Here is a 56,686-nt window from a genome sequence, read left to right as displayed (position 1 = left end):
CCATAAAGTTGAACAGGATAATCGATAGGTACGTCAACGAATTGGTGTCGCCCAGATCTGGAATGAAGGTCTTAAACGACATGTCGTTGGCAAAGCCGTTATTGCAGGCAAACCAAATGCCGACGATTCCCACCACAGCGGTAATGAGCACCTTGATGACGGCGCCGCCGTCCATGACCCAATCTGCCTCGGCCACCGGCTGCATTGCCATGACCGTGACGCCCCACACAAAGACAATCTCGATGGCGATTCGGATCCCGAGTGAAAACTCGATACCCCACACCGCATTAATGACACTGGGGAACATGCAGGCGATACTTGCCACCCACAGCGGAAAGTTAACCCAGTAGCACCAAGAGCAACGGGCGCCCCAACGGTCGCCCAGACCCAAGCGAACCCAATCGTACAGGCCGCCCTCGGAATCAAACGCCGTACCCAGCTCGGCCACCACCAGACCATAGGGAAGCAAAAACGTAATGATAAGGAAGATCCACCAGAAGAACTGCACGTTGCCCATGGCAGATGCCGGAGCCGCCGCCTCGATGGTAAACACAACGCAGATAACCGAAAGGATGACCTCGATCAGGGAGAACTTTTTACCTGCCATGGCGCGCTCCCCCTACAGCAAAAAGGATGGCATCTGTACCGAAGACGCAGCCCAAGGTAGGGTTGCAGGCCGCGTCACCGGTGCAGGTGCCATCCCAGAGAGAGGAGAGGATGCATTTGTTGGACCAACGCTCGCGGAACAGGCGCGTGTAGATAACGATACGCTGGTACATAGATACTCCGATCAAAACGGCCGCGTTCACGACCGATAACTTTCGGCAATTGAAGACGCGTCTGACCTGGGAAATTCAAGCGAACAATTGGCCTAACCCGCAAAAAATCCCAGGCCAGACGCGTACTCAATCAAAGAAAAGGGCACTCCGAAGTGGAGGCAACGGAGTGCCCAAAGAAAACCCAACCGACCAAGACATCAAGCAGCAGCCCATCAATGCCCCGAGATGGGATGACACGCCACCTGTCCGATTGATCGGCTGGGTTTTCGAGGTGCCCCAGGTCGCCGCGAAAGAGGAGCGAAGCGTACTTTGGTACGCGAGCGACGGTTTGAGCGGCGAGATGGGGTGCCTCGGAAAGTCAGACGATTAAGCGGACGGCTCCTGCTGGGTGATGCAGTGGATATTGCCGCCGCCGAAGACGACCTGCTCGGACTGAACGCCGACGCACTTGTAGACGCCCTCGCCCCAGACCTCGTCATAGATCTTCTGGAGCGTGTCAACGGCCAGCTGGTCGTTCTCGTCGCCGTACTGCGGGACGATAACGCCGTGGTTGGTGACCAGGTAGTTCATGTAGGAGGCGATCAGCGGCTCGTCGGGAACGCGCGGCTCGGCGTTCTCGTCGGCGTCGATGGTGTCGCAGGAAGCCTGGTCCATGAACAGCGGGTTCACGGGCATGCAGAGCTTGTAGACCTTCATCTTGCGGCCCTTGGCGTCAACGGCGTTGGAGAGGGTCTCGTAGGCAGCGTGGCACTGCTCGTAGAACGGATACTCGGGATCGTCGGTCCAGATGCAGGCCATGACGCCCGGAGCGATGAACGTGGCAACGTCGTCGATATGACCGTTGGTCTCCTCGGGGTCGATGCCCTCCTTGACCCAGATGACCTTCTCGACACCCAGGTAATCCTTGAGGTGCTCGTCCATGTAGGCGCGAAGCTCCTCGCTCCAGGGCTCAAACTTCTTGTGGAACTTGGGCCAGATGGACTCGGGATCCTCTTCCTCCTCCAGAACCGCAGAGCAGGTGCGGCCCGGGGAAAGCAGGCACTGGTCGGTCACGACAAGGGTGCCCTCGCCGTCGACGGTGATGGAGCCGCCCTCGAGGATCATGTCGTCGGGACGATAGCGACGGCAGCCGGAGAGCTCAGCCATCTTGAGGGCGATCTGCTCGTCCTTGTCCCACGGGAAGTACAGGCCGTCGACGAGGCCACCGTAGGCGTTGAAGTGCCAGTGGTTGGCGCGCTTCTCGCCCTTGCCGTTGATGACGTAGGTGGCGGCGGTGTCGCGGAACCAGGCGTCGTCGGTGGTCATCTCGATAACGGTGACGTTCTCGTCGTTCTCGAAGACGGCCTTGCAGTTGGCATAGTCGACCTGGTTGGCGCACATATAGACCGGGGTGAACTCGGAGATGGCGCGGGCGATGGCGGCATACTGCTTCTGAGCAGGCCTGGCGCCGTGGGCCCAGGTGTCGGTGCGGTGGGGCCAGCCCATCCACACGCGATCCTGCGGGGCGAACTCGGCGGGCATAAAGAAGCCGTCGGCCTTGGGGGTGGACTCGGACTCGGTGATCGTACGCATAAGATTTCCTCCAAATCGAACGATCGTTTGCCGCGGGCGGATTACCCGCAGCCTAAAACCAAGAGATAGTGGGCGCCCGTCCCCCGGCAAAGGTCGGGGCGCCCGGTGCCGGTTTTCACGGAGTCGCACCGGCAAGCGACGACGTAACCAAGTGCGCGGAGACAAAACGCACGAAGGATACGGAAGAGAGATTGGGGTGGGCGGTGGTTACCGGAGCTATCGCTCACACCCACCCCGGGGAATGGTTAGCAAACCTGTCGCTTGGGCACGTCTCCGAAGAGGCTAGAGTGCCCGGAGTCGGGAGCGACAAGCCCGACGAAGCGCACGTTGGTACGCGAGGAGGGTTGGAGCCCCAGAACCGGGTGCTCTAGTTCTCCTCGGCCTCGGCGGCCTCCTCAGCGAGACGCTGAGCTGCCAGCTCGGGAGTGAGGCCCTTGTACTCGGTCTCGCGGCCCTTGGCGCTGACGACGCGGACAACCTCGCCGATGAGCAGAAGCACGATGAAGATAACGATCATCGGGAGCTTGTCGCCAATCTCGGCGGCGGAGAGCGGCACCAGCGTTGCAACGATGGCCAGGATCAGCTCGATGCAAGGGATGGCCAGCATGACCTTCATCATGGCGCCCTTAAACGGGAACGTGAAGATACGCTCGCGGTCGGGGTCGTTCTTGCGAAGGTTGAGGAACGCCGGGAACATCGGGATGTAGGTCAGCAGCAGGAAGACGACGGAGGTGCCGAAGAGCATCCAGAAGACGCCGTTGGAGATGGCGTCGATGGGAACGAGCTGCAGACACAGCACCAGGGAGGCAACGACGGCGTTGACCAGGTTGGCGCCGTTGGGCATGTCGTCATCCGAAATCATCGAGGCGAAGACCTTGGGCATGTTGCCGTGCTCGGCAGCGTAGCGGGCGACGGAGTTGACGCCGAAGGACCAGGCGGCCATGTTGGCGAACAGGGTGATCAGGAAGGCGATGCAGATGACCTTAAAGATCATGGAGTCGCCCACCATGGTCTGGACTGCGACAATCATGCCATAGTCGGGGTCGATGGAATCGGCCGGCACAGCAGCGCCGATGCCAAAGCCAGCGAACAGGTAGATCACGGCGATGGACAGGCCACCGACGATGATGGCCTTGGGGATATCGCGAGCGGGATCGGCCATATCGTCGGTCATGGTGCAGATGACCTCGAAGCCCATGAAGTTAAAGATGATGATCGACAGGTAGCCGAGAGCGTTGGTGTTGGTGAGCTCGGGCAGGAAGGTGGCAGCGGACATGTCGTTCGCAAAACCGTTCTCCATGGCATACCAAATGCCCAGAGCGCCGACGATAACGGCAACGGCGACCTTGATGATGGCGCCACCGTTAAGGACCCACTCGGAGTCGGCCGCCTTGGAGCGACCCATAAGGTAGACAATCCACACAAAGGCAAGATCGATACCCATCTTGGCGATCAAGTTGAACTCGACGCCAAAGACCATGCCCAAAATGTCGGGAAACATGGTAGCCAGCGAGGCGATCCACAGCGGGTAGTTGACCCAGTAGTAGTACGAGATGCGGGCGCCCCATTTGTCGCCCAGGCCATCGCGTACCCAGTCGTAAATGCCGCCCTCGCCGTCATAGGTGGTACCGAGCTCGGCGACAACCATGCCGTAGGGGAGCAGGAAGGTCAGGATCAGGAAGATCCACCAGAAGAACTGCTGGTTGCCAATGGCAGCAGCAGGAGCGGCGGCCTCGCAAACGAAGACGACGCAGATGATGGTCGAAATGACCGTCAAGAAGGAAAGCTTTTTCTTTCCGTCGCTCATGATGAGCTCCTTCGCTCAGTCTTGGACAGATCCGAGGCCCTAAGGTATTAAGGCAATTGCTTGGGCCTCGGTGAGCGGGCGACAGGAGACGAGCATCCGCCGCCCGCAAACGTGCTTTTAGAAGCCTTGAGGCTTAGAGCTGCTCGAGAGCCTCGAGAGCGGCGTGGAGCTCAGCCTTGGCGGAGTACTCGAAACCCCCGTCGTTGAGCGGGGTGCGCTTGCCCAGGGCGGCAAGGAGAGCACGGATGGAGTGCTTGCGGTTCTCGGCCTCGACCCAGCACAGGGAGCGCTCGGGATCGTCCATGACCTCGTCGACGACCTCCTCGTTGCGGGTGGCCGGCAGGCAGTGCATGAACTTGGAGTTGGGGCCGGCAAAGTTCATCATGTCCATGGTGACCTGATACTTGGGGTAGAACACGTCCATGTAGTTCTCGCCCGAGACCTCCTCGTCGTACAGGCCATACCACACGTCGGTGTAGATGAAGTCGGCGCCCTTGATGCACTCGATGTCGTCGGAGATGACGACGGAGCCACCGGAGACCTTGCAGTTCTCCTCGGCGATGGCCATCATCTGCTTGCCGAACTCGGCGCGCTCCTCAACGGTGCCAACGTGCAGGCCGCCGTCGGGGATCTGGTGGCCCTTGGGTCCAAACTGGACAAACTTCATGCCGACCTTGGAGGCGATGAACATGAGGGAGACACAGACCTGGGTGGCGTCGCCGATGAAGGCCAGGGTGCAGTCCTCGATCTTCTTGCCCTCGGGGAGGTTCTCGAGCATGGTCATGAGGTCGCCCATCTCCTGCGTGGGATGGTTGAACTCGGACATGCCATTGATGACGGGCACGGCGGAACCCTTGGCGAGGCCGACGACGTCCTTGTGACGGTCAACGCGAGCCATCATGATGTCGAGCAGGTCGCCCATGACGCGAGCGGTGTCGCCCAGGGACTCGTGGCCACCGAGCTGAATGGTGCCAGGGCCATAGAACTGAGCGTGGCCGCCGAGGTCGCACATGGCGGTCTCGAAGGAAAGACGGGTGCGGGTGGAAACCTGCTGGAAGATCATGCCAAGGCTCTGGTTGCGGAGCAGGTGCGGATAATAGCCGTCAACCTTGATGGCCTTCTTCATTGCCAGGCCAAGATCCTCGATAGCCAGGATCTGCTCTTTGGTGAAGTCGTTGGTGTCGATGAAATCCTTAGGCAGCGCCATGTCGATTCCTTTCCGCCGGTCGTGCCGACTATTGCTATGAGGCGCTCGAACATCACGCCTCGTGTTGACAAGACCATCATTCACCCGTATGCAATTTTTACCTAGTTTATTCGGGATTAAAGACCGTTCACGGAGTTACGTCCCCTCTAAACCAATATAAACCCGCAGGTAGCCAGCTTGCAGGGGGTTTACTATCTAGAACCGCGAACGGTATACGGCTATGCTGTATCTCGGCGCCTAATCCGCAATGGAACGAAGGGTTGAGACGTCTATATCCCACAAGGTATACAGGGCTCGGCCATAGATGAAATGAGATGGGACGGTGGCAGATGAACACCCTGATGTTCTTCTATACCCTAGCGATACTCGTGATCTGTATTGTGACGGCAGTGCTTTCGCTTGCCGCCTATGCCTCGTCTCGTCGACGCTTCTTTATCTATGGCAGCGGCGTTTTTATTTGCTATGCCATCGAGATGACCGAGATCTTCTTTTTTGAATACACGTTGCAAAACCAGAGTTTTCCAGCCAGCGACTATTACTCAATTACCATGCCTGTGTTGCGGACCCTTGTGGCGACCGCTTCACAAGCTTTTATCTGGCTCATTGCCATGGACTTGCTCGACAAACATTCAAAAAAGCAGTTTGTTATTCCCGTCGCAACGTTCTTCCTGAGCGAGCTGCTGATCATTGTCGCTGTCCCCTACGGCCCCATACATCAATGGCTCTACTACACGATGCGTCAGGTATTCCTTGTATTTGTGGGACTGTATATCTTTTGGACGGCGCATAAAAGCACGCAGGTCGAGCTTAAGGCGCGCGTCAACAATCAACGAAAGCACCTCATTATCGGCGCCATTCTGGTCGGGTGCATCGTTGCCGAGGATTTCTACAACATCCTTGTTGTTCCCATGAGCCTGGCACCCTCTTGGCTGCAGCTGTACCTGTCCGAGCGCAACTTTAGCGAGAACATCTTTGCGTGCTACTTTGCGATTCTGCTGATCATCTATGCCTATCACGTGCTTTCGATTCGCATGCAGGAGGCGCCCGAGGAAAAGAACGTCAGCGATCTTGATCGACACATCGAAGAGCAGATGCCCTTCTATCGCAACGCCTACAAGCTCTCCAACCGCGAAACCGAAGTCATGCGTCTGGTTGTGTTGGGCAAATCGAACCAAGAGATCGCTGACGAGCTCTTCCTTGCCGTGGGTACCGTCAAGACCCACATCCACAACATCCTGGTCAAAACCGAGCAGCAAAACCGTACGACCCTGATCCTCCACTTTTGGAAACGATAACCTACCAAAAAGGGACAGGTTTATTTTGGCAGGTTTTATCTGGGCAAATGCCAAAACCGCCGCGAGGGAGCTACTTTCCCTCGCGGCGGTTTTCTAGCAGTAAAACCAAGTGAGTAGGCTTTTGGCGGGATGCCGAGCACGCCCCAAAACGCCACAGCCCTGACCTGCGGTTTTGTTGAGCGTTTGTCGCAATGTGCTCGGCAGATCCAAAAAAGTCTACTCACTTAGTTTTGAGATGCATCAGGCGGGCAAAAAACCGCCGCGAAGGGGGCCCGGCTTCCTTCGCGGCGTTTGTTCGCTGTGGTTATGCGGCGGTTTTGCCCGCTCGCTACTCGCTGTAGCGGGTGGCGATGGCGGCTCGCACCATGCCGGTACTCATGAGGTACGTTACCAGGAAGTAGCCGCCGTAGGCTGCCAAGAAAATCGCACAGGTAAGGCCCACCGTGCCGCCGATGCTCATGTTGCCAAACGTGCTCACCAGCTCGATGATCACCTTGAGCGCCACAAAGGAGTGCGCCAGACCCACTGCCAGCGGGAACAGGAAGAACACCGCTTGCTGCGCCATCACCGAATGGCGAATCTGGCGGTCGTCACAGCCGATCTGCGCCAGCACGCGATAGCTGCGGCTTCCGTCGGCCACATTGGAGAGCTGCTGGATCGACAGAATTGCCGCACATGCAACGACCAGTACAAAGCCAATATAGATGGCTAGATAGCTAATCATGCCGTTCATCTGCGCCGCCTGCGTATAGATCTCGGAGCGTGTCATGAAGACTCCCCACGACCCCGGCTCCTTGCCGTCAACGAGCAGATTGTCGAGCATGGTGTATTTAATGCTCTCGTCTGCCTTGGTCACATCCATCCCCTGCTTGTAGTTAACGAGCAGATTACTGGAATACGGCTGCAGGTTAAGCTGGGACAGCAGCTCGTCGGCTACGACCACGGTACCGGGATTGCTGCCGAGTGCCGAGTTGGCGATGGCAGCCGTGTCCTCGTCCGACTTATCGGTTGCGGGCTTGAGCGTATGTCCGCCCAAGGTGAGGGTATGGCCCCCAGCCATGTACTTAGTGTACAGGTCGCCCAACTCGCCGCCCATATCGCACGTAAGCAAGTACTGGTCGCGGCCAATGCTCACCGGCTCCTCGCCCATCATCTGGCGCAGTTTGTTGTACTGGCTCGCCGGCGTCACAAACAGGCCCATATCATCGGCATTGCTACCCTCGAGCGCCTTGGGGAGCTTTTCGCCCATGGCCTTGCACATCTCGCCCGCCGTCACCGAAGGATCCGAGCCGCCAAGCGTATAGCTCAGATACGAATCAATCTGCACATGCTCGCCGGCAACATCGGCGATATTGACCTTCTTTCCGGCCTCGTTGCCATTATCTGCCGACTTGCCCTTGATACTTTCCGCAACGTTATCGGGATCGATACGGTCACCGTGCCATGCAGAGTACAAATCGACCGTTGCGTCTGCCAGCACCATGCGATCGGCCTCGGAAGGATTGACATACTCCTTGTAGTAGTCGAGCCTATCGGACGCGTAATAGATATACGTCTGCGACATATCCGCCGGCGTATAGCGCTCCAGGTTCTCGTTCATCACGTTGGCGATCGACATGCCGCAGGTCACCGAGGTAATGGCCAGAAACAGGATCATCGCGATAACGCCCATCGAAAAGCACACCGTGTTGACCTTGGCCGCAAGCTGGCGCACGGTAAACATGTTGAGGCCGCGCCAATACACGCTGCGCAGGCTCTGCAGCAGCTTGATAAGCATGCCCGAAAGGCCCCAGAACAGGGCAAAGGTACCCACCGTAACCATGGCCGTGGTGATACCAAACTGGTTCATGGCCTCCTGCAGCTTACCCTCCGTCGCGGTGAGCGGGAACCCATCGCGCAACAGGCGGTAATAGGCCACGCCCACCAGCACCACGCCCACGACAAAGATGGCGATCGCAATCCAGGGGTTGCGCGTCTTGATGCTCTCGTTGCGCCGCTCGGCGCCCATAAGCTCGATGAGCTTGGTACGGCGCACGGCGCGAAGGTTCAGCAGTAGCGTAAGCACAAACATCACGAGCATGCAGGCAAGGGTCAGGTTGAACGCATGCACCGAGAAAAAGAAGTGGAAATTAGCGATCTGTGTCTTAAAGAGCGAGGCCGTAAAGAATGTCATGAGCTGGGAGAGCCCCACGCCCAGCACAATGCCGGCGACAAAGGCGCCGACCGAAACGATCACGGTCTCGAGCGCCATGATCGTGGCGACGCGCCCGCGGCGCATGCCGAGCACCTGGTACAGGCCGAACTCCTTTTTGCGGCGCTTCATGATGAAGTTGTTGGCATACACCATCAAAAAGGCCATGACGCCGGCCAAAAAGTACGTCAGGTAGCCGAGCATGCTGCCCATGAGCTCGGACAGTCCCTCCTCCTTGATGCCGGCAATGTCGACCTGCATCGAGACGGTGTTGAAGGCATAGAAGACCGTGACACCCAGGGTGAGCGTCAGCAAGTAGACAAGGTAATCGCGGCCGGCGCGGCGGACGTTGCCCCAAGCGAGTTTACAGAGCATCGGAGCCCTCACCGCCCATCATGGCAACGACCTCCATAATGCGGTCGAAGAACTCTCGGCGGTCGGTGTCGCCGCGGCGCAGCTCGGTGAAGATCTTGCCGTCGCGAATAAACAGCACACGGCTCGTGTAGCTGGCGGCAAAACTGTCGTGCGTAACCATGAGCACGGTGGCGCGCAGGCGGCGGTTAAGGGCCTCCAGGCTCTCGAGCAGCAGGCGAGCGCTCTTGGAATCGAGGGCGCCGGTGGGCTCGTCGGCCATGATCATGGTGGGGTCGGTGACGAGCGCGCGAGCCGCGGCAACGCGCTGCTGCTGGCCGCCCGACATTTGGTAGGGATACTTGTCGAGCACCTGACTGATAGACAGGCGCGCGGCCACATCCTGCACGCGGGTCGAGATCTCTGCCGAGTTTGTGCGGGCGATGGTGAGCGGCAGGGCGATGTTCTCGCGTGCCGTGAGTGTATCGAGTAGGTTGGAGTCCTGGAAGATAAAGCCGAGCTCCTCGCGGCGGAACTGCGAGAGCTTGGCCTGCTTCATGCGCGTCACGTCCTGGCCGTTGATGCGGATGGTGCCACTCGTGGCGCTATCGATGGTCGACACGCAGTTGAGCAACGTCGACTTGCCCGAGCCCGAGGCGCCCATGATGCCGACGAATTCGCCGCGGTTGACGGTAAAGCTGACATCGTTGAGCGCGCGGGTCACGTTGCCCAGTGCTCCATATACCTTTTCGAGATGCGCGACCTCCAGTACCGGGGTCGCCGTTTGCGTGGTTTGCATACCGAGTCCTTTCTTGCGATTAGTCTACGGCATCTATAGTCGCAAGGAGCCGAGTCGGCTACCATCGATATGGCTTACGCTTGCCTTACCGTTGCGTAAGGTAAGCGTAGTCTGCCATGTGTTGATGTTGAGAGAGGGCTCCTGTTGAAGACTGTTCATGTTGCCGCTGGGATCATTCGCAAGGAAGGATCTGACGAGCTGCTTGCCGTGCAGCGCGGCTACGGCAACATGCAGGGACTATGGGAGTTCCCGGGCGGCAAACTTCTGCGCGGCGAGACACCCGAAGACGCCGTGCGCCGCGAGCTTATGGAAGAGCTACAGGTAAAAGTCACCAACCTGCGTGATTTCTACACCGTTGAGTATGACTACCCCGATTTTCATCTCTCCATGGAGTGTTACTACTGCTCGCTCGCCGATGAATCCGATGAGCCCCAGAAGCACGACCGTCAGCTCGATATCCGCTGGATTCCACGCACCTCGCTTGCCACGGTGGAGTGGATGCCCGCCGACAAGGGGCTTATCGATGCACTGATTGAGCTAAAGGAAGACCGGCTTGAGGCCAACGGCAGCACCAACGACGCCGAGACCGCCACGGCTGACGAGCCTGCCGCCAAATCCAAGCGCAAACCTAAGCGCCGCAGCAAAATGCGCCCCAAGCCCGGCCTGCTGGACGGCATCGACACCTCGGACCTCTCCGCTGACGAGCGCGAACTGGTCCGCCGTCGCGCCGCCATCAAAAAGTCCATGAAGGGCAACAAGCGCGCCAACACCAAGCCCGAGCTGCTCGTACGTCAGCGCCTACGGGCCGCGGGCCTTACGGGCTATCGTTTGGAATGGAAGGTACCCGGCAAGCCCGACATCGCCTTCCCCGGCCGCAAGATCGCCATCTTCGTCAACGGTTGCTTTTGGCACCGCTGCCCCAAGTGCAACCCAAGCCAGCCCAAGCGCAACGTTGAGTTTTGGGAGGCAAAGTTCCGTCGCAACGTCGAGCGCGACCGTGCTGCTGTGGCAGCGCTCACTCAAATGGGCTGGACGCCCATAACCATCTGGGAATGCGAACTCAAAAAAGACCGCATCGACGCCACGATGGAAAAGGTCATCGAGCAGGTGCGCGCCACAGAGCCGCAGCGCTAACAGCGAGCATTCACACGCTACGCACGTCCGCGCCACATCCACGTCACAAACCTTAGAAAGCCCTTAAGCCCAAAACCTTTCAAGAGTGTTACTCGATACCTCTGACCTGCGGTTTCATCGTAATGCCAAACCTCATTAAGCCTTTCTTTAGCGCTTCTTTGCGACGGCCGCGGCATAATACTGCCAACGCACGGGACCTAGCAGCAAACCCCGCGCGCAATCTTTTGGTGGACATCGAGGAGGCCGCATAAGCATGCATTCTTCCAATGACGCAGCACAGCAGCCATCCCTAAAACATGCAAACCTTTTCTCCTTCCCCCCGACACAGAGAAACGGCCTCCCCGACTCCCCCACCACAAAAGCCAAACGCTCAACCGACCAGAGCCACAACTTGCGAGCATCCTTCGATAAGCTCCAAGCATCCCTAGACAAGGCGTTCCCCGAACAGGCAAGAGCAATCTAAGCCCATCGCGCTTTATACTGATGCCATGCGAAACATGGATCACATAGAATTGCACCGCGGAGGACGCGAGGAAGCGTTTCCCGAGACCGCCGAAGACTGGCCCTATATTGCCGAACGCGCAGAATTCGCTCGCTATCCGGGCAATTCCGTCCCCTGGCACTGGCATTCCGAAGTTGAGCTTTTCTACATGGAGCAGGGAGCGATTGACTATCGAACGCACGCGGCTCATGAGCACGTACGCTTTGAGGAAGGGTCCGCCGGCTTTATCAACGGCGGCGTTTTGCACAGCACGCTGCAATCACCCAATTCGGCGCCAGCCATTCAAATGCTGCATATCTTTCAGCCGTCGATGCTCGGCGATCCCGCGGGACGTCTCCAAAAGCGCTACATCAACCCATTGCTTCAATGTCGAGGCGTCGATGTGCTCAAATGGTCGCCCACCAATCCCGACGATATGCCCTTTATCGATTTGCTGAAGAGCTCCTTTAGCCACGACCTTCAACGGCCGCAGAACGAGATGGCGCTTCGAAATAGTTTGTCAGAGCTCTGGATTCAGATTAACGCCAAGACCGAACCGCTCTTTTCTTCCGACGGCGCCTCTTGGATGACCAGCCGCGACGTACAGTTCAAGGCAATCCTAGACTTTAACCGCGCAAACTATGCAGCCGCTATAGATGTGCCCCAGATGGCATCTGCAGCCGGCGTAAGCGAAAGAGAGTGCTACCGCATTATCAAAACTTGTGCAGGAACGACCCCGGCGGCATATCTACGCGCATACCGCATAAACCGTGTTTGCGAACTTTTGGCACACACCACGCGAACGGTACAGACAGTCGCGCGCCAATGCGGATTTATAACAGCAAGCCATCTTGGCCAGGTATTTAAAGAACAAATGGGGTGCACTCCTTCGAGCTATCGAGCAGCGAGGCAGAATCTCGATAGCACCAGGCAGAAATCCCGCTAACCCTTCTTCTGTCACTGCATCAAACTTGCAGGCAAACAACAGAGAGGAGCAATCATATGAAGCACTTTGACCATATTGTATTTGACGTTGATGGGACATTGGCAGATACAGAAGAAAGCGTTCTGTCATCGCTTGTCCAGATTGTCCAAGAAGAGACCAGCAAAACGCTTCCCCGACACGAGCTTGACTTTGCCCTCGGCATACCCGGCAAGGATGCCCTTGAGAAACTTGGGATCTACTCGCAGGCAACGTTGGATCGCTGGTGCCAAGTTGCCGCCAGCTTTAAAAGCACCATCAGCGTGTTTCCAGGTTTGCTTGAAGTCATCGCAACACTCGCCGATAGCGGCTGCAAACTTGGCATCGTCTCCTCACGTGCGCGCAACGAATACGCAAAAGAAATTGCACCCCTTGGTTTCGATAAGTATTTTGAGCACATCATCCTTGTCGAAGACACAACCGAACATAAACCCGCGCCCGCACCCATGCTCGAATATCTCCGACGTGCGGGCGCGAATCCTGGCAACGTCGTCTACGTTGGCGACACCGTCTACGACGAACAATGCGCAACTTCAGCAGGGGTCAGTTTTGCCCGAGCAGCATGGGGATCACACCAAGATATCCCAAACGCCACCTACAACCTCAAAACCCCCAACGACCTACTAACCCTAACAACCAAATAACCCACGCGTCCCACCCTTTCAGTCCCAACACCACAAGGGCGATTGAGCAGAACGGCTTGGGCGGGTCCCCGTACTTAGTTTCCAAAATCATTCCGCAGCGCGAAGGCTTCTTATTATTTTCCGCCCTAACGCCACAAGGGCGACGACCTCGAGTAGGTCAACCTGGGAGGGACGAGGGCTTAGTTCCCCAATCTTTCCGCAGGGGGCAAAAAGCCTCGCCGCGCGAAGTGCGCAGCGAGGCTTTTTGCATGCCCGAGGACGATTGGGGAACTAAGCCCTCGTCCCTCCCCGGGATATGTAGCGAGTCGGAGTACCCTTGCTGTTACTCTGCTTTGCCCACAGAGTTGAGGTTGGTCATGCGGATCTTAACCAGCTCGGTGATCTCACGCATGCCCTCCTTGGCCGGCTTCTTAGGATCGAAGCAGGCAGGGTTCTCGGCCATGTAGGCCATGAAGCCCTTGGTGTAGGCCTGACGCAGCTCGGTGGCGTAGTTGACCTTGCAGATGCCGTTCTTCACAGCCTCGGCAACCTGCTCATCGGGCACACCGGAAGTGCCGTGCAGAACCAGCGGCACGTCGACGGCGTCGCGGATGGCCTTGACCACCGACTGCTCGATGTGCGGATCGCTCGTGTACACGCCGTGGCTGGTACCAACGCCAATGGCCAGCGAGGTGCAGCCCGTGCGCTCGACGAACTCCTTGGCCTCGGCAGGATCGGTGTAGGGGCTCTCGCCCTCAACCGCGGGGCCGTCGTCCTCCTTGCCGCCAACCTTGCCGAGCTCGGCCTCGACGGGCACGCCCATGGCACGGCCAGCATCGGCGACGGACTTGGTCAGAGCGATGTTGTCCTCGAAGGACTCGTGCGAACCGTCGATCATGACGGAGGTGTAGCCCGTGCGGAAAGCCTGCATGCATCGGTCATAGCCATCGCCGTGATCGAGGTGCAGGGCAACGGGCACGGAAGCGCGCTCGGCGGCAGCCTTGACCATGCCGTAGAAGTAGTCCAGACCAGCGGTCTTGATGGTGCCCGGGGTGGTCTGCATGATGACGGGGGACTTGGTCTCCTCGGCAGCGGCCAGAACGGCCATAACAAACTCGAGGTTCTCGACGTTGAACGCGCCGACGGCGTAGTGGCCGGCCTGAGCGTCCTTGAGCATCTTTTCGGTGGTAACAAGTGCCATGAGCGTTTGCTCCTCTCCCTCGCCCGCATCTGGACATCGGGCGTACGTGTCCGCAAGGCGTTTTACCTTGCGTTTTGCTGCGCTCATTGTATGAAAATCGCATCTGTCGCATGTACGAGATATCGCCGGCACGCAGGCCAAAACGCTCGTTTTTGAAAAGCAAACGGAAGGGATTCAGGCTAAATTTCCCTATCCGACATTACCGTTTTCAAGCGAATCATCTTTCTTTTATAGAAAAGATAAGTAATCGAAAGGCGTTTACTTGCTCAAAAAGAAAATGAACGAAAATAGACTCAACACAATTCCTGCAAATTTAGGCTGAGGATGGAGCAGCTATGGCCCACGCAACAACCCGAGCTTTCGCCGATGAGCGACGCGCCGCCATCATGGAGATGCTTGAACATAACGCCTCGGTGCAAGTAGCAGAAATCGCCCAGACCTTTGGCGTGTCCTCCGTTACCGCCCGCGCCGACCTAGACGCGCTCGCCGAGTCCGGCAAGCTGCGCCGCACGCATGGTGGCGCCGTGTCGCTCCACAAACGCTTAACCGTCTCCACGCAGGATCGCCGCATCAACGTCAACGTTGCCGCCAAGCAAGCCATTGCCCAAAGCGCTATCAGGCTTGTTAACGACGGCGACACGGTGCTTGTCGACTCCGGCACCACGGCACTCGAGTTCGTTCGGCTCCTCGACCAGCGCGATGGCATCACCGTCATCACGGCCGACATTACCATTGCCGATTACATCGACGAGAGCATGCCCTCAGTCGATGTCGTCATGCTGGGCGGGGCACTGCGCAAAGGCCATCGCTATCTGTACGGCCCACTTACCATGCAGGCGCTCCAAATGGTCCACGCCGATCTTGCCGTCATGTGCCCTGGCGCTTTCGTTCCCGGCTGCGGCTTTACCACCGACTTTCCCCAGATGGCCGAGACCAAAGCGGCTATGGTCGGTGCTGCTCGTCAAAGTGTCGCCCTCATGGACGCCAGTAAGGTCAACGGACGTGGCATGTACCGCTTTGCCGAGCTGACCGACGTCAACGCCATCGTGATGGACCGTGACCCCGATCACGCCGTCGCCACCTCAATCGCCGAGATCGCCGACGACGCCCGCCCAAATTTCCTCATCGCCGGCGCTTAAACAAAAACCACCACAAAGGTTCACCGTCCCCTTTGTGGTGGTTTGAGCGTTAAACGTGAACGTATCGCTACTTGGAAAGCTCGTCAGCGAGGGCCTCGATCTGAGCGCGCGAGGCGTCGTTGAGCGAACCCAGGACGGTCACCTTGTTCTGCGTCAGGGTGATGTCCTTCATACCCTCGAGCTCCTTGGTCATAATCTTGGCAGCTGCGGGCGCCCAGGAGCCGCCCTCGACGAGCGCCACCGTACGGTTCTGGTAGGCATGCTCGGCAAGCGTATGGATAAAGGTGCTCATGAATGGGAAGATCTCGCCCTGATAGGTGATGGAAGCGAGTACCAGACGGTCATAGCGGAACGCATCCTCAACGGCCTCGGCCATGTCGTCGCGAGCCAGGTCAAAGACGGAAACCTTCTGGCCGCGGGCCTCGAGCGCAGATGCAAGCTCCTCAACGGCAGCCTTCAGATGGCCATACACGCTCGCATAGGCAATCGTGATGCCCTCGTCCTCGGGCTGATAGCTCGACCAAGTGTTGTAGGTGTCGAGGTAATAGCCAAGGTTCTCGGTCAGCACGGGGCCGTGAAGCGGGCAGATGATCTGGATGTCCAGGTCGGCGGCTTTCTTGAGCACGGCCTGCACAAACTTGCCGAACTTGCCCACGATGCCAAAGTAGTAACGGCGCGCCTCGCAGGCCCACCCTTCCGGATCCTCGATGTCGTTGGCGCCAAACTTGCCAAAGCCGTCGGCACTAAAGAGCGCCTTGTCGGTAGCCTCGTAGGAGAAGAGTACCTCGGGCCAGTGCACGTTGGGGGCGCCGACAAACGTTAGGCTGTGGCCGCCCAGATCAAGCACGTCACCCTCTTTGACAACCATCTTGCGCTCGGGGAAGTCGGTGCCAAAGTAGTTGACCATCATGCGGAAGGCGCCCATGCTTGCCACAATCTGCGCCTGGGGATAGCGCTCCATAAAGGCGGCGATGCCGGCGGAGTGATCGGGCTCCATGTGATGGATGACCAGGTAGTCGGGCGTGCGGCCGTCGAGTACGGTCTCGAGGTTGCCGAGCCACTCGTCGACAAATCCGCCATCGACCGAATCGGCGACAGCGATCTTCTCGCCCAAGATAACGTAGCTGTTGTATGCCATACCGTTCTCGGACACATCGTACTGGCCCTCGAACAGGTCGATGTCATGATCGTCAACGCCAATGTAGCGGATATCCTTGGTGATCTCCATCAGGCAAAGCCTCCTAGATAGACAAATGAACCCGTCTATCATAGCACTCGCCTTCATAGTCACGGCTATCTGCCGGCATCCTTACCGATTGTTATTGATATGCAACGCCGAGCCGTTGACCTGCGAAAACTATGCGCGCGGCGCTGCCGTGGTGTGTCGAACGATGAGCTGACCGGGAATACGAATGGCGACGGTTTTGTCCGATGCCCCCGCCTTGGGAACTGCGCGCTCGAACACCTCGCGCCCGCGCTGATGCAGATCGAATCGAACGGTCGTGAGCTCGTTATGTGCGACAAAGTCGTCGAGCGAGTCATCGACGCCCACCACGCTCACGTCCTCGGGCACGCGCAAGCCGCTGTCGCGCAGCGCAGCGATAGCGCCGTTTGCCATTTGGTCGTTTGCCGCGTAAATCGCCGTCATGGTGCGGTCGTGCTCAGCCAGGTACCGAGCGGCCTCGTAGCCGCTGTTGGCAGACCAGTCGCCCTCGAGTGGTGCCTGCGGCTTAATGTGTTTACGCTCGAGTGCATCCTGCCAGCCAGCACGGCGAAACTGCTCGTCAACCGAGAAGGACGGACCGCCGATAAAGCGAATCTGCTCGTGTCCCAGCTCAAACAGATGATCCATGAGCAGCAGCGAGCAACCGTAATGATCGGAGTCGACTGTGGTCACCCGCGGGTGCGCATACATGGTGACGATAACCGTGCCAATACCCGGCAACGGATCGAATGTCTCAAAATCGGGCGCCATACGACTCATGCCGATAATGATGCCGTCGACGGGTAGCGCAGCCATACGACGCGTTGCCTCGGCAAGCGAGAACTCCTCGGTCTTGGACATCTCGACCAGCGTGATGGCGCAGCCACGCTCGCGGGCCGCGCTGGCAATGCCGTCGATCATCGTAAGGTTGCCAAACTTGGTGACATCGTTGACGCACAGGCCGACCGAATGGTAACGGCCGTCGCGCAGCGAACGACCGGCATAACTCGGACGGAAGCCGAGCTCTTGCATAGCGGCTTGCACGCGCTGGCGCGTCTGCTCGTTGACGTTAGGAAGGCCGTTGGCAACGCGCGAGACCGTCTGCTGCGAAACGCCGGCAGCGCGGGCGACGTCGGCCATGGAAACCGGACGCATACCTGTATCGTTGGAAGGGCGCCTTGCCACAAAATCACCTTCGCTCTTGCGAGATCTAAATAGCGTGAATGTCGGACCGGGCGGAAATACGCCCCGCACCGATGCCCGCTATCGTCGGACGCATGTTAACGTACTCTACTTTTTCTATCAGCGCCTCTTCTGCTTTATAAGTCCATACGGCAGTACCGTTCACGGCTGAATTTCTACCGATTACCAGATTCTCAAAAAGTGATAAGTGTTGTGTTATGAGTACGTTAACATAGCCCGTAACGTGCGGCATCGTAGATGCTGAGTTTATGCCGCTTCAGATTGTTAACGTACTCACTACGACGGAAAACTCGTCAGTATGCGCCAAGGAAAGGACCCTCATGACCACCCCCGACGAAAAGACACTCGCCACGCTCACCAAGCTGTTTGAGGAGGAGTTTGGCCCCATCGGCGATCGCCAGGTGCTCTATGTGCACGCGCCCGGCCGCTCCGAGATCAGCGGCAACCACACCGACCACGAGGGCGGCCACGTTATCGCCGGCTCGCTCGATGTCGCCGTTGACGGCATCGCCGTGGCAACCGATTCCAACAAGGTCCGCGTTGCCGACGAGGGCTATCCCACGTTTGAGATCGTGCTCGACACGCTAGACGTTCAGGAGTCCGAGAAGGGCACGTCCGCGAGCCTCGTCCGCGGCATGGCCCACGAAATCGCTGCTCTGGGCGTTGAGCCCCAGGGCTTCGACTTCGCCTTCACCTGCTCCGTCCCCTCGGGCGGCGGCCTTTCCAGCTCTGCCGCCGTCGAGGCCGCGTACGGCCGCGCCATGGAGACGCTCTGGGGCGCGCCCGCCATTGAGCCCGTCGCGCTCGCCCAGATGAGTCAGCGCACCGAGAACAACTATTACGGCAAGCCCTGCGGTCTGATGGACCAAGCCGCCGTGTGCCTGGGCGGCCTCGCCTACATGGACTTTGAGGACCAGGCCCAGCCTAAAACCCAGAAGCTCGAGCTCAACTTTGAGGATCACGGCTATGCGCTCGTGCTCGTTAAGGTTGGCGCCGACCATGTGGCGGCTACCGACGACTACGCCGCCGTTCCGCGCGAGATGCAGGACGTCGCCGCCGAGTTTGGCAAGGCACGCCTGTGCGAGGTCAACGTTGCCGACTTTGACGCCAAGCTCCCCGAGCTGCGCGCCAAGCTGGGCGACCGCGCCTGCCTGCGCGCCGTTCACTACTGGTACGAGAACGGCCTGGTCGACAAGCGCTGGGCAGCCCTGAACGCTGGCGACATTGACCAGTTCCTGGTCCTGACGCGCGAGTCCGGCACCAGCTCTGCCATGTACCTGCAGAATGTTGTTGCCAAGCTGGGTTCCGAGCAGCCTTCCATGTATGCCCTGGCGCTGGCCGAGCACGTGCTCGACGGCCGCGGCGCCGTCCGTATCCACGGTGGCGGCTTTGGTGGCACCATCCAGGCCTTCGTGCCGCTCGATCTGGTCGACACCTTCATTGCCAAGATGAACGGCTGGCTGGGCGAGGGCTCTGCCCGTCACTACGCCATCTCTGACAAGGGGGCTTACGCGGCATGGCTGTAATGACTGACGTGCGAGAGGCCGCGCAGAACCTGATCGAGTACGCCATCCACCGATCGATGATCGGCCAGGACGACCGGATCTGGGCATACAACACCATTTTGGAGTGCATCGGCGCCACGGGTCCCGCACTCGATATGGCCTGGGCGCTCCAGGTTGAGAAACTCTCGCTCTTGCACCCCAATACCCTGCCCGACTTTGATCTTGAAGGCACGCTTGCCGCGCTTTCCGAGGCCGCCGTTACCAACGGTGCCGCCGAGGACACGGCGTCAGGCCGCGACCGCATCGCCATGCGCATCATGGGTGCGCTCATGCCGAGGCCTTCGGTTGTAAACGAGGAGTTCAACGGACGCATGGGCGTCAACGAGCCCCGCGCCGCAACCGACTGGTTCTACGGCCTGTGCTGCGACGCCGGCTACGTGCGCCGTGCCGCCATCGCGCGCAACATCAAATGGAGCACCCCCACCAACTGGGGCGATCTTGAGATCACCATCAACCTGTCCAAGCCCGAGAAGGACCCACGCGATATCGCCGCGGCTGGTGCCGCAAAGAACACGGGCGAGAAGTATCCCGCCTGCCAGCTCTGCATCGAAAACGAGGGCTATCCCGGACGCTCCGCCGTAGCCGACGGCGGCGCTCACCCCGCTCGCCAAAACCTGCGCATTATCCCCATCCAGCTCAACGGCGAGCGCTGGGGCTTCCAGTACAGCCCGTACGCGTACTTTAACGAGCATTGCATTGCCATGAGCTCCGAGCATCGTCCGATGCACGTCGACCGCAAGGGCTTGACCTGCCTGCTCGACTTTGTGGACCTGTTCCCGCATTACTTCATCGGCTCCAACGCCGACCTGTCTATCGTGGGCGGCTCGATTCTGTCGCACGACCACTTCCAGGGCGGCGCGCACGAGTTCCCCATGATGCATGCCGCCGAGGTCTCGCAGTTTAGCGTGCCCGGTTTTGACCAGGTCACCGGCACTGTGCTGCAGTGGCCGCTCTCGGTGCTGCGCCTGCGCTCGCATGACCGCGCTCAGCTGCTCGACGCTGCCGAGAAGATTATCCTCGCCTGGCGCGAGTGGACCGACGAGTCTGTGGGCGTTATCGCGCACACGGCCGACGGCGTAGCGCACAACACCGTGACGCCCGTCATCCGCCGCGTCGACTCCCGCGGCAACGCCGGCGGCGAGATCTACGAGGCCTACCTGGCGCTTCGTTGCAACATCACGACCGACGAGCACCCGCTGGGCGTGTTCCACCCGCATGCCGAGTTTCACCATATTAAGAAGGAGAACATCGGCCTGATCGAGGTCATGGGCCTGGCCATTTTGCCGCCGCGCCTGGTTCCCGAGCTCGGCGCTGTCCGCGAGCACCTGCTGGCGGCCAAGGTCGACGCCAGCTACGACCTTGCCAGCGCGCTCGAGGGCGACGACCTTTGCCGCAGCCACGCCGCATGGGCCGAGGACGTTTTTGCTCGCCGCGCCGATGAGCTTACGGCGGACAACGCCATCGATATCCTGCACGAGGAGGTCGGCGTGGTGTTCGGCCACGTGCTCGACAACGCCGGCGTCTTTAAGTGGGACGAAGCCGGCCGCGCCGCCCAGCAGCGCTTTATCGACTCACTGTAATGATCCCCTGGGGACGAAGGAAAACGGATCATTTCGTCTTCAAGACAACGGCGCCCGCCGGCAACATCGCCAGCGGGCGCCGTTTTTGCGTGTAGTCATTGGGGACGCTCTTAAACGACCAGTCATTAAAGAGCGTCCCCAATAATTACGTCGATGTTTTGGCAACGACAGCGAAAGCCCGCCAGAGCGAGCAAGGTGCCTTGAAACAAGGCGGCATTGACCTTCTGGTCATGCCGCCGCAGTTGAAAGGCAGATTGCCGCTCTGGCGGGTTTGCAGCGTCGAGCCGTTACGCGGTTTGGCAAAACCGCGTAACCTTAGAGCTCAGTTACCTCAACGTTGTTGTAGATCTCGTCCCAGCGGTCCATGACCAGGTGGCCGGTCTTGGGATCCATGGCGTTGAGCTTGCCGCAGGTATTGGCGGTCTTGAGCACCGTGACATCGTCGGCACCAGCAGCAATGGCATGCGCAAAGCCGGCGATGGTCGAGTCGCCGGAACCCGTCGCGTTCACGGCCGCAATCGCGGGCGTCTTGGCGCGGAACGCGCGACCCTCATGGAAGCCCACCGAACCGGCAGCGCCCATCGAAACGACAACCCAGGGGATACCGGCAAAGCGGCCATCGGCGGCAAGCGCCTCGCGCAGGGCATCGACATCATCGGTCGTAAAGGACGTACCCAGCAGGCCGTTAATCTCGGTCAGGTTGGGTTTTACGAGCTCAGGCTTAGCGTCGGACTCCAGCGCGGCCTCCAGCGATGCACCCGAGGTATCGAGCAGCACCTTGGCGCCCGCCTCCTCGGCGATCTTGACGAGCTCGGCATAGTAGCCGGCATCGACGCCACGCGGCAGCGAGCCCGAAAGCGTCACAACGTCCGCCTTCGCCGCGAGTTCGGCGAACTTGGCCGTAAAGGCCTCGAGCTCGGCCGGGGCGATCTGCGGGCCGCTCTCCAGCAGCTCGGTCTGATTACCCTCGTGCAGAATATTCAGGCAAATGCGCGTCTCACCGGCGATGGGCACAAAGTCGTTCTTGACGCCGTCGGCATCCATAAGCTCGGCCATATAGGCACCCATGTGGCCGCCAAGCAGACCAGTCGCGAGCACGTCGTCTCCCAGTTGCAGCAGCACACGGCTCACGTTGAGGCCCTTGCCGCCAGCGGTCTTTTCGGGCGTGACGCGGTTAACGTCGTCAATGACCAGCTTGTCGAGCTGATAGCGCGTATCAATCGACGGGTTCATGGTAACGGTCAGAATCATATTGAACTCCTGTTCCGGGGCGGCACGACCCACCCCAAACATACGATAGCTCGTTAAAGGATCTCGATCTCAAAGCCGCGGGTGACGGTCTCCCCCGGCTTGGCCACCAGGCAGCCACGCTTGTGCTCCAGAATATCGTCCTCGTCGGAGCAGGTGGACAGACCACCCCACGGTTCAACAGCCACAAAGTCGCCCTCGGGCTTGCTCCACACAATCAGGTACGGCATATCGGGGAACGTCAGGCGCACGCCCTTGTCCTCGGTTTTCTTGGTCAGCGCAACCACGCGGCTCTCGAGCACGTCAAAGATGGTCTCCGCGAAGTCGAAGAGTTCGTGGGTAAGCGGCAGGCTCTGGTCGATCATGGGGTTCTTGCTGCGATGCTCAACATCAATCAGGCCAGTCGAGGGAACGGCAGTACAGAGCTCGGTGGCCTCACGCTGCTCAAAACGAAGCTCATAATCGTCATAGGACTCGCCCTCGTCGAGCGGGCACTTAAAGCCGGGGTGACCGCCCACAAAGAATGGCATATCCTCGGTGCCCTCATTGGTCACCTCGTACGACACGGCCACCTTAGCCGCATCGATCGTGTAGCGCGCGACGATCTTAAACGGATACGGATACTGCTCGAGTAGCTCGGCGTGGTCGGCAGAGCTTAGGCTCAGCGCAACCATGCTGTCGCCCTGCTCCTCGAGCTTCCACTCCTGCTTGCGGGCAAAGCCGTGGCGGGCAAGCTTGACCTCGCGGCCGCCCATGGTCATCGCGCGGCCGTCACGAAGGCCGCCGCAAATCGGAAAGCAAATGGGTGCCTGGCCCGACCAGACCGCCGGATCGCCCTGCCACAGGTACTCACGGCCGTTGGCCGCAATAGAAGTGAACGACCCGCCCGCCGTGGTCAACGCCACACGAATCAAACCGTTATCAAGAACAAACTCCATAGGAGCCTTCCCTTTCTTACGACAGCCCGCCAAGTCAATAGGGCTGATAGAAAACCGGCCCGCGCCCCCTCACAGAAACGCGAGCCGTCAATTGAAAAGCTGCAGAATGCCGGGTACCGCCAAAACGAAGCACACAAGCTCGGCAAGCAAACGTGTTATCGGAGCAACTTGCCATACCAGAACGCTTCGCAACAACAGCGGTAACCCCACAGGCCACTCAAACATCAGCGAGAAGCCAGCTGGCGAGGCAAGGTGCCGTGAAGCGAGACGGCATTGACCTTCTGGTCATGCCGTCGAAGCTGAGCGGCAGATTGCCCGCCAGATGGCTTCGCAGCGTCGACCGGTCCGGCGTTTGTTAAAACGCCGGAACCCCCTTAGTCGTGATACTCGCCGCGGTCCCACTTCTCGAGGAACTCGTCAAAGAAATGCGGGTCAGCCTGAGCCTCAGCGTCGGCCTTATTGCAGGCATCGATCTTGGCAATCAGGGCATCGTGCTCGGGGGTCTTCTCGTAGGGCTCCTCCAGGAAGGCAAGCATGATATCAGCCATCAGGAACTCGCCGGTGATCTTGCCGCCAAAGCCCACGATGTTGGCGTTGAGCTCGCGACGGGCATACAGGGCGGAGGTCATGTCGCGAACCAGGGCGCAACGGGCGCCGGGAACCTTGTTGACGGCGTTGGTGATGCCGATGCCGGTGCCGCACAGGGCCACGCCAAAGTCGGCCTTGCCGCTGGCAACAGCCTCGCCCACGGCCTTGCCGTAGATGGGATAGTGCGTACGGGTGTGGCTGTAGGTGCCGCAGTCGAGCACCTTGTAGCCAGCCTGCTCCAGGCGGTCGGCCAGATAGATCTTCTCGTCCGTAACGATATGGTCGCAACCGATTGCGATGGTCTTCTTCATCAGAACGTCCTTTCGTCTGAATTCACAAGTTGAGGTAGAAGTTCGAGTTCTCGGTGGCTCTCGTTAGGCCATCTTGTTGAGCATGTCGACACGGATCTGGTGACGGCCGCCGGCGTACTGGGCGCGCAGGAACTCGCGGGCGATCTTCTTGGCGACCTCGGTGCCCACAACGCCCGGGCCCATGGTGACCATGCGCGAACCGTTGTGCTCGCGGGTCATGTAAGCGGAACGCTCGTCGGAAATGTTGGCGACGACCATGCCCTTGATCTTGACGGCGGCCATATAGGAGCCGACGCCGTACTTATCGAATGCGAAGCCCTGGGAATCCTTGTGCTCCAGCAGGTCCTTGGCAACGGCGGTCGCGGAATCGACAAAGTCCGCGGCAGGGGTCTCGGAATAGTCGACGACCTCGTGACCGTCGGCAATGAGCATCTCCTTGATGGACTCCTTCATCGACATACCGTCGGCATCGGAAGCGATTACAACCCTCATGACATCCTCCTTGAGAGATACGCAGGTGCGTAGTTTCTGTTTGGAAGTGTTGAATCGCGTTCAGGTCCGGGCATCTGAATGTGCGGTTCTTCACTGTTCATGTTTATTAGAACACATTCAAACATCGGGTGCAACCATTATTTGTTTAACTTTGTTCTTTTTTGAACAAATACCGTTCACGGTTGATTGCCGACCGTTTGAGCCCGGCGCAGACGTAGCGACCATGTGTTCAACAGACAAAAGGGCGGCCGAGAACGTGTCTCGACCGCCCTTCTTACGGTTGATCTTCCAAAGATCGCTTTGCCGCCTACTCAGACTGCCCACTCTTCTTGGCATGTTTGGACGGAGCGCTCAAGAAACGACCCATCAGATAGTTCGCGGGACCGGAGACATCGATCCCCAGCAGCACGTGTCCTAGCCATAGGAACGCCACGAGCACCAGTAGAGGAATCACACACGAGGTCACGATCATCACGATGACGCCTTCGATGAGGTCGGTCACCTGCTGCACGATCTTGTCGGTCATCTGCTTGGCACCGCTGGTCACCGACGTGACCAGGCTCGAGGCCCCGTCAGTCAACTGCTCGAGCACGTTTTTGGACTCTGTAGACTCGGTCTTTTTCTTGCTTGCTTTGGAGCTGTCGCTATCTGCCGCACTCGCAGCGTCGGCCGCCTTTTGCTCGGCCTGTTCAATGCTGACGCGATATGTCTCGTCGACCTTTTGCGATACCCACACGCTTGCAGGCACCAACGCCATGCCGATCATGGCGACTATCAGCACGCGGGTCGCCACGCGGCGCAGGACGGCACTCGTGCTCCAGCGTCCGTGAATGCCAAGCGAGACCGCAAAGAGCACCAACGCAAACGGGATTAAGATGCCCAAGCCAACCGACCACAAAATCGTGAGCAAGTATTTCTCTAGGTATAGCACGGCAAGCACGATACCGAGGTTGCCTGAAAGCTGTGCGAGCTGCTCGGCAACCGGCGTTCCCGTATCTCCAGGCAGCGCCGTGATGCCCGCAGACAGGGCAACGCACGAGGTCGTGAGCGCCAAAACGTTGCCCTTCTTTTGATCGATAACCTCGATGGTGGAGTCCCAAGTCTTGGTATCGGCAAAATGCGGGCGCGCGACAAAGCCCGACAGGAGCGCCATAACCACAAGGGCGACGATGATGCCAATCTGCAGTTTTTTGTTTGCGCACACGACATCGGACAGGCTGGGCTGCAGCTCGGTTACTGTCGTGTGCTCGGTTATCTGGACAGAACGCCCATGAGCTACCTCGTGCGCGTCTCTCTTTTGAATCAATCCGTTGTCCGGCATTTGGATACCTCCTCATTCCGGCCTGTAATGCGGTGGAAAGTATACCCACCCATCGAAAAACCGAACGGGAAGGCGTGCAGAAGCTCCATAACGCTGCTAGTCGAATAGTGCCATTTCAAAACTATGCCGGTTTACTACGATAAAACCGATAGGACCGACCACATTTGCTATTAGTAGAAAATGACAAGCGTTCTACCTGCGGCTTTGATAACGCTGTTCTTTCCATAGTTGAAAGAATGCGATTCATCGTAGTAAACCGGCATAGTTTTGTAACCGACAGGCCGATTCGGCATCGCAGCAAACCTAATGACCCGTTTTCTTCCATCCTCAAAGGATCAAATGCATGGCAGGAGCGTCCCTAACTGCCGGCAGATAAGGAACGTCCCCAGGTGCCGGGTAAACAGAAAAAGCCCTGTCGCGGGTTTGCGGCAGAGCTTTTGGAAGGGGACTTGATTGTGAGGATTCGTTAGGCGAGCTTGGCCTCGAGCTCAGCGATGCGCTTGTAGGCATCGATGGTAAAGCGGGTCTGCTTCTCCAAGATCATGGTGGTCATGAGGGTGTCCTGAGCGTGGGCCATGATGAAGGTCATCTCCATCTCGCCGCCGCCGGCCTCCTGCGAAAGCAGCTTGGTCTGCGTGTCGTGGGCGCCAATGAGTGCATCGCTCGCATCCTTGTGCAGCTGTTCGGCCTTCTCAAAATCACCCTCGCGAGCAGCATCGAGCGCTGCAAGCAGATCAGTCTGGGCGTCACCCGCGTATGCGACGATCTCGAATCCAACCATCGAGATTTCTTCTTTGGTTGCCATATTGCGTTCCTTTCACATATGAACCAATGGAGAGCATCGCGTCCGGGCATACGCGCTGCGTTGTGTATGACAGAAACATTAACATTCAAACAAAACAGAACAATGCAAAACGCAATTTCGAGCTATGAACGGTCGATTTTCGCCCGTGAACGGTTTTTAAACCAATGCGAACAATATCGAACACAATTAGTGGCAACCCAAACAGGTCCACACCCTAGCGTACATCGCGCACCGTATCACCCTCTACGAGCATGCCGGGGATCAGCATGTGCTCCACGCCAGACGCAACCCCCTCGGCGCCGGCAATCTTGTCGACAGCCCACATGCCGACGCGCTTGTTGTCAAAGCGCACCGTGGTCAGGCGACGGTCGGGCACGATGTCGCCCAGGCTGTCATCAACACCCGCCACGCTCACGTCCTCGGGCACGCGCTTTCCGCGCGATTCGAGCCCGCGAATGCAGCCGTAGGCCATGGCGTCGTTGGAAGCATAAATGGCCGTACAGGTCGGATCGTCCGCCAGAGCCTGACCGGCAGCATATCCGCTCTGCGCCGTCCAATCGCCACGGACGAGTCGCGGCGGCTCAATACCATGCGCACGCAATGTCTCGCGCCAGCCCTCCTCGCGCTGCATGCCCGAAAGCGAGCGCTCGGGGCATGAGATAAAGTGCACGGTCTTGTGCCCCTGCTCCAGCAAGTACTCGACCACATGGCGCGAGCAATCGAACTGATCGTTATCAACCGTCGAGCACAGCGGGTGCTCCAGCATGGTAACGAGCACCGTCTGCATACCGGGCAGCGGCTCGAAGGTGCCAAAGTCCGCCGGCATGCGATTCATGATCACAACCATGCCATCCACCGGCAGCGCGCTCATGCGCGACGATGCGCTCTCGAGGGTATACGGATGCCCGTCTACTTTAGTGAGGGTGATGGCATAGCCATGTTTGTCGGCCGCGGCGGCAAAGCCCTCCATGCGGTCGAGGTTGCCGGTGCCGGTAATGTTGAACATGGCGACGCCGACGGTCTTAAACTTGCCACGGCGCAGCGATCGACCGGCAAAATTGGGGCGATACCCCAGCTCGCGCATGGCGGCACGCACGCGCTCCTTGGTCTCGGGGCGCACGCTGGGCGAATCGTGCACCGTACGCGAGACTGTCTGCTCCGAGACGCCCGCGAGACGCGCCACGTCCTTAACGGAAACCGATTTTTTAACAGCGGCCATAGGTCGATCTTTCTATGTCAACGATGCCATTGGCGGCACCCTACGCAGTCAAATGAACGCCTTCAAGTATATCCAACACCTCCCCCACAATACGTTTACCACCTAAAACCTACCGTTCACCGACAATCTTGCTTCCCCGAACGGCTTTTGTCGCCCAAATGTTAACGTTGCCATTGTGCAAACACAGAGCCACCGGGCGGCTCAATCGTTTACGCATAAGGAATCGATGGTTCGCAGGCACAGGAACCAACGGTTCGCGTCTTTTATTGTGTCGCAAAATGGCAACGTCAACATTTTGGCAACCGAACGCCAAAAGCTACCATCGTTGCTAACCCACCGACTCTTAGGAGCTTTGCATGGAGCAACTCATCGCCATCATCGAAAAGGGCCAACCCTTTTTCAACGCGATCGCCCGCAACAAGTACCTCAAGGCGATCCGCGACGGCTTTATCTCCGTCATCCCCATCATCATCTTCTCGTCCATCTTCTGCCTGGTAGCCTCGGTCCCCAACATCTGGGGTTTCTACTGGCCCGATGACATCAACAACGCCCTGTGGAAGTGCTACAACTACTCCATGGGCATCCTGGCCATCGCCTGCGCCGCCACCACGGCCAAGCACTTCGCCGACGCTCAGAACCGCGATCTGCCCAAGAACAATCAGATCAACTTTATCTCGTGCATGTGCGCGGCCATCATCGGCTTCTTGCTCCTTTCGAGCGACACGATCGCCACGGACGCCGCCAGCGGCTTCAACACCACCTACCTTGGTTCCAAGGGCCTGCTGACCGCCTTCATCGCTGCGTTTGTGACCGGCATCATCTACAAGTTCTTCATTAAGCGCAACATCACCGTCAAGATGCCCGAGCAGGTTCCGCCCAACATCTCGCAGACCTTTAAGGACATCATCCCCTTCTCCGTCTGCATCACCGTCTTTTGGGTCTTTGACATCGTCTTTCGCGCTGCCTTTGGCTTCTGCTTTGCCCAGGGCGTCATCCAGGTGTTCCAGCCCCTGTTCACCGCTGCCGACGGCTACATCGGCCTCGCTGTGATCTACGGCGCCATGAGCCTGTTCTGGTTCGTGGGCGTCCACGGCCCCTCGATCGTCGAGCCCGCCATCGCCGCCGCTCTCGTTGCCAACATGACCGACAACCTGGCTGCGTTCCAGGCTGGCCAGCACGCTTCCGCTGTCCTGACCCAGGGTGCCCAGTACTTCGTCGTCTGCATGGGCGGCACCGGCGCCACGCTCGTCCTGGTCTTTATGTTCTGCTTCCTGGCCAAGTCCCAGGAGATGCGCGCCGTCGGTAAGGCCGCCATCGTCCCCGTGTGCTTTGCCGTCAACGAGCCGCTGCTGTTCGCCGCACCCATCGTGCTCAACCCCGTCTTCTTTGTCCCGTTTGTCTTTGCCCCGATCGCCAACATCTGGATCCTCAAGATCTTTATCGACTTCTTGGGCATGAACGGCTTTATGTACACCCTGCCCTGGACCGTCCCCGGCCCCATCGGCACCATCATGGGCCTGGGCTTCCAGCCGCTCGCCTTTGTGATGCTCGCCCTCATCCTGGTCGTCGACTTTGTCCTGTACTACCCGTTCTTCCGTGCCTATGACGCCCAGAAGTGCGCCGAGGAGGCCGAGATCTCCCAGGAGGAGCTCGCCGCCAAGAACGCCGAGAAGGCCGCCAAGCTCAACGATGCCTTCCAGGGCAAGGCTGACGCCAAGAGCGTTGCCGCCGGCGCTGCTGCCGAGGCCGTGAAGGTCGACTCCCCTGCCGCTTCTGCAGCACCCGCTGCCGAGGCAACGACCGCCAGCGAGCTCAACGGCAAGCGCGTGCTCGTGCTCTGCCAGGGCGGCGGAACCTCGGGTCTGCTCGCCAACGCGCTGGCCAAGGCTGCCAAGGAGCGCGGCATCAATCTTGAGACCGCTGCCGAGGCATATGGCAACCACGTGGACATGCTCCCCGACTTTGACCTGGTCGTCCTGGCCCCGCAGGCCGCAAGCTACCTGGCCGACCTGCAGAAAGACTGCGAGCGCGTGGGCAACAAATGCGTCGCCTGCCGCGGTAAGCAGTACATTGAGCTCTCCCAGAACGGCGACAAGTCTCTCGCCTTCGTCTCCGAGCAGCTTTCGAAGTAAGTAACGCTCAGGGCCAGCCGACCATCCAAGACCGGCTGGCCCTTCGATTTAGACGATTGGATCATCATGTCCGTTAACCCTGCTAGCGTCACCAACCCGCCCGCGCAGTTTCCCGAGGACTTTGTCTTTGGCGGCGCCACTGCTGCCTACCAGGTAGAGGGCGAGACCCGCACTCACGGTAAGGGCAAGGTCGCCTGGGACGACTTCCTGGAGGCCCAGGGCCGTTTCTCCCCCGACCCCGCCTCCGACTTCTACAACCAGTACCCCGTCGATCTGGAGCTGTGCGAGGAGTTTGGCATCAACGGCATTCGCCTCTCCATTGCCTGGAGCCGCATCTTCCCCAACGGCACCGGCGAAATCAACCCCGAGGGCGTCCAGTTCTACCACGATCTCTTCGCCGAGTGCCATAAGCACCATGTTGAGCCGTTCGTCACGCTGCATCACTTTGACACGCCGCTTCCCCTCTTTGAGAAGGGTGACTTCCTCAACCGCGAGACCATCGATGCCTTTGTGGACTTTGCCACCTTCTGCTTTAAGGAGTACGCCGACCAGGTGACCTACTGGTTCACCTTTAACGAGATCTGGGCCGACGCCTCCAACACCTACATCGAGGGTACCTTCCCCGGCGGCGTCAAAGCTCATCTGGCCGAGGCCTTCCAGTGCGAGCACAACATGATGCTCGCCCACGCCAAGGCCGTGCTGGCCTTCCACAACGGCGGTTTTAAGGGCAAGATCGGCGTCATCCAGTCGCTGGAGTTTAAGTACCCACTCAACGAGAACGACCCCGCCGACATCAAGGCCGCCAACAACGAGCACGTGCTGCAGAACCAGTTTCTGCTCGACGCTACCTTCCGCGGCGACTACGCGCCCGACACCCTCGAGTGCGCCAACCGCCTGGCCACCATCTCGGGCGGCACCATCGAAATCCTGGACGAGGATCTCGAGATTATGCGCGGAGCAGCGCTCTACAACGACTACTTGGGCGTTAACAACTACCAGTGCCGCTTCCTCAAGGCTTACGATGGCGAGAACGACCTGCACCACAACGGTACGGGCGAGAAGGGCACCGGCCGCTGGCGCGTCAAGGGCATTGGCGAGCACGTGAACAAGCCCGGCATCCCCACCACCGACTGGGACTGGATCATCTATCCCGAGGGTCTGTTCGATCTGCTCGTCTACATTAAGCAGCGCTACCCCAACTACAAGCAGATCTTCATCACCGAGAACGGCATGGGCTACAAGGACCCCTACAAGGACGGTTTTGTGGACGACCAGCCGCGCATCGACTACATCGAGCAGCACTTGCGTTGGCTGCTCAAGGCCATGGAGGTGGGCGTCAACGTGGGCGGCTACTTCCTGTGGAGCCTGCAGGATCAGTTCTCCTGGACCAACGGCTACAACAAGCGTTACGGCTTCTTCTACGTTGACTTTGAAACCCAGAAGCGCACGCCCAAGGCAAGCGCCTACTGGTACAAGCACGTGGCGCAGACCCGTCGTCTGGACTAGTGCCTTGCGACTAGCGAGATGCCCCGCTCACACAACCTGCCCCCATTCCTCAGCCGGGGGCGGCACGTCACACGGCGCGCCGCCCCCGGTCTTTTTGTGCAGGTCGGAAGCCGTTTGTCTCGATCTGTAACATCCAGCCGAGCTTTTCAGTCCCAACTGTTACAGATTGAGACAAACGTGGAGGCCAGGCCGAAATATCTAAATCTGTAACACTTAACCCGGTTTTGGACGTCTAGTTGTTACAGATTTAGATAAACGTGCGAGCCAATCCCTTCAATCTAAATCTGTAACAACTAGCTTGTGTTTTCGCCCCTAGCTGTTACAGATCGAGACAAATAAAATAGACCGGGCTGACAATCTCAGCCGCATGCCCCCCTTTTTGGCCGCATTCCACCGATCAGATAAAGATCGTCATATACAGAGGTAGATATATCCTATGCCCTTCAGCCCTGAGCTGTTTTGGGTGAAGAACTATCTCTTCTCCGACTCGTCGTTCGAATCGTCTGCCGAAATCGTCAAGCGAGATTGTTGAATACGATTTGGAAGATTTAACTTCAACAGGAGTGACCCGCGGTTTTCCAGCCGCGTCTTCAAAGCCGCGCGAAACAAGAAAATCAATTTCACGCGTTCTGGGCCGACTCCCCTCTGTTTTGGAAGGCTCCTGCCAGCTGTAATAAAAAAGCGAATGCCCCAGACTCTTAAGCTGCTGCGCCACGATGTTCTCGATTAGCATTCCTTTATTAATTGAAATTCTTCCAAATTGAATGTCTCTATGAACATCCATAAGGTCCGGACCATCATCAAACGCCAAGCTCACGAGCAATCCCGTGTCCGCCATATAGCATTTAAGCGAAGACGCGTCCTCGTGCAGGCGGTAACCCACGCTCGGATCACTGCACAAAAAGCAACGGTTAATTAGTCGCGCATCCTCAAGCCAAATTAACGCCGACTCATATGTCTCAAAACGGGACCCCTTCTCCAGGCTGTCAAATTTAAACCGTTTGTTTGCCGCAGATAATTGACCCGGAATGTCATCATAAACCGCCCGCGCACGCCTAGCGTCCGAACCTCCAAACTTGGCAATGTCCTCCCTGTACAGTGCGATAATCTGCCGTTTAACCCTGTCGCATCCTCTAAAATCATTCTCTGCCACAAAGGAGTCGACCGACTGAGGCATGCCGCCGACAAGCATATACTCATCAAACAATCTCATACACGTCGCATGAACACTGTCCGGAAGCGCGGTCCGAGATTCGCGCGCCTTACGGATCTCTTCTGCATAAAGATCTTTTCCGGTCGCCCAAAGATATTCCTCAAAATCGAGGGGCTCGAGAGGGATTCTTTCTTCCTCTGAAGGTATGACAATGCTATCGACATTCTTTTTGATAGAGACAAGCGAGCCTGTCTCGATGTAATCAAATCTGCCGTCTTCTACAAGATGCTTTATGTATTCGCGCGCGATGGGAAACCGCTGCACTTCATCAAAAATGACCAGTGACTCTCTCGGCACGAGGGCCTTGCCATACTGCAGCTGGAGCATGCGTAAAAAAAGATCGACATCTTCACGATAGTTCAGAAATATATCGTGTGTGGCTTTGCTGGCAGCCGAAAAGTCAATGTACAGATAATCCTTGTATTCATTTTGCGCGAAGCACTTGACGAGTGTCGTTTTGCCAACGCGTCTTGCACCCTCAATAAGCACCGCGGTGCGCCCTTGCGAGCGTTCTTTCCACTCCTGCAGACGATCATATGCCTTCCGTTTAAACATAATCTCACCTCAGCTTAATTTACGTGCTAGTTTACAAAAATACCGACCTTCAGATATATCTAATAATACAAAAATACCGACCTTTAAATGAGCTTATAGCTACAAAAATACCGACCATTGCAATGGCCGAAACACACAATATCACCCGCAGCACGAGCTAGCAAATGACCTGCGTGTGCTCCTCGATGGCGGCGCGGTCCTCGTCGGCAATATCCGGCTCGCACACCACGGCGTCCAAGCTGTCCAGGCGGCAGAAGGTGTAGAAGTCGCGTTTGCCGATCTTGCTGGAGTCGGCGATCAGATAGCGCGAGTCTGCCTTGCTAAAAGCGAGCTGCTGGATACGGCCCTCGTCCATGTTGGACGTAGACACGTCACCGTCCAAGATGCCGTTGGCGCCGATAAACGCCGCATCGATGCCCAGTGCACGTAGGGTATCCTCGGCCGTCGGCCCCACAAAAGCGGCAGTGCGGCGGCGGTACATACCGCCCACGAGGCACAGCTCGCAGTCCTCGCGCTCCTCGAGCAGGTTGAACACCGAAAGCGAATTGGTCACGATACGCAGGCGAAACGCCGGCAGCATCGAGGCCATCTGCTCAACCGTGGTGCCCGTGCCCAAAAAGATGGTCGAGCCCTCCTCGATAAGCTCCACAGCACGGCGCGCAATCTGCAGCTTTTCCTCGGCATGCTTAGTGCGCTTTTCGCTGTGCGAATACTCATGGCGCAACATAGCGTGCGGACGGCCCTGTGCACTGCGGGCTCCGCCGTGCACGCGCTCGATCTCGCCTAGGCTCGCAAGTTCTTCGAGGTCGCGGCGAATCGTCATGTCCGAAACGCCCAACGCATCCGAAATCTCTTTGACCGAGACCGTGCCCTGCTCCTCGAGCAGCTGACGAACCTTATCCTGTCGCTCTGCCTTAATCACGATGAATCCTCGCCGTTCTTTGCGCGCATATCATTCAAACAGTAACGAACAAATTGTATCAGACTCGTACGCGTCAAAAATGAACGCCCGCACAGCTCCAATCATCACTTTTTTGAGAAAAATACCCTCAGCTTTAGTGGGGTGTAGTGATAATCTCGCCTGTTCGCGCTACAGTTTTTCGGAAATACCTCGATGTTAGGAACCAAATGATCACTTCCGAGCTTTTCGGCACCGCGCCGTGCGGTACCCCCGTTCATCGTTACACCCTCGACGGGCCCGAGATCTGCGTTCGCATTATGGACTATGGCGCCACGGTGCTTGGTATCGATGTGCCCGACATTCCCGGCAACGTGCGCGATGTGGTGCTGGGCTTCGATAAGCTCGAGGATTACTTTGACAACCCCGCCTGCTTTGGCGCGACCATCGGCCCTGTGGCAAACCGCACCGCTGGCGCCACGATCGCCATCGACGGCACGGACTGGCATATGCCCGCCAACGAGGGCGCCAACAACCTGCACAGCGACCTTGAGCACGGCCTGCACAAACGTGTGTGGGATGTTGAGCTCGACGAGGTCCATAACGCCGTGCGCATGACCACCTCGCTTAAGGATGGCGAGCTGGGCCTGCCCGGCAACCGAACCTTTACGGCCGTGTTTACCGTTACGCGCACCGGCGTCTTCCGCATCGATTATGGCTGCGAGAGCGACCGCGCCACCTACGTGTCCATGACCAACCACACGTACTTTAACCTTGCAGGCCATAACGCCGGCATGGACTGCGAACATTTCTTTGTCGCCAACGCCGCCCACTACCTGCCCATTAACGAGCAGAACATCCCCACCGGCGAGATTGCTCCGGTCGAGGGAACACCGTTTGACTTTCGCGAGCTTCGCCCCGTCGCACCCGGCATGGAGGCCGACGACCCGCAGATCAAGCAGGCCCGTGGCTACGATCACTGCCTGTGCATCGATGGCTATCAGTACGGCCGCAACCTGCGCCGCGCGATGCACGTCGAGGAGATGTGGACCGGTCGTGAGATGGACTACTACACCACTGCCCCGGGCGTGCAGCTCTACACCGGCAACTGGCTGGGCGACGAGCACGCCAAGGACGATGCCAACTATGGCTGGGGCGCCGGCTTTGCCCTCGAGGCCGAGATGTACCCCGACACGCCGCACCAGCCTCTGTTCCCGCAGGGCATTGTGGGCCCGGGTCACCCCTATAGCAATGTGATCGAATACCACTTTATGAGGCACTAAGCCCATAACGCAATAAGTCGCACAGCAGCGCCCGCCGACACCACCGCCGACGGGCGTTTTTCTACCTATTCATTGGGGACGGTCTTAAATGACTAGTTGGATGGGGTCGGGATTGGAGCTGGGGAGGTAGCGGATTTCTAGTTCTATGCCGAACGCTTGCAGCTCTTTGAAGGCAGCGATGTCCGTATCGTCTACGGCGACTGCGGACGTTATGGGGTGCTTGCCTTTCCCCGCCTGCATATGGCCGATGCTGATCTTGGCGATCGGCACACCGCCCTTAACCAGCGCGAGCACATCCGCGGGCGACGCCACCATGATCAGAATCAACTGGCGCGGCGTTGCGGTATGAATGATGTCGATGGTCCTTTGCACCGAGAAAAACCGCGTCCAAACGCCTACCGGCGCCGCCACCCTCATGGGTGCCCATTGGCGCGAATCCGCCGCGATCTCATCGTTGACGATTAAAACAAGGTTGGAACCCACGGCTTCGTTCCACAGCTCAACGTCTTGCCCGTAAATGAAACGGTCATCAATACGCGTGAGAAGGATCTTGGGCTGAGCCATGGCTGCCTCATTCTGTTTGAGACCCATATGAGCGGGACGTCGGCCACCAGCTCAATAGCAGGTCAAGCGCCAAATGGACGCCGCAGACATCACGTCTCCAATATTAGTGCATTTAAAGTGAGAAAAGCCGTCAGAACACTTGCGCGGATGTGCGATGTCCCGTATCATAGACAGCCGTTGACGCCTCAGTTGCGTCACCACATGGCCGCCAGCGTAGCTCAGTTGGTAGAGCACCGCTCTCGTAAAGCGGGGGTCACCGGTTCGAGCCCGGTCGCTGGCTCCATTGCACAAGATAGCCGCCTTCGGGCGGCTTTTTTGTTGCCGATTTTGAGTGCGTGTGCGCCAACCCAAGCGTCGCCACGGCTTCAGCTCCCCTATTCAAAACAGAAAACCCCGCCAAACGTGATTCCCCCAAGAGGAAACACGATTAACGGGGTCGTGGCGTGATTTCCCAAAGGGAATCACGCCATCAGACGAACGACTCAGCCGAGCAGCTCGCTACTCCTCCCAGTAGGCGTCGGCAAGCAGCTTAAAGCAGATCTTCTTGATCGGTTGTGCGCCATCGCCCGGGAACTCGAGCGTGGGCATGTGAGGCTCGCCGGCAACGAACAGCGCAAACTTGTCGTCGGCAAGATCGCCGGCGATCGAAGCGTCGGAATCGACCAGATCGTAGTCGTCCTTCTCGTCAAACTCCTGAACCAGCGTCAGGCTGCCCGTGGCGACCTTAAAGGCCTCGCGACCCTCGACGTCGATCTGCAGGTCGTGATAGCGCTGATGCGTCTCATAGTGAGCCTCGGCCTCGGGACGCGTCGTGGGAGCCATGACGTTCGCATAGACCTTGTCGCCCAGAATCGGATGGCTGCCGACCTCGAGCTGTGCCGGGTCGTTCTCCTCGAGCCAGTCGATCAGCACGTCGAGGCCCTTGAGCATTCCGCGGTACTCCTCGATATCGCCCAATGCACCGTAAATCATCTAAATCCCCTCTCGGATCGCTTCTTTGGCGGCTAATCGGCAAACGCGTTACCGATGCTGTTGCCACCCACATACGCCTCGACCAGGGTAAGGTCGGGATTGAACACGACAAACTCGGCGTCGCGCCCCAGCATAATGCTACCGCACTTGTCGTCGACATGAGCTAGCAAGCAATGCCGGGGCCGACGCCCAGGCTTTTACAGCTCGGTCACGACAACGCCGTTGTAGACCTCGTCCCAACGGTCCATAACCAAGTGGCCGGTCATGGGATCCATGGCATTGAGCTTGCCGCAGGTGTTGGCGGTACGCAGCACCGTCTCGTCATCCGCGCCAGCAGCAATCGCATGCGCGAAGCCGGCAATGGTCGAATCGCCAGAGCCCGTAGCGTTAACGGCGGGGATATCGGGGGTCTTGGCGCGGAATGCACGGCCATTATGGAAGCCCACGGAGCCGGCAGCGCCCATGGACACGACGACCCAGGGGATATCGGAGAAGCGGGCATCAGAGGCGAGCGCGGCGCGGAGCTCGTCCACATCGTCGGTGGTAAAGCTCGTGCCCAGAAGGCCGTTAATCTCGGTCAGGTTAGGCTTGACCAGCTCGGGCTTAATTTCGGACTTAAGGGCGGCCTCGAGCGAAGCACCCGAGGTATCGAGCAGCACCTTGGCGCCGGCGTTCTCGGCAATACCCGTGATCTTGGCGTAGTAGCCCGCCTCGACACCACGGGGCAGCGAACCCGAGATGGTAACGACAGCGGCCTTGCTCGCAAGCTCGGCGAACTTGGCGGTAAAGGCATCGAGCTCCTCGGGGGCAATCGTCGGGCCGCTCTCGAGTAGCTCGGTCTGGTTGCCGGCGTGGAGGATGTTAAGGCAAATGCGAGTCTCGCCCTTGATGGGTACAAAATCATTCTTAATGCCGTTGGCATCCATGAGCTCGGCCATGTAGGCGCCCATGTGGCCGCCGAGTAGACCGGTTGCCACAACGTCGTCGCCCAGCTGACCCAGTACACGGGCCACGTTGAGACCCTTGCCGCCGGCGGTCTTTTCGGGCGTCACACGGTTAACGTCGTCGATAATGAGCTCATCGAGCTGATAGCGTGTATCGACGGACGGGTTCATCGTAACGGTGAGGATCATTTTTAGCTCCTTATCTCGCAGGCTCCTTGTGCCTCGCGATACGAGTCGACAAAACGGAATTACAGAATCTCAATCGTGAACGAGCGAACGACGGTCTCCTTGGGCTTGGCGACAAGGCAGCCACGCTTATGCTCAAGCACGTCGTCCTCATCGGAGCAGGTCGAAAGGCCGCCCCAGGGCTCAACTGCCACAAAATCGCCCTCGGGCTTGCTCCACACAATGAGATATGGGAAGCCCTCAAAGCTCAGGCGGACGCCCTTGTCCTCGCCCTTCTTGGAAAGCGTGACCTGACGGCTCTCGAGCACGTCAAAGATGGTCTCCGCAAAATCGAAGAGCTCGTGCGATAGAGGCAGCGTCTTTCCCACCATGGGGTTCTTGGAGCGGTTGGTCACGTCAATCAAGCCAGTCGAGGGGACAGCAGTGCAAAGCTCCGCCGCCTCGTCCTTCTCGAAGCGTAGCTCGTAGTCCGTATAGGCCTCGCCCTCGTCGAGCGGGCACCTAAAGCCGGGGTGTCCACCGATAAAGAACGGCATGTCCTCGGTGCCCTCGTTGGTCACCTCATAGGAGACGCGCACGGCAGCGTCCTCGAGCGTATAGCGGGCGACGAGCTTAAACGGATACGGATAATCGCTCAGCAGCGCGGCGTTATCCTCCGAAGCCAGGCACATAGCCAACTCGTTCTCGCCTTGGCTCAGCAGCTTCCACTCCTGCTTGCGCGCAAAGCCGTGGCGAGCGAGCTTTACATGATGCCCGGCAAACGTCATGGCGCTGTTGTCGCGCAAGCCTCCGCAAATCGGGAAGCAAATCGGCGCCTGGCCGGACCACACGGTGGGATCACCCTGCCACAAGTACTCGCGACCGTCGGCCTCAATCGAGGTAAACGAGCCGCCGGCAGTGGAAACCTTAATAGAAATCGAATCGTTGGAAAGAGCGTATTCCATTACCCATCCTTTCGAACAACTGCTTTATTTCACGCAAGCGCCCGTTTCAATCCTAACCATAGAACAAACCCGCACGCTCATCGATGCGTCCGGTATCCCGGCCATGTAACGGGGTACCATACAGACATTGATGCAATTACAGCTGAAAGGCCTTCTTATGCGAACCATCATTCTTTATGCCTCACGCCACCACGGCAATACGAAAAAGCTCGTGGACGCCATCGTCGAGGCGCACCCCGAAATCGATACCCTCGACGTGAAAACACTCGGCAAAAACGAGTATCCCAACCTGCACGAATACCATCTGATTGGTGTCGCCACGGGCATCTATTACTCCGAGATCGACAAGGACGTGGCACGCGTGCTCACTAACGTGTTGCAGCCGCAGGACAAGGTGTTTGGCCTTATGACCTACGGTGGCAAAAACAAGTGGTACGGCAAGGATATCGATGGCATCTGCCGCATGAGGCAGGCCATCTTTATGGGTGTCTACGGCTGCCCCGGTTTTGATACGTGGGGGCCGTTCAAGATTACCGGCGGCGTCCAGAAGGGACACCCAACCGCCGAGGAAATTAAGGGCGCCGTCGATTTCTTCGACAAGATCGAAGACGAGTACGGCGATATCATCGTCGAGGAGTATGCCAAGCGCGAGAAGCGTCTGGCCTACGAAAAGGAGCATCCTGCGGGAGGCCTTGTGGCCGGCGTTAAGCGTACGGCAAAGAAAATCGCTAGCAAGCTGTAACTGTAAAGGTGCTTTTGAGCATTTAACCCGTACGGCGGGTCCGAGCAGATTCGGGCCCGCCGTCTTTTTCTTTCGTTACTCGGTAAAGGCGTTGCCGACGCTCTGGCCGCCAACATACGTCTCGACGAGGGTGAGCTCATGGTCGAACACGACAAAGTCGGCGTCGCGACCCGGCATGATGCTGCCGCACTTATCCTCGATGTGCGCGGAGCGTGCCGGCACCTCGGTTGCCATGCGAATGGCGATATCGGCGCTGGCGATGCCCCAGTCGACGATGTTCTTGACGCCCTGGGCAAGCGTGAGCACCGAACCGGCAATGCTCTTGCCATCGGCGAGCCAGCACAGGTTGTCCTTCATGATGACGTCCATGCCGCCGCTGGTGTAGCTGCCCTCGGGCATGCCGCCGCAGCCCAGGCAGTCGGTGATGAGTACCGTGTGCTGCCAGCCCTTGGCCTGCAGCAGCGCCTTGATGGCGGCAGGGTTTACGTGCTTGCCGTCACAGATGATCTCGGCGTAGGTCTCGGACGTGGACATAGCAGCACCCACGACACCGGGCTCACGGTGATGCAGCCCGCGCTGGCCGTTATAGGTATGCGTAAAGCAGCTGGCACCGGCGTTGATGGCGGCGATGCACTCATCGTAGGTGGCGTCGGAGTGACCGATGCTGGTCACCACACCCTTGGCGTTCAGAGCAGCCGCATAAGCAGCGGCACCGTCGCGCTCGGCCGCCATGGCGCTCTTAACGATGCGACCGCCCGCAGCCTCCTGCCACTGATCAAAGACCTCCTCGGAGGGATCGATAAGATAAGCGGGGTTCTGCGCGCCCACGTGCTTCATGGTAAAGAAGGGGCCCTCCAGGTAGATGCCCTGAATGCGAGCACCGCAGAAGTCGGGGCCGCGACCCTCGTCCGCCTGAGCGATGGCGGCGCAGGCGTCCTTGATCTGCTCGACGCCATCGGTGAACGTCGTGGGTAGCCAGCTGGTGGTACCGCGACGGGCGAGCTCAGTCGAGCTGATATCGATACCCTCGGGGTCGTTATCGGTAGTTGAGTGGTTGTAGAAGCCATGGATGTGGGTATCGACCATACCCGGTGCGATCCACGATCCCGTGTGGTCCTTGATCTCGCAAGAGGGCTCGTCGGCCTGCCAGGCGCCAAAGACGCCATCCTCGACCATAAGATAGCCGCCCAGCTGCGGACCTGCCGGCAAGAAGAACTTGTCAGCCTTAATTGCGTACGTGCTCATATGCACTCCTTGCTTCTAAAGCAGTTGACTGTGGTGATGCTTATACCCGGTCCAAGTGAAAACAAAAAGCGCCCGCCCGCCGTTATGAGCGGACGGGCGCCCTTACAGGGGGGACGCGATTAAGCGGTGAAGGGGTGAATCGTCACGCCCTTAACCACGCGGTTGACCGTGCCGGTGGGGCTCGGCGTATCGGGCGTGTTGCCCACGCGCACGGAGTTGAGCAGGCTGATGGCCTGGGCAAACATCACGAACGGCAGGGCAAGGTAGCCCTCGGGGAGTGCCTCATAGCCCTTAAAGGTGAAGGACTCGCCCTCGTAGACGGTAGCGCCATCCTGCTGAACGGCAACGGTGTGCTGAGCGATCTTGTCGCCACCGATCTCGTTGAGGATGTCGATATCGTACTGACGGGTGTAGGCATCGTTGTTGACGAACACGAACACGAGGGTCTTGTCGTCGACGAAGGACTTGGGTCCGTGACGATAACCCATAGAGGTGTCGTAGGAAGTAGCGACTAGACCGTGAGCGAGCTCGAGGATCTTGAGCTGGCTCTCCTGGGCAAGGCCACCGAAGGAGCCGGAACCCAAGTAGGTCACGCGGTTGAAGTCGCCAGCCAGGTAATCGGCAACCTCGGACTCGCGAGCGATGACCTCCTCGCCCATCTTGGCGATGGTCTCGACCCACTCGGCCTTCTGCTCGTCGGAAGCCTCGTCAAAGATGAGGGTAGAGAGCAGGGTCATACAGGTGTAGGAACCGGTCATGGCGAAGCCCTTGTCGTTGGCGCGCGGGATGAGCAGCGTCAGCGCATTGGGGTCATCAGCGGACTCGACAGCGAGCTTGCCCTCGGGAGCGCAGGTGATGTTGAGGAACTTGACGTTGTGGACGAGCTCCTTGGCAACGGCGACGGCAGCAAGGCTCTCGGGGCTGTTGCCGGAGCGGGCAAAGGAAACCACGAGCGTGGGATCCTCGGCGCGCAGGAAGTCGCGCGGTGCGCTCACGATGTCGGTCGTGGCGATGGGCTTAAAGTCGTAGAGATCAGTGTTGCCAGCGTGACGCAGGTACGGGGCGCAGGTATCGCCAACGTAGTCGGACGTACCGGCACCGGTGAAGACAACGGACAGACGGCCCTCGCCCATAGCGCGAGCCTCGGCCAGGAAGGCCTCGATGGCCTCCTTGTTCTCGCGATAGATGTTGAGCGTATCACGCCAAAGCTCGGGCTGCTGAGCAATCTCGGCCGTGGTGATCTGGGCGCCGAGCTCGGTGAGCTCCTCGACACTCTTCTCGAACATTTCTAATACCTCTCTCTAGAAGTAATCCTCTGACGTGCAATTATACACTTCGGTTGGTTATCTGGTAGTAACCAGTTAAATACAAAGAATCATCATATGGAAACGGTGCAGACACTAATCGCTACGCTGGTGGTAAACCTTGTACTTAAACTGGTCGGCACGAGCAACCGAGAGCGTATACTCCACAACCTCGTTTGACTCGTTATACGTAGTCCTGACCAAATCGAGCACTGGCGAGCCCTCGACGATTCCCAAAAGGTGAGCGTCGGTGGGACGGGCTATGCTCGCATAGAACTCCTCTTCGGCCACGCGTATCTTTTGTTGGAAATCTTGCTCAATCACATCGTAGAGCGGTTTACGCTCCAAGAGCGGACGCTTGAGCGACAAGAACTTACGCACCGGTAGATAACTGCGTTCGACCATCATGGGCATGTTGTCGGCGGAACGAAGGCGCTTGAGCTTAAAGATACGGTCGCCGATGCGGCACCCCATATGCTCGGCCAGATTCTTATCGGCCTCCATCTCGCAAAAATCGAGAATCGTGGTCTCCGGTTCGCGACCCATCGCACGCATCTGCTCGGTAAAGCTGTAGGACTGCGTAAGATTGGTTACCTTTGCCGAACGGTCGGTCACAAAGGTGCCGCGACCGTGCTGCCGAACCACCAGCCCCAAGCGTTCCAACTCCTGCAGAGCCAGGCGCACTGTGGTGCGCGAGAGACCATAGCGCTCCGATAATTCGCGCTCGGAAGGAATCATGTCACCGGCATGATATTCATGGTCAATCTTTTCGGTCAGAATATCGACCAGCTGATCGTATAGGGGCTGTTTGCGCGCTCCGATCGTCATTCTATCCTCCCTTTTTGCTCGAACTCGGCTAACTACCTTGGGTGTTAAGCATTATCTGTCCACAACACCCGAATCATTAAGAAAACAAAAGCCGCGCGCTCTTTCGAGCACGCGGCTTTTAACATACACATGGCTTAAGGGGTCGGGGTGTGAGCCGCGTAGGGACACACCCCTCAAGCTAGAGCCTTACCAGATGCTCGGCCAGAGACCAAGCGGGCCAGCGCCCAGGATGCCCAGGACGAAGAGCAGGAGAATGCCCTTGGTCGGGGTCCAGCTGTGCTTAGCGAACATGTAGTAAAGCAGCAGCGTAAGCATAAGCGGGACGAGCTTCGGGACGATGGTGTTGAGGGTGTCGGCAACGGAGAAGTTGACCGGATCCTCGGTGACGGTACCGTAGGTAACGGACGCCATGCCGTTGCCCAGATCGGTGACGCCGCACTCGACAGCGTTGCCGTCGGCATCGGAAGCGGTAAGAGCGTTACCGTCGGCATCGGTCATGGCCATGGTGCCAGCCTCAGCGGTCTCGGTATCAATACCCTCCAGGCCGGTGAAGTTCTCGGCCTCCTCCTCGGAGACGACAACCGTGTGGGCAGCAATGCCGCGGGTGGTGCCGTTGGGGATCTGGAGGTTGATCTGGGTGCCACCCATGGTGACGACCAGGCAACCGACGACGAAGACGCCCATGATGGAAGCGGCACGCGTAAAGGCCTGCATGTTGGCGGTCAGAGCGTCAATAGCGCTGGTGCCAAGCTTGTAGGACCAGTTCATGAGCCAGAAGCGCAGAGCGAACTGGACGACGTTGAAGATCACCAGGAAGATGATCGGCGCAGCGGCATTGCCGTTGATGGCCATGTTGGAGGTGATGCCGGCCGTGATAGGCACAAGCGTCAGCCAGAACAGGGCGTCACCGATACCACCGAGCGGGCCCATTGCGGCGACGCGGACGGCGCGGATCGTGGGGATGTCAACCTTGTTCTGCTCGAGCGAAAGCACGATGCCCATAACAAAGGTGACAAGGAACGGATGGGTGTTGAAGAACTCCAGGTTGTGGCTCATGGAAGCCGCGAGGTCGTTCTTGTTGGTGTGGATCTTCTCCAGACCGGGGATGATGGAGTAGAGCCAACCGGCGGCCTGCATACGCTCGTAGTTGAACGAGGCCTGCAGGAAGCAGGAGCGCCAGGCCATCTTGTTGAGGGTCTTCTGGTCGAGCTGCGGAGCAGGAGTGAGATCCTCGTAGTGCTCCGGGATCACATACTCATTAGATGCCATCTTCGAAGTCACCTCCGTCAGAAACAGCTGCACCCTTCAGCTCGGTCTGCTGCTGGAAGTCCCAGAAAGCGATGCCGAAGCCGATGAGAGCGAGGATGAGCAGAGCAGGGGTTGCCAGAGAATCGTTGGCAACGGTGATGAGCGCGAGGCCAAAGCCCATGAGGAAGAAGCCCCACATATCGCGGTTCATCATAACCTTGAGCAGGACGGCGAAGCCGACGAAGCGCATCATGCCGCCTGCAGCGGAGAGACCGGTCTGCAGCCAAGTCGGGATGGCGGAAGCGATGGTCTGACCGATGGTGGCGCCAGCGATGAAGAACAGGGTGACGACGACGGCGAAGATCAGGCCGAGCAGAGCCATGGCGAAGTAGTTCAGACGCTCGATACCCTTGGTGTCAGCGTTGTGAGCCATGTTGTCCGCAGAGGACATGAGCGGCGACATAAGCGTGAAGACCAGGGTAACGCCGAGCTGACCAAGCAGAGCGAACGGAATGGCAAGGCCGACTGCCGCGTTGGGCTCGAGGCCCGTAGCGATAGCGAGAATGGCTGCCATGATGCCGCCGATGACGGCGTTAGGCGGCTGAGCGCCTCCGATCGGCATGTTGCCGATCGTCATGAGCTGATAGGTACCACCCACGAGAAGACCGGTGTTGAGGTCGCCAAGGATAAGACCGATGACGGCGCCGGTGACGATGGGCTGATAGAGAGACTCGAGGAAGTTGAACTGGTCGATTGCCGCGACGAACGTGACGATGAAGACCAGAGCGACCTGGATGATCGAGTATTCCATCTTGCTCCTCCTTTCAAAATGTATGTACGCACTTTGGATTTCACGTACAGAATGTCAGGGTTTCATTCCTGACAACGTGGATCATGAGGATTACGAGAAGAGCTTGCTCGTGTCCTCAACAGGCGTGCTCGGAACGCGCCTGATCTCCAACTCCACCCCCAATTCCTGCAGCTCTTTAAACGCAGCGACATCCTCGTCGTTAACTGCGACGGAGGTGGCGACTTGGCGCTTTCCTTCCGACATGTGCATGTTGCCGATGTTTACCTTCTTTATAGGCACACCGCCCTTGACGAGCGTAAGCACGTCTTCCGGTGTTTCGGCCACGATGAAGATCTTCTGGCGCGGGCTCGCCTTGCCAATGACGTCGATGGTCTTCTGCAGAGAGAAGAAACGAGTAGCGACGCCGGCGGGAGCGGCCATCTTCATGAGGTTCTGGCGCATGGTGTTAGTCGACACATCGTCGTTGGCGACGAGAATGAGGTTGGAGCCCAAGGTGGAGTTCCACTGGGTAGCGACCTGACCATGGACCAGTCGGTTATCGATGCGGGTAAGAAGAATGTTGGGTTCTGCCATGTTGATCAGCTTCCTTTCGTTATTTGCTGACGACAGTTACTTGATCTCCTGAATCGCGTAACGCGAAACATCTACAACGGCGCCGGATCGGACTTTGATCTGGACCTTCTCGCCTTCGATGCCTTTGACGGTTCCGTAGATACCGCCGGCGAAAAGAACCTCCTGACCCGGCTTGAGCTCGGTGTGTAGCTCCTTGAAGTACTTCTGATTCTTCTTCATGTTGATTTGCGACCAGATGGTGTAAATCAAGCCCATGACGACAAGCAGGCCTAAAAGAGCGACCGAGGAGCTCAGGACGCTGGCTCCGAAATCGGCCATTAGATGCCGTCCTCGTCACCGAAGATATCCTCTTCCTCGGCACCAGCGACGGAGGCAACCGTCTGGGCGGTGATGCCCGTCTGGCCAACGGTCACGGCCTGCTCGCCAAGCTCGGCGAGCGTAGCGTTGCCGCGGAGGAACAGAAGCTCAATAACCATGGGAAGGTTCGTGCCAGTCAGAATCTCGACGTTGTCGACATCCTGGGCAATCATCATTGCCTGGTTGAACGGGGTACCACCAAGCAGGTCGGTAAAGACGAGCACGCCATCGCACTCCTCGCGCATGGCGGTGATAGCGGCGCGGAGATCCTCACCGTAGGAAGCAGCCTGGTCGCCCTCGAAAGGAACGACGGTAAAAGCGGGCTGATCACCGGCGACCATAGCGATAGCGCTTGCGAGGCCGGGTGCGAACTGTCCATGACCGGTAAGAATAAAGCCAACCATTCAAATTTCCCTTCCGAAGGTGTGTACGATCTGAGTCCGATGTTTTCGGAAGCCAGCGGGCGGACGCCCTTAAAGCTTCTTGGAAAGCGTTCTTTGAGAACCAGTGGTCTCTTAACTGGTAGTAACCACGTGACGTGTTGTTGTCACTATATCACCACAGAAGAGGTTGCTTTCGTTGATTCATACAGTAAAACGTTTTTGCACCGTTCACGGCGAAAAATCGACCGTTTACCGCTCATTAACACTTCTACCTGCGGTTTTGAAACCGTTTCGAAATGATTTGACGAAAGATCGGAACTTTTTTCGTGTCTAAACAACGCAGGGTGGCCAAAAAAGGCATGTAGAAAAAATGCAGGTCATTGTGAAGATTTGTGAATTGGTCTTTTTGACTTAATACCAGTTAGAACCAGTTTAGAAATTATCGGTGAACGGTAGTTTTCGACCGCTCAGCGGTTATTTCCAATCGTTTGCAGCTCCTTTTCCATATGAATTAGGGAGACCCGATGAAGCACTTGCGCGGTTGCGGGAAATTTCGATACTCGTCCATCCCCCACGTGCCAAACTCTCACTCCCTAAATATGCCATAAGCTCTCGCTATTCGTCTTACAAACATAACTTACTCTAATCTGTAATTGTTTATCGTTTATCATTAAGTATGTTATAAGATTTTAATATCATCCTAGACATTGGTTGGAGGAGCTATGATCCGCTGGAACGTATCCAAATCGAATGAATCCATCAACCGCGAACAGGCAATAGCCGATCTGAGGAAGCTCGCTCACATCTGCAAATGGGCCACAATCTGCACCGCCGTAGCGCTCGCTCTGGGACTTCTCGCAGTCATTGCAATCGAGCTTCTACTCATATTGCCTAGCCTCTCCCAAGGGTTCTGCCTCCAATCCGTAGAGCTTAATGCCGGCGAAGGGCCATCTCTCGCTCTCGTCGGCGCCAATGAACAGACCCCTCTTATGCTTGTCGCGCACGACGGTCATACTGCCATAGGGAGCGCCATGATGACATGCCTTGCGCTTGCCATTGTGCTAAGCGCATACAGGTTTTTCTCCGCCATTGAAAAGGCGGGCAGGCCCTTTGACCTCGAATGCATCCGCATACTACGTCAAGTAGGACATTTGTTCCTTATTGGCGGCGTTGCTGTGAAGCTTCTTGGTGCCATAGTCACGGGGCTGATACTCTCAGGATTTGGCGGCAACTTTACGGATGCGCTTGGCGGCCAGCACCTCGACCTCTCTATGGTCTTTGCAGGCCTGATTATTAGCCTGATTGCCAGCGTCTTCCAGTACGGGTGTATCCTGCAAATACAAGATGACGAGTTGCTCTAGGGGGAATCCATGATTATTCTGCGGCTCGACCGCATGCTCGCCGAACGCAAGATCTCATCCAAAGAGCTTGCGGAACGCGTGGGCATCTCCCAGGTCAATATGTCGCGCATCAAGACGGGCAAGGTTTCTGCCGTGCGCTTTTCAACTCTTGACGCGATATGCCGGGCACTCGACTGCCAACCGGGCGATGTACTGGAATATATGCCTGACGATGAAGCCGATAACCTCTTTGGACTTAAAGATGAATAGCCATAATTAAGCCGCCAATCACGCCCTCAACGCAAAAAGCCCGCCAGAACGATGCGTTCTAGCGGGCTCAATCAGATATTTCGACTTCGTGCTCGAAAGCTCGGGCAACCTTTAAGCAAACAGGCCGTAGATGCTGATGTTGGCCTTGGCGTACAGGCCGTTGGCATACTCGGTCCACTTGGAGCTGGCGCTCGAAGCCTGCGAAGAATACTGCTGGTAAGCAGTGTAATAGGCGGTCATGGCCTGCTTATAGGTGGCGCTATCGGCGGTAAAGGCATCGTTAGCGAAGGCCTTAGCGTAGGTGCTGTTCTCGTCCTTCCAGGTGCCCTTCGAGCTATCCCACTCGTCACCGGCAAGGTTGATGATGTAATCGGCGTAATCCTTGCTCGCGGTGTCCTCGTTGCCGTCAGAAGGCTCGGTCGGAGCGGTCGGCATGCTCGCGGAAGCATCGCCCACCTTCTTCTTGTAGAGCTTCTGCAGCGTCGCGGACTGACGGACGATCTGCTTGGCCTGGTCCTTGGACACGCCATACTGCTTGGCCATGGTGTCGTAGTCCGAGGTGCCGATAGAATCCTCGGCGTACTTCTTCATCTCCTTAGAGGAGACGGTAATGCCCTCGTCCTCAGCAGCATCGAGCAGAATCTTGTTGCGCACGTAAGACAGGATGACGTCGGCAGAGGGGGCGGTGTAGTTGCCGTTGCTATCCTTAACGGTATCGAGGCTGTACTGGCTCTCGATGGCCTCGCGCGCGGTGATATCGCTCTTCTTGCCGTTGTAGCTATAGCTTGCCACGTTCGAATCGAGCTGGTCCTCGGTCAGGGTCGACGAACCGACACCCTTGCCGCCAAAGCCGCCATTGCCAATAAAGAAGCCGACCACCGCAGCGATCACGACTGCAACCACAAAGGCGGCAATCATCGTCTTCTTGTGCTTGGATGCATGGTCGTCTTCCTCGGAACCAAGAATATCGTCATCCTTGTCCTGGGCCTCGGGCATCAGATTCTCGTCAGCGGCATCTGCGGCGATCTGAGCCTCCAGACGGGCGTCCTCCTCCTCGGCCGTCGTACCGGCGGCAATGTGCTCGGCAGACGTACCGGCGACCAGATCGATCTTCTCGGTCTCGTCACCGTCGGGGCCTTCGCCGCGCTCGATGATCTGGATGCCGTCGATCTCGTCCTTCTCGTCCTTCTTTTGAATCAAACCCATATCGGTTACTCCTTGTTAGGAAACATAATCCCCAATAGAATACGCCCGACGGAGCGCCGGGCGTATTGATTCTTAGGTTATACGCAAACACTTAAGTACTATTTAGGCGTTTGCAGCGTGCCTACCTTAGGCCAGGTGCGCGATAACGGCATCGGCAAAGGCCTGCGTGCCCACAGCGCCCTCAACGGAGCCGGTCTGGGCACGACGCACGTCACCGGTAACTTGCTCGCCCTCGTCGAGCGTGGCGGACACGGCGGCGCGGATACGATTGGCCGCATCGTTCTCACCCAGATGATCGAGCATCATAGCCGCAGACAGAATCTCGGCCGTGGGGTTGGCGATATCCTGGCCCGCGATATCGGGCGCAGAGCCGTGCGTTGCCTCGAAGATAGCGCAGTCGGCACCGATGTTGGAGCCGGGGGCCATCCCTAAGCCGCCCACCAGGCCGGCGCACAGGTCGCTCACGATGTCGCCGTACAGGTTGGGCAGCACCAGGACATCGAAGTCGTTGGGGTTCTGGACCAGGCCCATGCAGGTGGCGTCGACGATCTTGTCGTTGAACTCGATGTCGGGATAGCCGGCGGCCACCTCGCGCGCAACGCGCAGGAACAGGCCGTCGGTCGCCTTCATGATGTTGGCCTTGTGCACAGCCGTCACCTTTTTGCGGCCGCAGCGGCGAGCGTACTCAAAGGCATACTCCACAATACGGCGGCTCTTGGCGATAGAGATCGGCTTGATCGAGATCGCGGAATCGGCGGCGAAGGTCTTTTGGCCCGAACGCTCAACGAGTCGCGAGAGCTCCTCGACCTCGGCAGCGCCCTCATCGAACTCGATGCCGGCGTAGAGGTCCTCGGTGTTCTCGCGCACGATAACCAGGTCGACATCGCGGAAACGAGAGCCGTCGCCCGGCTGCGACAGGCAAGGGCGCACGCAGGCATACAGGTCGAAGTGCTTGCGCAGGGCCACGTTGACGCTGCGGAAGCCCGTACCGACCGGTGTGGTGATGGGGCCCTTGATGGCAACCTTGATCTGGGCAACCGCATCGAGCACGTGCTGGGGCAGCGGCGTGCCAAACTCGTCCATGACGCCGGCGCCGGCCTCCTGGACGTTCCAATTGATCTGGACACCGGTGGCCTCGACCACGCGGCGCATGGCCTGTGTAATCTCGGGACCGATACCGTCACCGGGAATCAGGACTACATCGTGCGCCATAATCTGTTACTCCTCGTCTTCGGCGGCCTCAGATTTTTTAACGCTAGCACGCTTCTTCTTTTTGGAGAGATCCAGGCCAAAACGTTTAACAAGCATTTCGCAAATCTCGCTCGAACGGGCCTTGAGATAGCTGCCCTTACCGTTCTCGGCATCGAACTTAAGGCGCAGCGCAAGCTTCTCTGCGACCTCGGCGTCGATCTCGCCCTGGCAAAACTCGTACAGGCAACCGAGCATGTCGCGATACTCAAGGTCGCCGTGGTAGCACTGGATGGCCTCGTCCAGGATGGGCCAAGCCTCGCGCGAACGCTCGACACTCGTGGCACCCCACACGCACAGCAGGCGGAAGGCGGCATAGCGCAGCGTGGAGGAGATCTCGTCGAACAGCGCGGTCTCGGCACCCTCAAAGGCGTCCTCCATCTGCTCGGGGCAGGTGGTGGCGAGTGCCGCCAAGGCATCGAGGGCCTCCCAGCGGGTCTGCGCCTCGGGGCGATCGAGCGCCTCGATCAGCGCGGGCACGCAGGGCACGACGCGCTGCGGATCGCGCTCGGCAAGCAGGTGCAGCACGCGGGCAGCAAACTGGCGGATGCGGCGCGTGGGACAGCCGAGCTCCTGGACCAGGCGGTCGACGGCGTTCTCGTTCTCCTCTGCCAGCTGAAGCTGTGCCAGCTCCTCGTCGGTGAGCTGTTCGTCTTTGTTTTCTGCCATAGTTACCTCTTTTTACTATTTCTTAGCGTGCTTGCCAGCACCCTTGCTGTCATCGGTGACCGAGATGAGCTGTCGGTCGGCCGCGCCATTGCGACGCGCGCGGCGGCGCTCCTCGGCATCGCCCGCGTCGGCGGCGGCGCGATGGGCCTTGTTGACGTTAAAAACCTCGTCGTGTTTGCGCCACGGGCCGACGGACTCGCCAAAGCTCATCTTAAGGCCGGCGATAAAGCCGCCGAGCCAGCCGATCGGCGCAAACTGCACCAGCGGGAACAGCGAAAACACCCAGGTCAGTAGGACGACTGCCGCCGCACCCGCAAAGTTGGCAATCCAGTAGTCGCGCTTGGTGATCACGCGCTTTTCGCAAGCCCACTGGCCGCACAAAAAACCAATGTAGATCGCAAAGATAAAGAGCACCAGCGCGAGCACCACGAACGTCCAGCTCATGGGCGCTACTCCTCGTGATGGTGGCCGCAGCAGCACTCGTGGCCGTCATCGTGACCGCGACCGCCGCAGCACTCGTGGTCCTCGCCGTGGTTGTGGCCACAACCGCACTCGTGGTCGTCGCCATGCTCGCCGCAACCGCAGCCTTCCTCGTGAGCACCGTGCTCCTCGGGACGATACTGCGACCAGTCCAGACCGGCGGCGATGGCATCGGCCTCCTCCTTATAGAGGACCGTGATGGCCTGGGTGCCCAGCTTGGCGCCACCGATGGCGTCGAGCATGTCGTAAAGCGTAAATGCCACGTCGGCGCCGGGCAGCGCAAGTTCGCGGTCGTCGGCATAGGCGAGCGCCAAGCGCAGGTCCTTAATGAAGTGCTCGACCATAAAGCCGGGCTTGTAATCGCCGTCGAGCGCCTTGGGCGCCAGACTCTCCATGGCGCCGGACTTACCGGTGCCGCCCAGAATCATCTGACGGGTCTTCTCCAGATCGAGGCCGCTCAGCTCGGCAAATGCCATGGCGTCTGCCATGCCGACCATGCAGGCGCCCAGCGACACCTGGTTGGCGAGCTTGGCAGCCTGACCCTTGCCGGCGCCATCGAAGCAGCAGATGTTTGCCGCAAAGGTGGAAAGGATGTCGCGGACCGGGGCGATGTCGTTTTCGGTAGCGCCCACGATAGCCGTGAGCGTGCCGGCGATAGCGCCCGACTCGCCGCCGGTGACGGGACAGTCAAACGCCATGCGGCCGGAAACCTGGGCGGCCTCGGCAATGTCGCGCGCCAGCTCGGGCGAGCTCGTGGTGAGGTCGATCAGGACCGCGCCGGGCTTAGTGCACGCGAGCAGGCCGTCGCCCGCCAGGTAGAGCTCCTCGACCTCGGAGGGATAACCCACCATGGTAAAGACGACGTCGGCGTTCGCCGCGGCATCTGCCGGCGTATCGGCCCAGACGGCACCGCGCTCAACGAGCGCTGCGGCCTTGGACTTGGTGCGGTTGTTGACCGTGACGGGATGGCCAGCGTCCAGAATGTGGCCGGCGATGGGGGCACCCATGATTCCGGTGCCGATAAATGCGACGGAGAGCTTGTTTGCCATGAAACCTTTCCTTTTGGGTTGGGTGTTGTTACCAGGTTGAATACTCGGTGCCAGCGTTTGGGCTGTGAGTTGGGATCGATTACGGACGCAGCGCTTGCCTACTGGCCGCGCACACGGCGGGCGATGCGGTCGGAAAGCGACGCCTTGTCGGCGCGGTTCTTACCCCAAAACGCGCAGGCCACCATGCCGGGGCCCACGTGCGAGCCGATGGTGGGACCAACGGAGCTGCGGATAATCGTGACGTCGGCGCAGCCCTCCTCCTTGCGGATGGCAGCTTCGAGCCAGTCGCCGTCCTTGTCGGCATCGGCCGTCATGATGGCGATGGGCATGGTGCGGTCGGGCACGTAGTTCTCGCGGAACGACTTGAGGATGGACTTGAGCGCCTTCTTGCGGCCGCGGTTGACGCCGATCAGCGACAGCGAGCCGGCCAGGTCGTAGGAGAGCTCGGGCTTGACGTCGAGCTTTGCCGTGAGCTGCGCCGCCGCGGGCGGAATGCGGCCGCCGGCAGCCAGCGCATCGAAACTCTCGAGCGTAAAGTAACCGTGCACGTAGGTCTTGGCCTCGTTTGCCCAATCGACCAGCTGCTTGGCGGTCAGTCCCGCCGAGCGCTGGCGCACGGCCTCGAGCGCCAAGAGCTCGCCGGTCGCGCAGGGCAAGGCGTTGTCGACCACGTAGAGCTCAAAGTTGGGATACTCGGAGCGCACGGCGTCTGCCGCCTGGCATGCGGAGTTGTAGCTCGACGACAGCGCCGAGGTAAAGCACAGGTAGACCGTGGGCGTGCCATCTTTGGCGCACTCGGTAAAGAACTCGATATAGCGACCGAGCGACACAGCCGAGGTGGACACGCGGGCGCCGGCGCGCATGCGGTCGTAGAACTCCTTGGGGCTCATGCTCGACCAGATGTCGTCCGTGCGCTCCTCGCCATCGATAATGAAGGGAAAACCCAGGATATCGACATCGAGGTTCGCGGCGACCTCAGGGCTAAAGTCGCAGCAGGTATCGACGACGATGCGGCAACGGTCCGAATGACCGGCGGATGCGGCCTTGTCCATCAAAGCGACTCCTTACGTAAAAAGGCGGCCACCCGCATGGGATGGCCGCCAACCGTTAACTCATGCAAGTTAACGTATTTTACTCGTCAAGTGTTTCGATGCGGGGCTTGATGATGCCATATCCACCATTCTTACGGTGATACACCACATTGATGAGGCCGGTCGTCGTGTTCTCGAACACGTAGAAGTCGTGGCCCAGCAGATCGGTCTGTACCAGCGCCTGCTCCTCGGTCATCGGGGTGACGTCAATAACCTTCTCGCGAACGAGCAGGTCGTCGTCCTCCTCGGGCAGCAGCAGGTCGGCCAGATCCTCGACGCGCTCGACCGGTGCGACATCCGCGGCGCTGGCACCGCCCTGGCGGTTGTCCACGACCTTGGTCTTGAACTTGCGCAGCTGGCGGGTGACCTTATCGGCGGAGAGATCGATGGCGGCATACATATCTGCTCCGTGCTCGGCAACGCGAATCACAGAGCCGCGGGCACGAACCGTGACCTCGACGATTGCCGGGTTGGGGTTCGAGGGGTTCTTCTCATAACGAAGCACAACGTCAACCGTCATGGGCTCGATATCGAAAACCTTGAGCGCCTCGCCGATCTTCTCATCCACATGCGCACGCAGAGCATCGGTTACCGTCGTCTTGCGTCCAGAAACCTTGATATCCATACGTGGCTCCAATCTGCCTCGGGGACTTACTGTACTGGCTATGTACCCATTGCCGTGCATTTAATCACCCGAATTCCCAAAGACCCGAATAACGACTGCTTGATACCGCATACCGAAGTCTCGCACTTTTCCGTGGCAAAGTGCGCTATAGGAAGGCGACAGCGACCTTGGTTTTGCACCTAAAAAATGTCTTTGAACTGCTGGTTTTATGGGAACGAAAAAGCCGGGCTCCCCTGTTGGGAGAGCCCGGCAATGCGTGTTGAAACCGTGAAGAGGCGCCTCTCCTAGCGCATAGGAGAGGCCACCCCTAGCAATAACTAGCTATTGAGTTTGTTAATGTCGTCGTCGGTGATAGTGCCCTCCTGGCTGGACGATTTATCCTCGGAGGATGCACCCTCGCTGCTCGAATCGGAGGATGCGGACTCGCTGGATCCGGTGTCGGTCGACTGCACGTCGGCGCCCGAGACCGTCTTGGTGGTGAGGTCATAGGGCATCGTGCCGTACCAAACGGAGTGGACCGCCTCGAGCGTGCCATCGACCGTGATACCGTCGAGGGCATCGCTCACGGCACGGCATAGCTCGTCGTTGGCCGAGAGGCCCGCGACGCCGAGCGTCGAGGGCGTCTCGAGCGTGCCGACGTAAGAGACCTGGCTCATCAGGCGCGCAAGGTAGCCGCCGGCCGTGGAGTCGCAGATCACGTAGTCGACCTCGCCGGACTCGAGTGCCTCAAAGCACTCGTTGATGTTGGAGAAGGTCTTTTGGTTGGCCGTGATGCTCTGCTTGGCGAGCGCTTCCTGCGAGGCCGAGGAGGTCTGAACGCCCAGGGTAGCGGTGTTAAGCGTTTCGGTGGAAACGCTCAGAGACTCGCCGTCGCTCGTCTTTCCGAACACTGCCGCAGCGTCGTACAGGCAAGTACCAAGCGCGCTGATGTCACCATCCGTGGAATTGATGTCGCCAATGAAGATGTCGGCCTTTTTGTCGCCAAGCGCGGAATCGGCAGAAGACGCATCGACGAAGGCAACCTTAAGGCCCATACGGCTTGCAAGGGCACGAGCGGCATCGACCGCATAGCCCGTGAGGTTTCCGTCGGCGTCCTGCATGGCCTGCGGGGCATCAGACGTATCGAGGGCGACCGTCAGGGTTCCCGGCGTGACCAGGGCATCGTCCGACACCGCCGGCGTGACGGTCTCGCGCTCGATCTGGTCAATCGTGGGTGTCGTGAACGTGGACAGTGGATTGAACGCGCATCCGCTCAAGCCCAATACGGCAATGACCGCCGCGGTCCCAGCACCTAACCGAGCCGCGTGCATCAAGCTGCCCCTCACCATGTCCACTACCCTGCCTTCTGTGTCGTATACAATCCGTGCGTTGCGCGGAATAACGGGTTGTTCCCACCAGCTGACCTGGTATTTGACCCCACACTTGCGCACCGGGGTGTTTGCTCGGGAAGCCGTAGCCACCTTCACGACTGGCCCGCTCGCCCGCGAGGCGGTATTGCCCCAAAGAAAGTAGAACGGACGGTGCGGCTTACATCTAGGACGCGCCATGATCGCGCCGCGCGCACGCGGTCGCTTACGTGGATCCCTTTGACCGCGTCTGTCTTGGACTAGGATGTACATTTCGTCCATCCGCAACCACAGCCTGGCAGGAACGTAGCGCATTATAGCTAAGTTCAAGCTAAAGTTTAAGGTTAGGGACGTCATTCGCACCGTGAGCACAGATTTTGCAGGTCGGAGCAGACCTTTCGTGCCCCCATGAAGCCCGAAGCTCCCCTACGGGGAGCTTCGGGGCACCCGTCTCAGGATACCGTGTGCAAAAAAACGGCAAATATGAGTACTGCTATCAATTTAGTAGCAGCGTTTTTCCGCCCCACGAGCCCTTTTTGAGTTCCGCACAGCCTGCTTGGCGCCAAGATATTCCACATTCGTTTATTATCTCGGTAGCGCGCAGAGATGTGGTGTAAGAGGCGGGGAATGCCCCGCCTC

The 56,686-nt window shown here is 58.6% G+C and carries 52 protein-coding genes and 1 tRNA gene (1 of these 53 cut by a window edge); 14 read left to right on the top strand and 39 right to left on the bottom strand.

Annotated features, from left to right (window positions below):
- The 5 genes from DW233_RS02760 to ptcA all read right to left on the bottom strand — a co-directional run.
- On the bottom strand, positions 1-607 hold the start of the coding sequence (locus DW233_RS02760) for an APC family permease (RefSeq protein WP_118266592.1). Its footprint begins 803 nt before the window's first position; only the first 607 of its 1,410 coding nucleotides appear in the window; its start codon is at positions 605-607; its stop codon lies off the left edge, out of view.
- Entirely contained in the window at positions 597-779 is a 183-nt protein-coding gene (locus DW233_RS02755) for a hypothetical protein (protein WP_118266590.1), read from the bottom strand. The genes DW233_RS02760 and DW233_RS02755 overlap by 11 nt, the downstream gene beginning before the upstream one ends.
- 366 nt (positions 780-1,145) lie before the next feature.
- Positions 1,146-2,351: an agmatine deiminase family protein gene (locus DW233_RS02745; RefSeq protein ID WP_118266586.1), complete on the bottom strand. Its 1,206-nt coding sequence runs from the start codon at positions 2,349-2,351 to the stop codon at positions 1,146-1,148.
- 367 nt (positions 2,352-2,718) lie between these two features.
- A complete protein-coding gene (locus tag DW233_RS02735) occupies positions 2,719-4,158 on the bottom strand; it encodes an APC family permease (RefSeq protein ID WP_117583531.1) in 1,440 nt (479 codons plus the stop codon).
- A gap of 133 nt (positions 4,159-4,291) precedes the next feature.
- Entirely contained in the window at positions 4,292-5,365 is a 1,074-nt protein-coding gene (ptcA, locus tag DW233_RS02730) for a putrescine carbamoyltransferase (RefSeq protein ID WP_118266583.1), read from the bottom strand.
- Positions 5,366-5,694: 329 nt separating this feature from the next.
- Here ptcA and DW233_RS02725 point away from each other — a divergent pair, with 329 nt between their 5' ends.
- Positions 5,695-6,660 (top strand): response regulator transcription factor, encoded by a 966-nt coding sequence (locus tag DW233_RS02725; RefSeq protein ID WP_158566143.1) that lies wholly within the window; start codon positions 5,695-5,697, stop codon positions 6,658-6,660.
- Positions 6,661-6,988: 328 nt separating this feature from the next.
- Here the strand turns inward: DW233_RS02725 and DW233_RS02720 are convergent, their stop codons facing one another.
- Both DW233_RS02720 and DW233_RS02715 read right to left on the bottom strand, forming a co-directional pair.
- Complete coding sequence (locus DW233_RS02720) at positions 6,989-9,226, bottom strand: ABC transporter permease (RefSeq protein ID WP_118266581.1); 2,238 nt, start codon at positions 9,224-9,226, stop codon at positions 6,989-6,991.
- On the bottom strand, positions 9,216-10,001 hold the full coding sequence (locus tag DW233_RS02715) for an ABC transporter ATP-binding protein (RefSeq protein ID WP_089572375.1): 786 nt from the start codon (positions 9,999-10,001) through the stop codon (positions 9,216-9,218). The genes DW233_RS02720 and DW233_RS02715 overlap by 11 nt, the downstream gene beginning before the upstream one ends.
- A gap of 144 nt (positions 10,002-10,145) precedes the next feature.
- Between DW233_RS02715 and vsr the strand changes: the two genes are divergently transcribed.
- The 3 genes from vsr to DW233_RS02700 all read left to right on the top strand — a co-directional run bounded on the left by vsr (position 10,146) and on the right by DW233_RS02700 (position 13,242).
- Positions 10,146-11,135, top strand: a complete 990-nt coding sequence (vsr, locus tag DW233_RS02710) for a DNA mismatch endonuclease Vsr (RefSeq protein WP_118266579.1) — start codon at positions 10,146-10,148, stop codon at positions 11,133-11,135.
- 497 nt (positions 11,136-11,632) lie between these two features.
- Positions 11,633-12,562: a helix-turn-helix domain-containing protein gene (locus DW233_RS02705; protein ID WP_158567788.1), complete on the top strand. Its 930-nt coding sequence runs from the start codon at positions 11,633-11,635 to the stop codon at positions 12,560-12,562.
- A gap of 56 nt (positions 12,563-12,618) precedes the next feature.
- A complete protein-coding gene (locus DW233_RS02700) occupies positions 12,619-13,242 on the top strand; it encodes an HAD family hydrolase (RefSeq protein ID WP_118266575.1) in 624 nt (207 codons plus the stop codon).
- Between the two features lie 322 nt (positions 13,243-13,564).
- Here DW233_RS02700 and DW233_RS02695 read toward each other — a convergent pair whose 3' ends face one another.
- Positions 13,565-14,422, bottom strand: coding sequence for a class II fructose-bisphosphate aldolase (locus DW233_RS02695; RefSeq protein WP_022095149.1), 858 nt, complete (start codon positions 14,420-14,422; stop codon positions 13,565-13,567).
- Positions 14,423-14,757: 335 nt separating this feature from the next.
- Between DW233_RS02695 and DW233_RS02690 the strand changes: the two genes are divergently transcribed.
- Positions 14,758-15,561 carry a DeoR/GlpR family DNA-binding transcription regulator gene (locus DW233_RS02690; RefSeq protein ID WP_118266573.1) on the top strand — a complete coding sequence of 268 codons (804 nt, stop codon included), beginning with the start codon at positions 14,758-14,760 and terminating at the stop codon, positions 15,559-15,561.
- Positions 15,562-15,628: 67 nt separating this feature from the next.
- On the opposite strand, the gene DW233_RS02685 is transcribed toward DW233_RS02690, so the two are convergent.
- Together DW233_RS02685 and DW233_RS02680 are read right to left on the bottom strand one after the other, a co-directional pair.
- Positions 15,629-16,789 (bottom strand): FprA family A-type flavoprotein, encoded by a 1,161-nt coding sequence (locus tag DW233_RS02685; RefSeq protein ID WP_233547920.1) that lies wholly within the window; start codon positions 16,787-16,789, stop codon positions 15,629-15,631.
- Between the two features lie 129 nt (positions 16,790-16,918).
- Complete coding sequence (locus DW233_RS02680) at positions 16,919-17,905, bottom strand: LacI family DNA-binding transcriptional regulator (protein WP_118266635.1); 987 nt, start codon at positions 17,903-17,905, stop codon at positions 16,919-16,921.
- Positions 17,906-18,288: 383 nt separating this feature from the next.
- On the opposite strand from DW233_RS02680, the gene DW233_RS02675 reads away from it, so the two are divergent.
- Positions 18,289-19,494, top strand: coding sequence for a galactokinase family protein (locus DW233_RS02675; protein ID WP_118266569.1), 1,206 nt, complete (start codon positions 18,289-18,291; stop codon positions 19,492-19,494).
- Positions 19,485-21,113: a UDP-glucose--hexose-1-phosphate uridylyltransferase gene (locus DW233_RS02670; protein WP_233547919.1), complete on the top strand. Its 1,629-nt coding sequence runs from the start codon at positions 19,485-19,487 to the stop codon at positions 21,111-21,113. The genes DW233_RS02675 and DW233_RS02670 overlap by 10 nt, the downstream gene beginning before the upstream one ends.
- A 315-nt stretch (positions 21,114-21,428) precedes the next feature.
- Here DW233_RS02670 and DW233_RS02665 read toward each other — a convergent pair whose 3' ends face one another.
- From DW233_RS02665 to DW233_RS02635, 7 genes are all read right to left on the bottom strand, one after another.
- The gene (locus tag DW233_RS02665; RefSeq protein ID WP_118266633.1) at positions 21,429-22,364 is read right to left on the bottom strand and encodes a hexose kinase; all 936 of its coding nucleotides are present in this window, start codon (positions 22,362-22,364) and stop codon (positions 21,429-21,431) included.
- 53 nt (positions 22,365-22,417) lie between these two features.
- A complete protein-coding gene (locus tag DW233_RS02660; protein WP_118266566.1) occupies positions 22,418-23,299 on the bottom strand; it encodes an aldose 1-epimerase family protein in 882 nt (293 codons plus the stop codon).
- A 374-nt stretch (positions 23,300-23,673) separates the two neighbouring features.
- Positions 23,674-24,198 carry a galactose-6-phosphate isomerase subunit LacB gene (lacB, locus tag DW233_RS02655; RefSeq protein WP_006234831.1) on the bottom strand — a complete coding sequence of 175 codons (525 nt, stop codon included), beginning with the start codon at positions 24,196-24,198 and terminating at the stop codon, positions 23,674-23,676.
- A 63-nt stretch (positions 24,199-24,261) separates the two neighbouring features.
- Complete coding sequence (gene lacA, locus DW233_RS02650; protein WP_006234830.1) at positions 24,262-24,690, bottom strand: galactose-6-phosphate isomerase subunit LacA; 429 nt, start codon at positions 24,688-24,690, stop codon at positions 24,262-24,264.
- Positions 24,691-24,997: 307 nt separating this feature from the next.
- On the bottom strand, positions 24,998-26,011 hold the full coding sequence (locus tag DW233_RS02645) for a hypothetical protein (RefSeq protein ID WP_118266564.1): 1,014 nt from the start codon (positions 26,009-26,011) through the stop codon (positions 24,998-25,000).
- Positions 26,012-26,477: 466 nt separating this feature from the next.
- Positions 26,478-26,816 carry a PTS lactose/cellobiose transporter subunit IIA gene (locus DW233_RS02640; RefSeq protein WP_006234827.1) on the bottom strand — a complete coding sequence of 113 codons (339 nt, stop codon included), beginning with the start codon at positions 26,814-26,816 and terminating at the stop codon, positions 26,478-26,480.
- A gap of 214 nt (positions 26,817-27,030) precedes the next feature.
- Positions 27,031-28,035 carry a LacI family DNA-binding transcriptional regulator gene (locus DW233_RS02635; RefSeq protein WP_118266562.1) on the bottom strand — a complete coding sequence of 335 codons (1,005 nt, stop codon included), beginning with the start codon at positions 28,033-28,035 and terminating at the stop codon, positions 27,031-27,033.
- Positions 28,036-28,391: 356 nt separating this feature from the next.
- On the opposite strand from DW233_RS02635, the gene DW233_RS02630 reads away from it, so the two are divergent.
- On the top strand, positions 28,392-30,167 hold the full coding sequence (locus DW233_RS02630) for a lactose/cellobiose PTS transporter subunit IIB (protein ID WP_118266560.1): 1,776 nt from the start codon (positions 28,392-28,394) through the stop codon (positions 30,165-30,167).
- A gap of 66 nt (positions 30,168-30,233) precedes the next feature.
- Positions 30,234-31,673, top strand: a complete 1,440-nt coding sequence (gene lacG, locus DW233_RS02625; protein WP_118266558.1) for a 6-phospho-beta-galactosidase — start codon at positions 30,234-30,236, stop codon at positions 31,671-31,673.
- Positions 31,674-32,070: 397 nt separating this feature from the next.
- Here the strand turns inward: lacG and DW233_RS02620 are convergent, their stop codons facing one another.
- Both DW233_RS02620 and DW233_RS02615 read right to left on the bottom strand, forming a co-directional pair.
- The gene (locus DW233_RS02620; protein WP_118266556.1) at positions 32,071-33,441 is read right to left on the bottom strand and encodes an ATP-binding protein; all 1,371 of its coding nucleotides are present in this window, start codon (positions 33,439-33,441) and stop codon (positions 32,071-32,073) included.
- A gap of 157 nt (positions 33,442-33,598) precedes the next feature.
- A complete protein-coding gene (locus tag DW233_RS02615) occupies positions 33,599-34,363 on the bottom strand; it encodes a DeoR/GlpR family DNA-binding transcription regulator (protein ID WP_233539123.1) in 765 nt (254 codons plus the stop codon).
- A 206-nt stretch (positions 34,364-34,569) separates the two neighbouring features.
- Here DW233_RS02615 and DW233_RS02610 point away from each other — a divergent pair, with 206 nt between their 5' ends.
- Positions 34,570-35,622 carry an aldose epimerase family protein gene (locus DW233_RS02610; protein WP_117637049.1) on the top strand — a complete coding sequence of 351 codons (1,053 nt, stop codon included), beginning with the start codon at positions 34,570-34,572 and terminating at the stop codon, positions 35,620-35,622.
- A gap of 84 nt (positions 35,623-35,706) precedes the next feature.
- Here the strand turns inward: DW233_RS02610 and DW233_RS02605 are convergent, their stop codons facing one another.
- The gene (locus DW233_RS02605; RefSeq protein WP_118266555.1) at positions 35,707-36,186 is read right to left on the bottom strand and encodes a PTS sugar transporter subunit IIB; all 480 of its coding nucleotides are present in this window, start codon (positions 36,184-36,186) and stop codon (positions 35,707-35,709) included.
- Positions 36,187-36,393: 207 nt separating this feature from the next.
- Here DW233_RS02605 and DW233_RS02600 point away from each other — a divergent pair.
- Positions 36,394-36,469 (top strand) — tRNA-Thr (locus DW233_RS02600).
- A 215-nt stretch (positions 36,470-36,684) separates the two neighbouring features.
- Here DW233_RS02600 and DW233_RS02595 read toward each other — a convergent pair.
- The 3 genes from DW233_RS02595 to DW233_RS02580 form a co-directional block, all read right to left on the bottom strand.
- Positions 36,685-37,158: a YhcH/YjgK/YiaL family protein gene (locus tag DW233_RS02595; RefSeq protein ID WP_118266553.1), complete on the bottom strand. Its 474-nt coding sequence runs from the start codon at positions 37,156-37,158 to the stop codon at positions 36,685-36,687.
- A gap of 197 nt (positions 37,159-37,355) precedes the next feature.
- A complete protein-coding gene (locus tag DW233_RS02585) occupies positions 37,356-38,291 on the bottom strand; it encodes a hexose kinase (RefSeq protein WP_117648435.1) in 936 nt (311 codons plus the stop codon).
- 59 nt (positions 38,292-38,350) lie between these two features.
- The gene (locus tag DW233_RS02580) at positions 38,351-39,232 is read right to left on the bottom strand and encodes an aldose 1-epimerase family protein (RefSeq protein ID WP_118266551.1); all 882 of its coding nucleotides are present in this window, start codon (positions 39,230-39,232) and stop codon (positions 38,351-38,353) included.
- 157 nt (positions 39,233-39,389) lie between these two features.
- Here DW233_RS02580 and DW233_RS02575 point away from each other — a divergent pair, with 157 nt between their 5' ends.
- Positions 39,390-39,974 carry a flavodoxin domain-containing protein gene (locus DW233_RS02575; RefSeq protein WP_118266549.1) on the top strand — a complete coding sequence of 195 codons (585 nt, stop codon included), beginning with the start codon at positions 39,390-39,392 and terminating at the stop codon, positions 39,972-39,974.
- A 75-nt stretch (positions 39,975-40,049) separates the two neighbouring features.
- Here the strand turns inward: DW233_RS02575 and nagA are convergent, their stop codons facing one another.
- From nagA to DW233_RS02535, 8 genes are all read right to left on the bottom strand, one after another.
- Positions 40,050-41,219, bottom strand: coding sequence for an N-acetylglucosamine-6-phosphate deacetylase (nagA, locus tag DW233_RS02570; protein ID WP_118266547.1), 1,170 nt, complete (start codon positions 41,217-41,219; stop codon positions 40,050-40,052).
- 119 nt (positions 41,220-41,338) lie between these two features.
- Positions 41,339-42,505 (bottom strand): SIS domain-containing protein, encoded by a 1,167-nt coding sequence (locus DW233_RS02565; RefSeq protein ID WP_117640368.1) that lies wholly within the window; start codon positions 42,503-42,505, stop codon positions 41,339-41,341.
- Positions 42,506-42,619: 114 nt separating this feature from the next.
- Positions 42,620-43,351, bottom strand: a complete 732-nt coding sequence (locus DW233_RS02560) for a GntR family transcriptional regulator (protein WP_117716288.1) — start codon at positions 43,349-43,351, stop codon at positions 42,620-42,622.
- Positions 43,352-43,537: 186 nt separating this feature from the next.
- A complete protein-coding gene (locus DW233_RS02555) occupies positions 43,538-44,620 on the bottom strand; it encodes a PTS system mannose/fructose/sorbose family transporter subunit IID (protein WP_117790547.1) in 1,083 nt (360 codons plus the stop codon).
- Positions 44,610-45,410: a PTS sugar transporter subunit IIC gene (locus DW233_RS02550; RefSeq protein WP_089572403.1), complete on the bottom strand. Its 801-nt coding sequence runs from the start codon at positions 45,408-45,410 to the stop codon at positions 44,610-44,612. The genes DW233_RS02555 and DW233_RS02550 overlap by 11 nt, the downstream gene beginning before the upstream one ends.
- A 90-nt stretch (positions 45,411-45,500) precedes the next feature.
- A complete protein-coding gene (gene agaV, locus DW233_RS02545; protein ID WP_089572404.1) occupies positions 45,501-45,983 on the bottom strand; it encodes a PTS N-acetylgalactosamine transporter subunit IIB in 483 nt (160 codons plus the stop codon).
- A 36-nt stretch (positions 45,984-46,019) separates the two neighbouring features.
- Complete coding sequence (gene yajC, locus DW233_RS02540) at positions 46,020-46,301, bottom strand: preprotein translocase subunit YajC (protein WP_118266545.1); 282 nt, start codon at positions 46,299-46,301, stop codon at positions 46,020-46,022.
- The gene (locus tag DW233_RS02535; RefSeq protein ID WP_117564748.1) at positions 46,301-46,744 is read right to left on the bottom strand and encodes a PTS fructose transporter subunit IIA; all 444 of its coding nucleotides are present in this window, start codon (positions 46,742-46,744) and stop codon (positions 46,301-46,303) included. The genes yajC and DW233_RS02535 overlap by 1 nt, the downstream gene beginning before the upstream one ends.
- A 701-nt stretch (positions 46,745-47,445) precedes the next feature.
- Here DW233_RS02535 and DW233_RS02530 point away from each other — a divergent pair.
- Together DW233_RS02530 and DW233_RS02525 are read left to right on the top strand one after the other, a co-directional pair.
- A complete protein-coding gene (locus tag DW233_RS02530; protein WP_118259822.1) occupies positions 47,446-48,084 on the top strand; it encodes a DUF2975 domain-containing protein in 639 nt (212 codons plus the stop codon).
- Positions 48,085-48,093: 9 nt separating this feature from the next.
- Entirely contained in the window at positions 48,094-48,333 is a 240-nt protein-coding gene (locus DW233_RS02525; protein ID WP_117637057.1) for a helix-turn-helix transcriptional regulator, read from the top strand.
- Positions 48,334-48,444: 111 nt separating this feature from the next.
- On the opposite strand, the gene DW233_RS02520 is transcribed toward DW233_RS02525, so the two are convergent.
- The 8 genes from DW233_RS02520 to DW233_RS02485 all read right to left on the bottom strand — a co-directional run bounded on the left by DW233_RS02520 (position 48,445) and on the right by DW233_RS02485 (position 56,011).
- A complete protein-coding gene (locus tag DW233_RS02520) occupies positions 48,445-49,539 on the bottom strand; it encodes a hypothetical protein (protein ID WP_118266543.1) in 1,095 nt (364 codons plus the stop codon).
- 126 nt (positions 49,540-49,665) lie between these two features.
- Entirely contained in the window at positions 49,666-50,751 is a 1,086-nt protein-coding gene (locus DW233_RS02515) for an isocitrate/isopropylmalate dehydrogenase family protein (protein WP_118266541.1), read from the bottom strand.
- Positions 50,752-50,757: 6 nt separating this feature from the next.
- The gene (locus tag DW233_RS02510; RefSeq protein ID WP_118266539.1) at positions 50,758-51,456 is read right to left on the bottom strand and encodes a hypothetical protein; all 699 of its coding nucleotides are present in this window, start codon (positions 51,454-51,456) and stop codon (positions 50,758-50,760) included.
- A gap of 15 nt (positions 51,457-51,471) precedes the next feature.
- On the bottom strand, positions 51,472-51,900 hold the full coding sequence (locus DW233_RS02505) for a hypothetical protein (RefSeq protein WP_118206488.1): 429 nt from the start codon (positions 51,898-51,900) through the stop codon (positions 51,472-51,474).
- Between the two features lie 5 nt (positions 51,901-51,905).
- A complete protein-coding gene (locus DW233_RS02500) occupies positions 51,906-52,985 on the bottom strand; it encodes an NAD(P)-dependent oxidoreductase (RefSeq protein ID WP_118266537.1) in 1,080 nt (359 codons plus the stop codon).
- A 98-nt stretch (positions 52,986-53,083) separates the two neighbouring features.
- Positions 53,084-54,037 carry a DegV family protein gene (locus tag DW233_RS02495; RefSeq protein ID WP_118266536.1) on the bottom strand — a complete coding sequence of 318 codons (954 nt, stop codon included), beginning with the start codon at positions 54,035-54,037 and terminating at the stop codon, positions 53,084-53,086.
- Between the two features lie 79 nt (positions 54,038-54,116).
- Positions 54,117-54,701: a ribosome hibernation-promoting factor, HPF/YfiA family gene (hpf, locus tag DW233_RS02490; RefSeq protein WP_118266534.1), complete on the bottom strand. Its 585-nt coding sequence runs from the start codon at positions 54,699-54,701 to the stop codon at positions 54,117-54,119.
- A gap of 317 nt (positions 54,702-55,018) precedes the next feature.
- Complete coding sequence (locus tag DW233_RS02485; protein WP_158567716.1) at positions 55,019-56,011, bottom strand: ABC transporter substrate-binding protein; 993 nt, start codon at positions 56,009-56,011, stop codon at positions 55,019-55,021.
- Between the last annotated feature and the right edge of the window lie 675 nt (positions 56,012-56,686).

The organism is Collinsella sp. AM20-15AC, from assembly GCF_003471405.1.
Lineage (GTDB): Bacteria > Actinomycetota > Coriobacteriia > Coriobacteriales > Coriobacteriaceae > Collinsella.
This window is presented reverse-complemented; position numbering and strand designations above follow the sequence as displayed.

What these genes read in the sequence shown, in the direction of transcription:
- DW233_RS02755 (WP_118266590.1), bottom strand. Translation starts at nt 779, where the DNA reads ATGTACCAGCGTATCGTTATCTACACGCGCCTGTTCCGCGAGCGTTGG.
- DW233_RS02745 (WP_118266586.1), bottom strand. Translation starts at nt 2,351, where the DNA reads ATGCGTACGATCACCGAGTCCGAGTCCACCCCCAAGGCCGACGGCTTC.
- DW233_RS02735 (WP_117583531.1), bottom strand. Translation starts at nt 4,158, where the DNA reads ATGAGCGACGGAAAGAAAAAGCTTTCCTTCTTGACGGTCATTTCGACC.
- ptcA (WP_118266583.1), bottom strand. Translation starts at nt 5,365, where the DNA reads ATGGCGCTGCCTAAGGATTTCATCGACACCAACGACTTCACCAAAGAG.
- DW233_RS02725 (WP_158566143.1), top strand. Translation starts at nt 5,695, where the DNA reads ATGAACACCCTGATGTTCTTCTATACCCTAGCGATACTCGTGATCTGT.
- DW233_RS02720 (WP_118266581.1), bottom strand. Translation starts at nt 9,226, where the DNA reads ATGCTCTGTAAACTCGCTTGGGGCAACGTCCGCCGCGCCGGCCGCGAT.
- DW233_RS02715 (WP_089572375.1), bottom strand. Translation starts at nt 10,001, where the DNA reads ATGCAAACCACGCAAACGGCGACCCCGGTACTGGAGGTCGCGCATCTC.
- DW233_RS02705 (WP_158567788.1), top strand. Translation starts at nt 11,633, where the DNA reads ATGGATCACATAGAATTGCACCGCGGAGGACGCGAGGAAGCGTTTCCC.
- DW233_RS02700 (WP_118266575.1), top strand. Translation starts at nt 12,619, where the DNA reads ATGAAGCACTTTGACCATATTGTATTTGACGTTGATGGGACATTGGCA.
- DW233_RS02695 (WP_022095149.1), bottom strand. Translation starts at nt 14,422, where the DNA reads ATGGCACTTGTTACCACCGAAAAGATGCTCAAGGACGCTCAGGCCGGC.
- DW233_RS02690 (WP_118266573.1), top strand. Translation starts at nt 14,758, where the DNA reads ATGGCCCACGCAACAACCCGAGCTTTCGCCGATGAGCGACGCGCCGCC.
- DW233_RS02685 (WP_233547920.1), bottom strand. Translation starts at nt 16,789, where the DNA reads ATGGAGATCACCAAGGATATCCGCTACATTGGCGTTGACGATCATGAC.
- DW233_RS02680 (WP_118266635.1), bottom strand. Translation starts at nt 17,905, where the DNA reads ATGGCCGACGTCGCCCGCGCTGCCGGCGTTTCGCAGCAGACGGTCTCG.
- DW233_RS02675 (WP_118266569.1), top strand. Translation starts at nt 18,289, where the DNA reads ATGACCACCCCCGACGAAAAGACACTCGCCACGCTCACCAAGCTGTTT.
- DW233_RS02670 (WP_233547919.1), top strand. Translation starts at nt 19,485, where the DNA reads ATGGCTGTAATGACTGACGTGCGAGAGGCCGCGCAGAACCTGATCGAG.
- DW233_RS02665 (WP_118266633.1), bottom strand. Translation starts at nt 22,364, where the DNA reads ATGATTCTGACCGTTACCATGAACCCGTCGATTGATACGCGCTATCAG.
- DW233_RS02660 (WP_118266566.1), bottom strand. Translation starts at nt 23,299, where the DNA reads ATGGAGTTTGTTCTTGATAACGGTTTGATTCGTGTGGCGTTGACCACG.
- lacB (WP_006234831.1), bottom strand. Translation starts at nt 24,198, where the DNA reads ATGAAGAAGACCATCGCAATCGGTTGCGACCATATCGTTACGGACGAG.
- lacA (WP_006234830.1), bottom strand. Translation starts at nt 24,690, where the DNA reads ATGAGGGTTGTAATCGCTTCCGATGCCGACGGTATGTCGATGAAGGAG.
- DW233_RS02645 (WP_118266564.1), bottom strand. Translation starts at nt 26,011, where the DNA reads ATGCCGGACAACGGATTGATTCAAAAGAGAGACGCGCACGAGGTAGCT.
- DW233_RS02640 (WP_006234827.1), bottom strand. Translation starts at nt 26,816, where the DNA reads ATGGCAACCAAAGAAGAAATCTCGATGGTTGGATTCGAGATCGTCGCA.
- DW233_RS02635 (WP_118266562.1), bottom strand. Translation starts at nt 28,035, where the DNA reads ATGGCCGCTGTTAAAAAATCGGTTTCCGTTAAGGACGTGGCGCGTCTC.
- DW233_RS02630 (WP_118266560.1), top strand. Translation starts at nt 28,392, where the DNA reads ATGGAGCAACTCATCGCCATCATCGAAAAGGGCCAACCCTTTTTCAAC.
- lacG (WP_118266558.1), top strand. Translation starts at nt 30,234, where the DNA reads ATGTCCGTTAACCCTGCTAGCGTCACCAACCCGCCCGCGCAGTTTCCC.
- DW233_RS02620 (WP_118266556.1), bottom strand. Translation starts at nt 33,441, where the DNA reads ATGTTTAAACGGAAGGCATATGATCGTCTGCAGGAGTGGAAAGAACGC.
- DW233_RS02610 (WP_117637049.1), top strand. Translation starts at nt 34,570, where the DNA reads ATGATCACTTCCGAGCTTTTCGGCACCGCGCCGTGCGGTACCCCCGTT.
- DW233_RS02605 (WP_118266555.1), bottom strand. Translation starts at nt 36,186, where the DNA reads ATGGCTCAGCCCAAGATCCTTCTCACGCGTATTGATGACCGTTTCATT.
- DW233_RS02595 (WP_118266553.1), bottom strand. Translation starts at nt 37,158, where the DNA reads ATGATTTACGGTGCATTGGGCGATATCGAGGAGTACCGCGGAATGCTC.
- DW233_RS02585 (WP_117648435.1), bottom strand. Translation starts at nt 38,291, where the DNA reads ATGATCCTCACCGTTACGATGAACCCGTCCGTCGATACACGCTATCAG.
- DW233_RS02580 (WP_118266551.1), bottom strand. Translation starts at nt 39,232, where the DNA reads ATGGAATACGCTCTTTCCAACGATTCGATTTCTATTAAGGTTTCCACT.
- DW233_RS02575 (WP_118266549.1), top strand. Translation starts at nt 39,390, where the DNA reads ATGCGAACCATCATTCTTTATGCCTCACGCCACCACGGCAATACGAAA.
- nagA (WP_118266547.1), bottom strand. Translation starts at nt 41,219, where the DNA reads ATGAGCACGTACGCAATTAAGGCTGACAAGTTCTTCTTGCCGGCAGGT.
- DW233_RS02565 (WP_117640368.1), bottom strand. Translation starts at nt 42,505, where the DNA reads ATGTTCGAGAAGAGTGTCGAGGAGCTCACCGAGCTCGGCGCCCAGATC.
- DW233_RS02560 (WP_117716288.1), bottom strand. Translation starts at nt 43,351, where the DNA reads ATGACGATCGGAGCGCGCAAACAGCCCCTATACGATCAGCTGGTCGAT.
- DW233_RS02555 (WP_117790547.1), bottom strand. Translation starts at nt 44,620, where the DNA reads ATGGCATCTAATGAGTATGTGATCCCGGAGCACTACGAGGATCTCACT.
- DW233_RS02550 (WP_089572403.1), bottom strand. Translation starts at nt 45,410, where the DNA reads ATGGAATACTCGATCATCCAGGTCGCTCTGGTCTTCATCGTCACGTTC.
- agaV (WP_089572404.1), bottom strand. Translation starts at nt 45,983, where the DNA reads ATGGCAGAACCCAACATTCTTCTTACCCGCATCGATAACCGACTGGTC.
- yajC (WP_118266545.1), bottom strand. Translation starts at nt 46,301, where the DNA reads ATGGCCGATTTCGGAGCCAGCGTCCTGAGCTCCTCGGTCGCTCTTTTA.
- DW233_RS02535 (WP_117564748.1), bottom strand. Translation starts at nt 46,744, where the DNA reads ATGGTTGGCTTTATTCTTACCGGTCATGGACAGTTCGCACCCGGCCTC.
- DW233_RS02530 (WP_118259822.1), top strand. Translation starts at nt 47,446, where the DNA reads ATGATCCGCTGGAACGTATCCAAATCGAATGAATCCATCAACCGCGAA.
- DW233_RS02525 (WP_117637057.1), top strand. Translation starts at nt 48,094, where the DNA reads ATGATTATTCTGCGGCTCGACCGCATGCTCGCCGAACGCAAGATCTCA.
- DW233_RS02520 (WP_118266543.1), bottom strand. Translation starts at nt 49,539, where the DNA reads ATGGGTTTGATTCAAAAGAAGGACGAGAAGGACGAGATCGACGGCATC.
- DW233_RS02515 (WP_118266541.1), bottom strand. Translation starts at nt 50,751, where the DNA reads ATGGCGCACGATGTAGTCCTGATTCCCGGTGACGGTATCGGTCCCGAG.
- DW233_RS02510 (WP_118266539.1), bottom strand. Translation starts at nt 51,456, where the DNA reads ATGGCAGAAAACAAAGACGAACAGCTCACCGACGAGGAGCTGGCACAG.
- DW233_RS02505 (WP_118206488.1), bottom strand. Translation starts at nt 51,900, where the DNA reads ATGAGCTGGACGTTCGTGGTGCTCGCGCTGGTGCTCTTTATCTTTGCG.
- DW233_RS02500 (WP_118266537.1), bottom strand. Translation starts at nt 52,985, where the DNA reads ATGGCAAACAAGCTCTCCGTCGCATTTATCGGCACCGGAATCATGGGT.
- DW233_RS02495 (WP_118266536.1), bottom strand. Translation starts at nt 54,037, where the DNA reads ATGGACAAGGCCGCATCCGCCGGTCATTCGGACCGTTGCCGCATCGTC.
- hpf (WP_118266534.1), bottom strand. Translation starts at nt 54,701, where the DNA reads ATGGATATCAAGGTTTCTGGACGCAAGACGACGGTAACCGATGCTCTG.
- DW233_RS02485 (WP_158567716.1), bottom strand. Translation starts at nt 56,011, where the DNA reads ATGCACGCGGCTCGGTTAGGTGCTGGGACCGCGGCGGTCATTGCCGTA.